The sequence below is a fragment of the Sorangium sp. So ce296 genome (genome assembly GCF_051529605.1).
Classification (GTDB): Bacteria; Myxococcota_A; Polyangia; order Polyangiales; family Polyangiaceae; genus Sorangium; species Sorangium cellulosum_D.
The window spans coordinates 10,656,715-10,700,000 of record NZ_CP150325.1; the positions used below are offsets into that span (position 1 = coordinate 10,656,715).

Genomic DNA, 43,286 nt, shown 5'->3' on the forward strand with positions numbered 1-43,286 from the left:
TAGTGCGCGGCCGCGGACACGACCCTCGCGCGCTTCGTGCTGAGCTGCTCTGCGTAATCGCCCGCGATGAGCGGACAGCCCGCGCACTCGACCGAGTGCACGCACTCGATCAACGTGTTCGGGATCTCGCCTGCCTTCAATGTGCGCCGCACGGGCCCGGACAAAACGCCGCCGCCCGATCCCTCTGCGCCGGTGCTCTCGCCCAGCCCGTGCGGTTCTTCGATACCTGCGCCGGAAGCCATTCCGGGGGAGCTTACAGGGGCTCTCGGCCAGCGTCGAAGGTGTAAAGAGAAGTCCGTCGAGCTTTTCGTCTGCAGCGCTTCGACGTTCCGGGCGCGCTCGGGATCCCCGAAAAGCCCCGTGTCTCCCCGGCGGCCTGCGCGAGCGCCCGGACGGCGGGCCGTCCAGGCCGCGTTCGCTCCGTCGAGGCGGCCCGAGCCGAGGTAAGGAGCGGCGCGAGGCGCCGCCACATTGGCGCCCGCGCCGCTCCTTCCCTCGGGCCGCCGTGCCGTTCGCGACATCCGTGGGCGCAAATGGCGCGTCCGTCCCGCGCGCGCCGTGGATGAGGTGGTAGACTGAGCGCCTCTTGCGTCTTCCGATCGCTTCTCTCTTCGGCGTCCTGGCTGTGCTGTTCGCCCATGCGGCGCTCGCCGCGCCGGGCGACAAGGAGGCGAACCAGGGCATCAACGCGGCCCGGGGCGGGTTCTGCAAGCGGGCGATCCCGCTCCTCGAGTCCGCCGAGGGCCAGCGGCACCGCCCGAGCTCTGCGGTCCCGCTCGCCGACTGCTACGCGAAGCAGGGCGAGCTGCTGAAGGCGAGCGAGATCTATCACACGGTCGCGAGCGAGAAGAAGGAGCCCGGGTACACCGGCCGGGATGTCGTGGCCATCACATCGGCCAAGAAGAAGGCGGCGCAGCTCGACGCGCGCATCCCGACGCTCGTCGTCACGCCGGCGGAGCCCTACGCGGGGCTCGTCGTCGAGATCAACGACGAGGCGATCGGCGACCCATCGACGCCGCAGCGCTTCGATCCGGGCAAGCCGCTCTCGGTCGTCGCCAGGGCCGAGGGGTACGAGGAGCTCTCGCAGAAGATCACGCTGAAGGAGAAGCAGCGGCGCGAGCTCAAGCTGCGCCTCAAGCCGAAGCCCGGCGCGGCGAAGCCGGCGGAGAAGCCCGTGGCGGCGAAGCCGGCGGAGCAGAAGCCGCCGGAGAGGCCTGCGGCGGCGAAGCCGCCGGAGAAGAAGCCGGTGGCGAAGAAGCCGCCGGAGAAGAAGCCGCAGAAGCCGGTGGCGAAGAAGCCACCGGAGAAGAAGCCGACGAAGCCCGTGGCGAAGAAGCCGCCGGAGCAGAAGCCGACGAAGCCCGCGGCGACGGAGTCGGCGGAAGACGAGCCGCGCGTCGCGGCCGGGCCCGACGAGAAGGCGAAGCCGCAGGTCGAGATGCCCGAGCCCACGCCGCCGGACGAGATGCCCGAGCCCACGTCGCCGGCCCGGCGCAAGCAGCGGAACGTGTGGCTCGGCGCCGGCTTCCGGGGCTTCTTCGTCCCCCAGGTCATGTTCGGGCTCTTCGGGGAGGGCGGGCGGCACGCCTTCTTCCCCGGCGGAGACGTCTCGCTGTCCACGCGGCTCGGGCGGTTCGATCTCGTCTTCTCGGTCGCCTACGCGCGCTTCCGGTTGCAGGAGACGCCCTTCTTGCCGAACGGGCACCCCGACACCGACTACGAGATCATCGAGAGCGATCTCCAGGCGCTCCAGGCGGACGCCCGCCTGGTCTGGAACATTCCGCTCGATCGCGACGAGCGGTTCGCCTTCCGCGTCGGGGCTGGCCTCGGCGTGGGCTGGATGTTCATGGGCGAGCTCTACCGGACCCAGGCGTACCCCGGGGACGCCGTCCCCGGCGACCAGAGCACCTTCGTGCCGGGGGATCCGTACCGCTACAAGAAGTGCCGCGGGCCGAACAATCCGGAGGGGAGCTTCCGGTACTGCAACCAGCTCGACTACGACGCGGATCATTACCCCGGCTACGCCGAGCCGAGCTGGTTCACCCGCCCCAAGGGAAAGCCCCAGGGCCTGAAGCCGGTCGTCTATCCGTGGCTGCTCTTCCCCGAGCTCGGCCTCTCGTTCCGGCCGTGGGACCGCGTCGCCTTCGATCTGCGGGTCGGCGCCTCCGTGACGGGTCCGCTCGGCGCGCTCGGCATCCGCTTCGCGCTGTGAGCGGCGGGGCTCAGCGCTCGAGCTTCACGTCGCGGCGGAGCTTCCGGGAGACCACGGCCTCGAGCGTGCTCCAGAGCTCCTCGCCGGTCCTCTGCGCCACCCAGCGGCCTTCCGGCTGCAGGTAGTCGAAGTGCCACGCCGCCCGCTCGGCGGCCATCCAGATCTGCCGCGCCGCGCGGTGGCTGTTGACGACGTATTTGACGCCGTCCTCGAACTCCAGCGTGAGGATGCCGCTCTGCAGGTCGGCCTCCACGCCGTCGGGGATCTCGTTGATCGCCCGATCCAGCGCGCGCAGCGACCGATCGGCCACGGCGTCGAACTCACGCTCCGACAGGGGCTCTCCGCTCATGCCGCTCGGCTTACAACGGCGCGCGCCGCGGCGGTATGGGGAAGCGCCGGGGGCCGCTCACTCCCAGGGCACCGTGTAGAGCTTCACGTTGCTCATCGCCTTCATCGCCTCGACGACGCCCTCCTTGACCCCGGTGCCGCTGTCCTTGACGCCCCCGAACGGCGACAGCTCGGAGCGGTACCCCGGCACCTCGCGCACGTTGACCGTGCCGCAGCGCAGCTCGCGGACGAGCCGGTGGACGTGCCTCATGTCGTTCGTGCAGACGCCGGCGGAGAGGCCGTAGCTCGTCCCGTTCGCCACCGCGATCGCCTCGTCGATGTCCCTCACCCGGAGGATCGGCGCGTGCGGGCCGAAGGTCTCCTGCTGCACGGACGGGGCGTCGCGCGGCACGCGATCGATCACGGTGGGGCCGTACAGCGCCCCGCGGCGCTCGTTCCCGAACAACAGCTCGGCGCCCCGCGCGAGCGTGTCCGCCGCGGCCGCCTGGAGCTGCCGCGCCGCCGCCTCGGAGATCACCGTCCCCATGTCCGTCGCGGGGTCGCGCGGATCGCCGACCTTGACCTGCGCCGATGCGGCGGCGAGGCGCGCGGCGAACTCGTCCGCGACGCGCTCGCTCACGATGAGCCGCTTCACCGCCGTGCAGCGCTGCCCCGAGTTCTTGTAGCAGCCGTAGACGGCGAGCCGCACCGCCTCGTCCAGATCCGCGTCGTCGAGCACGATGAGCGGATCGTTGCCGCCGAGCTCGAGCACCGCGCGCCGGTAGCCGAGCATGCCGGCGATACGCTTGCCGATCTCGACCCCGCCGGTGAAGCTCACGAGCTCCACCGCGGGGTGGGTCACGAGCGCCCGCCCGATCTCGGCGGGGTCGCCGGTCACGACGCTGAGCATGCCGGGCGGCAGCCCCGACTCGTGCAGCACGGCCGCGAGGTAGACGGCGGAGAGCGGCGTCTTCTCCGACGGCTTGAGCACCATCGCGCTGCCGCTCGCGACGCTCGGCGCGACCTTGTGGGCGACCTGGTTCAGCGGGTGGTTGAACGGCGTGATCGCCGTCACGAGGCGCAGCGGCTCGCGCAGCGTGTAGCCGCGGCGGGGCTTGCCGTTCGCCGAGATGTCGAACGCGAGGCACTGGCCGTCGTCCCGGAGCGCCTCGTACGCGGCGAACCGGAGCACGTCGAGCGCGCGCCGCACCTCGTACGCCGTGTCCTTGAGGCACAGCCCGCTCTCCCACGTGATGAGGCGCGCGACCGCGTCCGCCTGCGCCTCGATGAGCGCCGCGGCGCGGAGCAGGATCTGGCTGCGCTCGTGGCGCGAGAGCCGCGGCGGGCCGGGCGACGCGGTCTCGATCGCCCGCGTCACCTCCTGCTCGTCGAGCCTCGGCACGCTGCCGATCACCTCGCCCGTGAACGGGTAGCGCACGAGGATGCGCTCGTCCCGGCTCACCGGCCTGCCCCCGATCAGGCACGGAAAATGGAACCCCGGTCGTTCGATGGAGAGCGTCGAGCCCATCCTGTCCCCCCTTCAGGCGCTCGATCGACGGCGCTAGGCCGCGGCGATCGAGAGTCGGTTCAGCAAGAGATCGAAGACGTCCGCGTTCGACAGCGCGCACGGCCGGCCGCTCGCCGCGCCCGCGTCCGCGCCGAGCAGCCTTGCGCGCTCCTCGGGCCGGAGCGGGTGGCTCGCGAGGATCGGCACGTCGGCCTCGTGCAGGCCGCCGTGAGACCTGAGCCCGCGCCGCACCGCGGACAGGTCGTGGTAGGCCGCGCTCTTGCCGAGCACCGTGCTCCGATCGCCGAGGACCACGAGGTCGCCGATCCGGTCGGGCGGCAGCGCGAAGCGCCGCGCGGCCTCGTCGCGGGGCAGGACGAGCTCCACGCCCGGGAGCCGCGCGAGGACCTCGGCGGCGCGCGGCTGCGCCGAGGCGCAGGCGTACACGGTGGCGTACGACCCGAGCGCGCCGTGGTGCACCACGTACGGGTCGGTGATCGGCAGGAGCACCCGGAAGCCCGAGAGGCCGGCCTCGCGGAGCGCGTCCTCGAGGTAGCGCACGTTGGGCGAGCCATCCGGCGCGGTCTTGTCGTTCATGCCGTGATCCGCGGTGATGCCGCAGACGAACCCGGCGTCGAGGTACGCGCCGAAGAGCGCGTCGAAGCGGGCGTAGAACCGATCCGACATCGGCCCGCGCGGCGGCTCCTTGTGCTGCACGTAGTCGGTCAGCGACACGTAGAGCAGCGTGGCCGAGACCCGCTCGTGCAGCGCGAGGCCCATCTCCATCGCGTAGTGCGAGATGTCCCAGTCGTAGATCGACGGGTTCTCGCGGCCGACCGCGGCGGTGATGGACGCGATCCCGTGCTCCGGGAGCGCCTGCTCGTGCGCCTTCTCGGCCGACAGCGAGATCGGGCGCGGCCCCCCCTCGCGGCAGGCGCCGAGCAGCGCGCGGAGCTTGTCCTTGGCCGTGATGCAGAGGGTCCGGACGCCGGCCTGCTCCATCCTCTCGAAGAGCGTCGGGACGCGCAAAAACCGCGGGTCGTTCATCGGCACCTCCTCCCCCGAGTCGGCGTCGAAGTAGTAGTTGCCCGAGATGCCGTGCACGCGCGCCGGCTGGCCGGTCACGATGGACACGTTGTTCGGGTTCGTGAAGCTCGGGATCTGGCCGCGGCCGCGCACGTACAGGCCGCCTCCGGCGAGCGTGGCCGCGAGCCGAGGCATCAGCCCGTCCGCGAGCGCCTGGTCGAGGTACTCGGGCGCGCAGCCGTCGACGCAGAACACCACGGTCTTGCGCGCGGGCAGCGCGTAGCGCCGATCGCACAGATCGATCATGCCGAACGCTGACACGCAGCGCGCGGGCCGAGAAGGGCGGCGGCCGCGGCGCCGCCGGGGCCGCTCCGCCTCGAACGGCGGGCGCGGCGCGCGCCGCGGCGGATCAGTAGCCCGGCCAGGGGTCGGCCGGCTTCGGAGGCGCCGGGGCCGGCCGCTTGAAGCACATCACGCCGGCGTCGAGCGCCACGAGCTCCCAGCCGCTCTCCCCGCGCGCCTTCGCGACGGCGCGGGCTTCCTCGACGCCGTGCGCCTGCTCGCAGTCCTGCTCCCACCGCGGCGCGGGGGCGCTCGGCGCGACCCCCTGGGCGCGCACCCGCCCCGCCGCGAGCGCGCAGGCCGCGCCCAGCACCAGACCGCCCAGCACGAGCACGACCCGCTTCTCCATGATTCCAGGAACATGGTGGTCCGCTGCGGGCAGGACCGTCAAGCGACGCACCGGGGACGTTCGGCACGCCCGGCAGGATTCGAACCTGCGACCCGCGGCTTAGAAGGCCGCTGCTCTATCCAGCTGAGCTACGGGCGCGTGGACGACAAGCGCGTCATTCGTACTGCATCGCGGCCCCGGAATCGAGCGTCACGAGCGGCGCGGGCGTGCGCGCGCGGGCGCGGGCGCGGCACGCCGCGCTGCGCCGGTTCAGCCCGACGCGGCCATCCGCCGGACCTGCTCGCCGGTCCGGCCGTAGCGCCGCTGCCGCCGGGCGTAGGTCTCGAGCGCCTCGTCGAAGGTCGCCTCGGTGAAATCGGGCCAGAGCGTGTCGGTGAAGAACAGCTCCGCGTACGCGGCCTCGAAGAGCAGGAAGTCGCTGAGGCGCTTCTCGCCGCCGGTGCGGATGATGAGATCCGGATCCGGCATCGCGCTGGTCGTCAGGAAGTTCCGGAGCGACTTCTCGTTGATCTCCTCCGGGATGACGAGCCCGGCGCGCGCGCGGACCGCGAGCGCGCGCATCGCGTTCGCCATGTCCCGGCGGCCGCCGTAGCTCAGCGCGAGCGCCAGGGTCATCTCGGTGCCGCCCGAGGTGTCCTCCACGAGCTTCTCCATCGCGCGCCGCGTCGGGGTCGGGATGTCCTCGAGGTCGCCGACGATCTGCACCGCGATGCCGCGCCGGATCAGCTCGTCGTGCTCCCCCTCGGCGAACTCCTGGCAGATGCGCATCAGCGCGTCGATCTCGTCCTTGGGCCGCGACCAGTTCGCGACGCTGAAGGCGTAGAGCGTGAGGTACGGGATGCCGCGATCGCGGCAGGCGCGCACCGAGAGGCGCACGGCCTGCGCGCCGTGCCGGTGCCCCTGCATCCGGGGGAGACCCCGCGCCGCTGCCCAGCGGCCATTGCCATCGAGGATGATCGCGACGTGCTTGGGGAGAGTGCTGGACGTCATGGTTTTCCTGGTGGGGACGACGACCCACTTTGCGCCGACCTTCGGCGCGCTAGGGGGGCAGACGGTGATGCGATTATGGAGGTTCTGTGGAGGATGCCGCGGATGAGCTCAAGGGCCGCTGCCCGTGGACCTTAGCGCGCGCCCGGCGGAGCGCTCCGCCGGGCGGCCGGCCGCGTCTTCGCACCACCGATCGGGTGTGCTGTCAAACCGGAGAAACCTCCCGGAAACCAAAATGCTCCCGGGGGTGGCCCCGCGGTGGATTGCGAGGAAATGGAGCGGGGGAGCTCGTGGTTTCCAAGCGGCTCAGGCCCCCGGCAGCGACAGCTTGAACTCGACCTCGGGCGGCCCGCGGTGGGTGCACTCGGCCGAGCCGCTGTGGGCCTCGGCGATCGCCTTGACGATCGCGAGGCCGAGGCCGGTGCCGCCCCGGTCGGCGCGGGTCGTCACGAACCGGCGGAACAGGCGGCCGGCGACGTGCCGCCCGATCTCGCCGCGGTTGCGGATCGCGATCGCGACCTGTCCGCCCAGGCGGGACACGGCGATGTGGATGGGCGCCGCGGCGTCGCCGTGCGTGCGCGCGTTGTCGAGCAGGTTGTCGAGCGCGCGCGACAGCCAGAGCTCGTCGCCGCGCACGGCCGCCGAGCTCGGCGCGTCGAGCTCGACGCGGCTGCCGCGCTCCCGCGCCCGAGCCGCGGCGGCCTGCGCGATCGCGACGAGGTCGATGACCGCGGCGTGCTCCACGCCGCGCGCCTCGAGGCGCGCGAGCGACAGGAGCTCCCCGAGGAGCGCCTCGATCCGGGTGATCGCCTCGCGGATGCGGGCGACGAAGCGCGCGGCCTCCTCGGGGTCGTCGAGCGCGCCCTCGGAGAGCACCTCGGCGCTGGCGCGGATCGCGGCGACCGGGTTCTTGAGCTCGTGCGAGAGGTCCGCGGCGAACGTCTCGACGAAGGGGCGGCCCTCGAGCTGGCGCCGCATCGAGTCGATGGCGCGCGTCAGCCGCTGGACCTCGCGGCCCTGGGCCGGCGGCGGCGCCGCGCGCACCTCCCCCTCGCTCACGCGCACGGCGAACTCGGTGAGCGCCTCGATCGGCGTCGCGATGGCGCGGCCGATCAGGAAGGACGAGAGCGCCGCCGCGGCGCCGAGCACCGTGCTGATCACGAGGATCGGCGGGGCGAAGTCGGCGACCATCCGCTGCACGACGATGGTCGGCTTCACGACCTGCACGCTCCCGACGCGCCGGCCGCGGACCTCGATGGGCGCGGTCACGAAGACCGTCCCGGGCTCGCCCGGCGACGCGCCGCGGGCCCGGAGCACGCGCCCCTCCGGGTCGAGCAGCGCGATGTTCTGGGCCGTCGGGCCCTCGCCGTCGAGCGCGCGCACGGCCGCGAGGTCGACGCCGCGGACCTCCATCTCCATCGCGGCGACGGCGGCGAACGCGGCCGCCTCGTCGCGCGCGCTGCCCTCGGCGAGCAGCGTCGCGCGCGCCTCGATGCGATCGATGACGAGCAGCCCGAGCCCGAACGCGAACGCGCCGACGATGCCGCCGAGCGCGATGAAGATCTGCATCCGGATGCTCATCCCGGCCGTCCGGGCGCGGACGAGGCGGGAGGCGAACAGCGCGACGAGCAGGATGATCGAGACGGCCGCCGCCGCGGTGACGACGAGGCGCACCATGGGCTAGGCGCCGCCTTCCGGGGGGCTCGGCTTGTCGGTGACGCGGTAGCCGACGCCGCGCACCGTCTCGATGAGGTCGGCGTCGCCCCCGGCCTCGACGACCTTCTTCCGGAGCCCCTTCACGTGCGAGTCGATGGTCCGGTCGGTGATCGCGAACCCGTCGCCCCAGACGCGGTCGATGAGCTGCGCGCGCGTGAACACCCTGCCCGGCGCGGCGAGCATGCAGGCGAGCAGGTCGAACTCGACGCGGGTGAGGTCGACCTTCTGGCCGTTGACGTGCGCCCTCCGCGTGGCCTCGTCGACCATGAGCGGCAGCGGCGCGGGGGCGGCGTCGGGCGCCTGCGGCCGCGCGGCGCGGCGCAGGACGGCCCGCACCCGCGCGACGATCTCCCGCGGCGAGAACGGCTTGGTCACGTAGTCGTCGGCGCCGGTCTCGAGCGCGGCGACGCGGTCGGCCTCGCCGTCGCGGCTCGACAGGACGATGATCGCGGCGCGCGCCCCGCTCCGCCGCACCTGGCCGATGAGATCGAAGCCGCTGCCGTCGGGGAGCATCAGGTCGAGGATGATGAGGTCCGCCTTGTCGATCTCCCGCTCGGCGGCGGCGAGCGTGGTGGCGACCGTGGCCGCGAACCCGTCGCGGCGCAGGAAATAGGCGATCGACTCGGCGATGGCCGGCTCATCCTCGACGACCAGGACCTTGGCCATGATCGGGGAGCCTAGACCGGCGCGGCGGACGCGTCGACAGGGCTGGCCGGCGGGGTCGTGCCGCCACATTGTGGCGTGGTCACGCGCACTTACGTGGCGTGGCCGGGCGCTCCGGGCAATCCGCGCGACCCGCGCTCACGGGAGCGCCGCGTTCACGAGCTCGCGCACGATGCCGAGCAGCCGGTCGTAGTGCTCCGGGATGGGCCGCAGGCCGGCGCAGTGCACCACGAGCCCGCCGGGGCGGAGCTCGAGGTGACCCTGGAAGCCGCGGCGAGCGAGGAGCTTGCGCAGGCGCGGGTGGAACGCGGCGGCGGCCTCGCGCGGCGAGGCGGCGAAGGTCGTCACGTGGGCGTCCCAGAGCGCGTCGCCGAGGACGACCCGGGGCGGCGGGGCGCTCTCGATGAAGGCGACGCGGGTCAGGAAATGCTCGCCGACGCGCATCGCGGCGCGGCGCTGGAGCGCCGGGTGCGCCGCGAAGCCGAGCAGCGATCGCTCGAGCGGCTCGGCGTCGCCGTCCGCGTACCACGGCTCGACGATGACCGCGTGCCCGGGGTTCGCCGTCCACGTGCACGAGGAGAGGTAGGCGGACGGGGGCGCGATCGTGTCGTACGGCTCCCAGCGGCGGAACCAGGCGTCGTCGGGGCGCGCGGTGAAGGCGAGGCCCCGCCGGGCAGCCCACGCGGCGATGAGCTCGGAGCCGAGCGAAGGCGGCATGGCCTGCGAGGTTAATCCCCGCGACGGCGCCTCGGAAGCCTCCGCCGCCACGCCGCGGCGAGCGCGCCCGCGCCGAGCGCCATCCAGGACGCCGCGCCGGCGGCGCCGCCGCTCCCGGGCAGGTCGCAGGAGCACCGGCCGTAGAGGCCCACCGTCGTCGTGGTCGTTCCGTCGTCGTTGCCGTCGTCGTCCACGGGGCCTCCGGGTCCTCCCTGGCCTGCGGTCACGGGCGCGCCTCCGGTGTTGCCGTCCGGTCCGCCGCTGCCGCCCACGCCCCCAGCGCCGCCGCTGCCTCCTGCGCCGCCGTCGCCACCTGTGCTGCCGCTGTCGCCGCCACCTGTACTGCCGCCGCCGCCGCTGCCGCCCACGCCCCCCGCGCCGCCGTCGCCCGTCGGGCCGCCGTCGTCGGCGCAGCGCGTGACGTGGAGGGGCCGCGTGCGCGTGCAGTCCGTCGGCGAAGCGCAGCGCGGATCGGAGAGCGCGGCCGGCGCGCCGCCGGCGCCGATCTCGCCGAGGGCCGGGTAGGCGACCTCGATCTTCTCCCAGCGCCCGCCGGTGTGCTCCATCCGGCCGAACACCCGCTCCTGGTACGGAGCGGCGCCGCCGATCGCCGGATCGTAGACGCCGCGCCCCGCGTCGTAGTTGGGGTTGTTCGGGTTGTTGACGTACGACAGCCCGTTGTACGCCCACACGGCGCTGTACCAGTGCTCGACGATCGCCGGCTGCCGGTCGCCGACGCAGCGCGTGGCCTTCCACTTCATCGCGAGGATGTGCGTGCCCGTGGCCGCGTTGTACGTCGGGTCCGCGGCCACGCGGCGCGGATCGAAATCCGGGCTGTCGCCGCCGCGCATGCCGCTCGTGATCTGCGAGGCGCCGTAGCCGCAGTCGAACGAGATGATCGTCCGCGAGCTCGCCCCCGCCTGGTCCATCGGCCGGTCCGGCGCGCAGAACTGCTGCCACCCCGACTCCTGCATGGCGATCGCCTTCAGCAGCTCGCACGGGAACGTCGCGTCGACCTGCCGCGGCGCCTCGGGCTTCTCGCAGCCCTGGCCGAGATCGATGGTCTCCGGGCCGGCGTCCCCCCAGGCCGCGGGGCCCCGCGAGACGAGATCGAAGATGGCGTTCCACTCCGCGACCGACGGGTTGATCCCGGGCACAGCCTCGATTGCGCACCCGCGATCGTTGTAGGCGCTCGACGCGGTGAAGCAGGGGCAGTACGCCGCGCGGGCGTCCGGCGCCACAAGCGCGGCCGCGGAGACCGCCGCCGGGACCAGGAGAAGGCGGCCCCTCACGGCTCCTCCTTCGCGGTGGTGAAGCCGGCGACGGCGATGCGCGCGCCGGACGGCGCGGGGATCGCGAAGGCCTCGCCGCTCTCCGCGTGGATCGCGAAGGGGACGGCGAACGCGGAGGGGTTCGTGTGCAGCGCGGCGACCCACGCCCCATCCGGCGAGACGGCCTGGATGGCGTCGACGCCGGCGCCGAGCGGGCCGCGGACCTCGGCGCTGGCGCCGACCACGCGGAGCCCGGCGGCGCGATCGGGCGTGTACGCGAGCCCGCCGCCCGGCCATGCGTGCGGGGCGAGGCCGCTGTTCGCGCTCACCTCGAGCCGGGCGCGCTTGCCGCGGGCGAGATCGAGGCGATCGATGACCCACAGGCCGGGATCGGTCTCGTGCCGCTCCTGGAACACGAGCGCGCCCGTGGTCGCGTCGATCGAGAAATCGCGCGCGAACGGCGGGATTGACGGGGCGATCACGCGCGACGCGCCCGAGTCGGGGTTCACGAGGACGAGGTCGGCCGACCCAGGGGAGACGCGGTAGACGACGAGCTCGCCGTTCCACGCGCCGGCGAGGAAGGCGAGGTAGCCCGTGTGCCGGTGCGCGGTGCGCGTCGCGCCGGTGGCGAGGTCGACCTCGTCGATCGTGAGCGCGTCGACCCGGAGCCGCGCGAGGTCGCCGTCCATCGGCGGCTCCGGGCCGGCGACGCCGCGCGAGACGAAGACGCGCCCGTCGGCGGTGACGAGCGGGCGGCTCGCGTGCACCACGCCGTCGCAGAGCGCGACCGGCTCGGCGTGCGGCTCGACGCGGAAGAGGGTCGCGTTGAACGAGCGATCGCGCGACGGGCGCGTGTCGGCGGTCGCGACGACGATCGGCGTCCGCGGCACGACGCGGGCGCGGACGACCGCGTCGCCGAGGTGCTGGAGCGTGGCCAGGGCGGGGCCGGCCTGGCCGCCCCCGACGGCGGCGATGTGGAGCGTGGTCCGGGTCGCCCCCGGCGACGTCGCGAGAATCGCGACCCGGGCGGCGGCGGCGCTCGCAGCGGGCGCCGCCGCGGCCGCGGGCACGAGGAGGTGGCCGATCCGCGCGAGCGCGGGCGCGGGGGCCTCGCCGCGGGCGAGCACCGCGGCTCCCGCGACCGACAGCGCGGCGAGCAGCGCGCCCGGAAGCGCGATTCTGTTCAGAGATGACCGTGTGAGGAGCAAGCGGGCGGAGGAGCTGAGACGCACGATGGAAGAGTAGACGATGTGCCCGCGAGCGCTCGCTCGCAGGCGGCCCGGCGCTCCCCGCGGCGGCGCGCCTCCGCGGGCCAGGGCAGCGGATCCCGCCGGTCGCGGCGCGCCGGCGCCGGCTCGGAGGCCGGCGGCGCGCCGGGAAACCTGCTCAGAAGCGGCCCGACACGCCGACCCCGGCCGCGCCTGGACCGGCGACCGGGGTCAGCCGGATCCCGGCGGAGGGCGCAGGCGAGCTGGCGGACGGCCGGGGCTGGTTGAACCCGAGCTCCCAGATGAGGCCTCCCGCGACGCCGGCGGCGCCCAGCCCGAGGAGCACGCCGCCGACGGTGGCGTGGGTGCGGCCCTGGTTGCCCAGATCGGCCACGTCCGGCTCGCAGTCGACGCGCCCCTGACAGCTGTCCTCGGCGGCGCCGATGTCCGCGAAGCCGCTCGAGGTCAGGATCCCGCCGACCAGCAGCGTGACCACGCCGGCGCCGGTCGCGACCCACGGCGCATACCCGTACGGGGGCTGCGGCGGCGGAGGCGGCTCCGCGGAGAGGCTCGGGGTCGCCGAGGCGGTGGGGAGCGTCGGAGGCGGCACGGGCGCGGACGCCGACTCGCTGGCGGTCGGGGTCGGCGCCGGCCGGATGGAGTTCTTGAGGTTCTGGATCTTGTCCTGGATCGTCTGCGCGTCGGTCGCGTCCGGCATGCGGGCCAGGTACGTCTCCAGCGCGGTGACCGCCTCGGCGCGGTCGCCCTTCTTCTCGTAGGCGTTGGCGATGTTGATGAGCACCGCGTGCGCCGCGCAGTCGAGCCGGTAAGCGTCCTTCCAGTACTGGATGGCGCGGTCGTAGTCGGCCCGCTCGTAGAACTGCGTGGCGGCCTTGTGTGCGCCCTTGGCGCCTTCCAGGTCAGCGGGCGTCGCGGTGCGGTTGCACTCGGGGTACTCGATGGCCGGATCTCCTGCTACGGCCAACCCCGCGGCGAGGAACATCCCCGCGCCGAGACCGACCAGCCAAGTCCGAAGCACACGCATCCGAGCCGCCCTCCACGAGAAGTGGGCGCAGCATACTGATCCGTTTCGCCGGCAGCGAGAAAAAGGCATCACGGCGGACTTCGGGGCAATGCGCTCGGCCCGTCGACCGCGGGACGGGCGGCCGAGCGAGGCGGCGGGCCGGATCCGGCGCCCGCCGGCGCGACCATCGCGCGCGGCTTGGTCGTCGTCGACGACCGACGACGACCGACCCGGAGCGCCAGGGATCGGTCACGGCGCTTGCCCGGTTGCCGGTTCTGCTAGTCTCGCCCGGTGATGCTCCCCGAAAAGAAGCAGATCCTCGTCGTCGATGACGAGGCGAACCTCCGGCGGGTCCTCAGCGCCCAGCTCGGCCGGGATGGCTACGAGGTCCACACCGCCGAAGACGGCGAGGAGGGCCTCGCGTTCCTCAAGGAGCACCACATCGACCTGGTCATCACCGATCTCCGGATGCCCAAGGTCGACGGCATGGACCTGCTCCGGGCCGCGCTCCGCGACGACCCCTCGCGCCCGGTCGTGCTCCTCACGGCGCACGGGACGGTCGACAACGCCGTCGAGGCGCTCAAGACGGGCGCGTTCGACTACATCACGAAGCCGTTCGATCAGAACGAGGTGCGCGTCGTCGTGAAGAAGGCCCTCCGCACCCGCGATCTCGCGAGCGCGGACGCCACGCGCGACGTCTCGGCGGCGCCGCCCCGCGGCGGATCGGACCGCTTCGGCATCATCGGCGAGAGCCCGCCCATCCAGGAGCTCTACGCGATCCTCGAGCGGGTCGCCGACACGCCGACCACGGTGCTCATCAGCGGCGAGAGCGGCACCGGGAAGGAGCTCGTCGCGCGGGCGCTGCACGAGAACTCCAGCCGGCGCGACCGGCCGTTCATCAAGGTCAACTGCGCGGCCATCCCGAAGGATCTCATGGAGTCGGAGCTCTTCGGCTACGAGCGCGGCGCCTTCACGGGCGCGGTCGCCTCCAAGCCGGGGCGCTTCGAGCTCGCCTCCGGCGGGACGCTCTTCCTCGACGAGATCGGCGAGATCCCGACCGAGATGCAGGTGAAGCTCCTGCGCGTCCTGCAGGAGAGCGAGTTCGAGCGGGTCGGGGGCATCAAGACCATCCACGTCGACGTCCGGCTCGTCGCCGCCACGAACCGCGATCTCAAGCGGGAGATCGCGGCGGGCACGTTCCGGGAAGACCTCTTCTACCGGCTCAATGTCGTCCCGATCGCGCTCCCCGCGCTGCGCGATCGGAGGAGCGACATCCCCCACCTCTGCGCCCACTTCGTCGCGAAGTTCAACGCGCGCCTCAAGAAGAGCATCGAGGGCATCGAGCCCGAGGCGCTCGAGCGCCTGTCGTCGCACGCGTGGCCGGGGAACATCCGCGAGCTCGAGAACGTCGTCGAGCGCGCGCTGCTCTTCGCCGACGGCGCGCGCATCCGGCTCGACGATCTGCCGGAGGAGATCCGCAGCGGCGCCCCGTCGGCGCCCGGCGCGTCGCTGCCGCCCGCGGCCGCCGACACCGCCCTCGCGCCGTCGACGCCCGACGGCCTGAAGGAGCAGGTAAAGGCGGCGATGAGCAAGCTGGAGCGCGACCTCATCGAGCGCGCCCTCAAGCAGACGCACGGCAACGTCACCCACGCCGCGCGGCTCCTCAAGATCTCTCGCAAGGGGCTCCAGCTCAAGATGAAGGAGCTGAACCTCCGCGAGCGCGACCCCGAGTGAGACCGTGGACCCCGGCGAGCAGCGCTCCGTCCGCGCGCTGAGGGGGAAGGCGCTCGCGGCCGCCGCGTCGCTCGCCGTCCTCCTCGCGGCCTCCGCCGGCTGCGAGCGCGGCGGCGCCTCGCCGGGCACGGACGCCGACCTCGACGCCGCGCCGCCCTGGGACGTGGGCCAGGCCGAGCCGGAGCCGCGCCCCGGCATGGCGTGGATCCCGAAGGGCGTGCTCATCGCCGGCACGCCGCCGGACCGGCTGCCGCGCATCGCCGACGAGGAGATGGCGGGCGCGCAGGTCGTGATGCACGGCTTCTACATCGACGTCTTCTCGTACCCCAACGAGGTCGGCGCGATCCCGACCACGAACGTCACGCAGGACGAGGCGCGCGCGCTCTGCGAGACGCAGGGCAAGCGCCTCTGCACGGAGCTCGAGATCGAGCGGGCCTGCAAGGGGCCGGCGAACACCACGTACGAGTACGGCGACGCGTACAAGGCCTCGGTGTGCGCGACCGGGCAGAGCCGGGTGCTGACGCCGAACGGCGTAAACGCCGGGTGCGTGAGCGCGTTCGGGGTGCACGATCTCCACGGCGGCGTGTGGACCTGGACCTCGAGCCAGTGGCAGCGGGACACCAGCAAGCCGGGGCTCGTGACGCTGCGCGGGGGCAACGGGCCCTCGGGCGAGCTCGTGGGGCGCTGCGCCCACGGGCGCGGCGTCAAGCCGGACACGCGCCGCCCCGAGGTCGGCGTGCGCTGCTGCGCCGGGGAGGTGAACAGCTTCGAGGTGGTGCTCGAGGTGACGCGCGATCGCCCGCTCCGGCTGGAGCCGCTCGTCGACCCGCGCGTGGCGGCGCAGCTCGCCGAGCTCGCGCCGGAGGAGGCGCGCGCCGCGGCCCAGGCCGGATCGCCCGAGGCCGCGTTCAAGGTCGAGCGCATGTGGACCTGGCACCCCCGGGGCAACGAGGAGCTCGTGCTCGGCGGCGGCTGCGCGCGCCCCGGCGCGAAGGAGGCGCGCGGCCGCGGCAAGCGCGCGAAGCGGGCGCGGCCGGGCGACAAGGCGACGTGCGGGCTCCTCGTCGCGCGGATGCGCCTGAGCACGCCCGCGCTGCTCGCGTTCGTCTCGACGGACCTCTGGGAGCCCACGCTCGGGGAGACCGACTCCCCGCGCGAGCTCCTGCTCTACGGCGGCGACGCGCTGGGCGTCTTCCGCCGCCGGATCACCTACGAGTGGGGGAAGATCGGCGTCGCCGACAAGGAGCGCAAGCGCAGGCACAAGGGCCGTCGCGGGCTCTCGTTCGACTAGGCGACGACCGGGCAGGGCGCGCGTCCGCGCGGCGCGGCGCTTCGGTCACAGCGGGGGTGGCGCTTTCGCGCGGCGGCGATCACATTCCAGCGGCGCGTCGGCCCGTGGCACATTGGCCTTGCGCCCGCGCGCCTGGAAGGGCAGCGCTAGCAGCGCGCCGCCGCCGCTCTGCCTGCGCGCCCGCCTGCACGCTCCCTCGGCACGCCCCCTTCGATGACCCGCCCGCACGACCCTGAACCGCGCGACGCGCCGAGCATGCGTCCGGACGATCCCGGGCGGCGGCGCGCGGCCGCGCGGAAGGCGCTGCGCGCCGCGGTCGCGCTGGGGCGCGCGCGGCTGCGCAGCGCGCGCGGCGGGCAGCTCGGCCTCGCCATGGCGGCGCTGATCTCGCTCGGGTACGGCGCCACGGCGCTCGTGCTCCGGCTCGACGACGGGACGACGTCGCTCGAGGGGCTGCTCGGGTCCGCGGCGCGCGGGCTCGCGTGGGCCGCCGCCGGCCCCATCGCCCTCGCCGCGGCGCACGACCGGCCCGCGTCCGACCGCCGCGACGGCGTCGAGGCGCTCGCCGCGTCGCGGGGGATCTCGCGGGCCTCGCTGCACGGCGCGCGCAGCCTCGCCGCGATGCTGGAGATCGCGCGCGTCGTCGCGCTCCCGCTGGCCGCGCTCTCGGCGCTCGCGGCGCTCCTCTCCGGCTCGGTGCTGCTCGCGCTCCAGCACCTCGCCTTCGGCGCCGCGCTCGCCCTGTTCGGCGCCGTCTCCGGCGTGACGCTCGGCGGGCTCGCCGCGGCGAGCGGCCGCATCGCCGGCGCGCGCGGGCGCGCCCTGTTCCTCTCTCTGACCCTCGTCCCCTGGGCCCTCGCCGACCTCGCCGGCGACGCGCGCTGGTCGATCCCGGGCGCGCTCGGCGCGTTCCTCTCCTTCGCGGCCCGCTCGGCCGGGAGCCCCGCTGGATGATCCCGGGCGCGCCCATCGCGGCGCTCGAGGGCGTGCGCGCGCGCGACAGCGCCGGCGAGGCGGGTCGCCCCCGCGGGAGCCTCTTCGGCGCGGCGGCGGCGCTCGGCCCGGGCGTGCATGCGGTCCTCGGCGCGCCGGAAGACGGGACGCTGGCGCTCGCCGAGGTGCTCGCCGGGCGCGCCGCGCCCCTCGCCGGCCGCGTCCTCGTGGGGGGGCGCGAGCCGTACCGGAGCGCGGCGACACGGGCGCGGATCGGCGTCCTCTCCATCTCCCCGGAGCTGCCCGACGGCGCGTCGGTGGCGTCCTGCATGGCGGTGGCGCTCCGCGCCCGCGGCGCGCCCGCGAGCAGCGCCGCCGCGCTGCTCGACGCGCTCGGCGTCGCGCCGCTCCTCGCGCGCCGCACCGCCTCGCTCAGCTTCGCCGAGACCCGGGCGATCGAGCTGGCGCTCGCCCTGGGGGTGCCGCAGCCGCTCCTGCTCTGCCTCGTCGAGCCGTTCGCCGACGTCGCCGTGCCGTCGCCCGCGTCGGTCCGGGAGCGCCTGCGCGCGCTCGCGGCGGGCGGCGCCTGCGTCGTGCTCATCACGTCCTCGGCGGTGGACGCGCGCGCCCTCGCCGATCGCATCCACGTGCTCGATCGCGGCGTCATCGCCCGGACCGAGCCCGGCGACGGCGAGCGCCTCGCCGTCGCCCCGAGCCCGGCCGCGCCCGGCGCCGCGGGGCCCGAGATCGAGCTCCACGTGCTCGTCCACGAGCGCGCGCCCGGCGCGCCCGGCGCGCGCGCGCTCGCCGCCGCGCTCGCGCGCTCCCCCGCGGTGCGCGCGGGCGCGTGGGAGCCGGGGCCGGCCGAGGCGTCGTCGACGCTGCGGATCCGGGCTGCTGACCGGGATGCGGCGGCGCTCGCGCTCGTGGACGCGGCCGCGCAGGAGGACGTCGCGCTGATTGCGATCTCGTCCCCGGCGCCGTCGCTGCGCGACGTGCGGGCTGCGACCGCGCTGCACCTCGCCGCCGTTCGCCCGCGCCGGCCGTTCGGCGCGCCCGCGGAGGGCGGCGCGGCGCCGCTGCCCGGCGCGCCGCCCCAGGGCCCCGTCGCCGTGGCGGCGTTCGACGCGCCGGCGGCCGACGGCTCGCCCCAGGCCGCGGAGACAGGACGCCAGCATGGTGGGTGAGAGCGCCCCGATCGACGCAGCGCCGCCGGTTCCCCCCGCGGAGGGGGGCTACGAGCGGGCGACGCCCGCGCGGGTGGGCGTCCGGCTCGGCATGGAGATGGCCCTGAGCCGCCTCCGCGCGCGGCGCCCGCTGCTGGCGCTCGGCCTCGGCGTGGCGCTCGCGGTCGCGGCGGCGGTGATCGAGCTCGCGTTCGGGTCGTCCGGCGCCGTCGACCGGGCGCTGCTCGCCACGTTCCGCCTGGTCACACCGCTCACGATCTTCGCCCTCGCCGCCGACGCCGCGGATCGGACCGCCCTGCGCGACGCGGCCTGGCCGGCGGCCCGCTTCGGCGCGTCTTCCCACCATGTCGCGCTCGGCATCGCCCTGGCCACGGCCCTCGCCGCCGCCGGTGTGGGCGCGCTGCTCGCCGTCGTCGTCGTCGCGACCGCCCGGGGGCCCGGCGCTGCGCCGTTTGTCCAAGACATGCTCATCAGTGGGTGGATCGGCGCGCTCGTCGGCGCCGCCTACGCCGGCTGGTTCTCGCTCGGCGCGACCTTCCACCGGCGCGGCCTCGGCCGCTTCGCGCCGCTCGCGGCCGATTTCCTCTTCGGAGGCTCGGCCGGTGTGGTCGGCGCGCTGATGCCGCGGGGCAACGCCGTGAACCTCCTCGGCGGTCCCGCGCCGCTCGGGCTCGGGCAGCCGGCGAGCGCCGGCTTGCTCGCGCTGAGCGCCGTTCTCCTCGCGCTCGCCGCGGCGGCGCGCTGCAGGGAGTAGCGTCGCGCGCCGCCGCGGCGGGGGCGATCGCGGCCGGCCGGCTGCCGCGACCGGCCGCTCGACCGCCGTGCCGAGGCGCGGAGCTGCCGGCCACGCGAGGGGGATGGTTTCATCCGCCCGTTCACGTACTCTTCGAGGGATGACTCACGACGACGACGAGGCCACCAAGGCGGTCAACACGCCTCGCTCGGTCCTGCTCGTCGGCTCGGCGGAGGCGCTCGCGGCGCGCTGCAGGGGGATGTGCCTGCGGGCTCGCGTCATGCTCATCGTCGAGAGCGACCTCGCGGCGCTGACGAACACGGCCGTGGAGCGGAAGCCGCTCGCGCTCCTGTTCCCCGACGACATCTATGCCTTCGACAGCGCGGAGTTCGACGCGCTGGCGCGCGACATCCAGGCCGCGGTGGTGACCCTGGAGCCCGGCGTCACGGACGAGGTCATCGAGGCGCGGCTCTCCGAGGCGCTGCTCCGCGCCGAGCTCCTCCGCCAGCCCGAGCCGGCCTCGAGCCGGTACGTGCTGGTCCCTGACGGACCGCGCCGCTCCAAGCGCCGCTGAGCGCGGCGTCCTCCTTCCTGAAAGCGCCCCAAGGATCCCCGTCCCGTGAACGAGCTGCACCTCGATCCTGCCGCGTCCCGCCTGACGATCCGCACCCGCGCCGCCGGGATGCTCGCGCGGCTCGCGCACGACCTCGAGATCACCGCGCCAGCGCTGCGCGGCCGGGCGCGGCTCGACGGCGACGCATGGACCGCCGAGCTCGAGGTCCGCGTCGCCGATCTCCGCGTCGCGGGCGTCCTGCGCGGCGACCGGCTCGACCCGGGCGCGCTCTCGGAAGGGGATCGACGCGACATCGAGCGCCGCATCCAGGGCGAGGTGCTCGGGGGCACCGATGTCGTGGAGGTCCGCGCCTCGGGGGCCGCGCGCGATCGCGCCGACGTGCGCGTGCAGGTCGCCTCGGGGAGCGCCGCGCTCGCGGCGCGCCTGTCCTCGCGCGATCTCGGCGAGGGGCGCATCGGGGTGACGGGGGGCTGTCAGCTCTCGCTGGCTGCGCTCGGCGTGCGCGAGGTCAAGGGGCCGCTCGGCGCCTTCAAGGTGCGGGACGAGCTCGAGGTCCTCTTCGACCTCACTCTGCGGCCGGCGGGGTAGGCGGCTCGGCGGGGAGCTCCGGGGCGGCCTCGCCGCGCGAGCACGCCCCGTGGACCTGGTAGGGCTTGCCGGCGAGGCGCTTCGCGAGCGAGGCCCCGCGCCAGGCGACGTAGGCCTTGTTGAACTCGAGCACCTGATCGGCGGCGAAGTAGGGGTTCTTCGTCTTGCCCAGCGTGACGAGCGTGAGCACCTGCTCCGCCACGCTGACGGGGCAGCCCTCGAGCCGGATGACGCTCTCGTTCCGGGCCTTCGCGAGCTTCGTCGTCACCTTCACCATCTTCGCCAGCACGTCGTCGTGCTTCGCGGTGTAGGGGTCGCGCGCGCTGCGCTCGCGGTACAGGCTGTCGATGCTGATCAGCTGATCGCCGATCTTGCCCTTGTACGTCGCGCAGTCGCCGATGAAGACCACCTTCTCGCCCGGCTTGGCGTCGATGGGGCCCTCGTAGGCGCCGAACACCACGTGCATCCGCGGCATCTTCGCGTCGCACTCCTTGTCGTACTCGCGCAGGATCTCGATCGCCTCCTCGATGGCGCCTGGACAGCCGCCCCAGCAGTAGTCGGTGTGCTCGGGCTCGGGCGGCGTGCCCGCGTAGGCGGTGATGTTGGTGCCCTCGAAGTACTTCTCGACGCGGACGAGGCCCACCTTGAACCCCTTGGCCTTCTGCTTCGCCTCCTCGAGCGTCACGTCGCCGGTGATCTCGATCTCGCCGAGGTCCATCGGGCCGAAGCCGCGCTCGGAGGCCAGGCGGATGTGGTCGACGCTCCTCGGATCGACGCCGATGATTTGGCAGCAGACCGAATCGAAGGCGACCTGGTTGTTCCCCATGATGATGAGGCCGAGGTCGAACGGCGTCGGCGTGAGCATCCGGCCCTCGCCGGCGGTGATGGCGTCGATCGCGATGAACTGCGGCTGCACGATGTACTGGAGGTCGGCGACCTTCTCGTTCAGCCGGTGGTCGTGATCGATGAGCCGGTGCCGGTCGTCCTGGATCCCGATGTAGTTCTTCATCGAGAAGGTCACGGTGGTCCAGGGGTGCGACTTGAACTTGGGGCAGTTCACGAAGAAGTCGGCCTTCGCGACGGGCTCCGGCGTGAACAGGTAGTCGCGCAGCCGGCCCTCGTGCGTGAGCCGGATCTCGACCTGCTGCTCTTCCTCGAAGTGGTAGTGCTTGACCCCGGTCCGCCGGAACATCGGGTAATAGCCGGCGCCCTCGTAGGTCATGCGGGTCGGGAGCGTGATGCCGCACCGCTCGCCGACGGCGAGCTCGGTCACGCGCCCGTCGTCGCGATCCCTGAGCGCGCCGATCACCCCCTCGATGAACTCGGGCCGCGTATAGGCGTGCGGGAAGTGCGCGCCGGACGCGACGACGTTCGGCTTGATGAGCGTCCGGCCGCGGGGGCGCAGCGAGAGCTCCTCGAGACCGCTGCGCACGATGCTGCGGATCTTCTCCACATCATACGTCGAGCAGCGCCGCAAAATTACACGAGGGCGCGACGCGATTTTCATGGATCACCAGCGTAAGTGTCGCCGTGAGTCACCGCAACACCTGCTGCCGAACGGGCCGCAGCGGGGTCCCGATCGGCCCGGACGCCCGCCGTGGTGCAGCGCGGACAGCTCCGCCGCGCGGCGCGGATCAGCCCGGACGCTCGCTGCCGACGAGCCGCGCGAGCTCGGCGCGGACCTCACGCGTCGCGTCGATGAGCCGGCCTTCGAGCTCGTAGATGCGTTCGGCCGGCGCTTGTTCGGTGGGCTCGTGGGGGGCGCGCAGGCGGCACCGGGCCACCTTCAGCCGGATCGCCGTCCCCGTCGACCGGAGCGCGCCCTCGACGCGCGCTCCGGGGGCCGACGATGCGGTCGAGCGGAGCCGCACGCGGTCGCCGTCAAGCTCGACGAGCTCCGCCTCGCCGCCCCTCGACCAGGTGAGATGCCAGCTCATTCCGGCCTCCGGGGGTTCGGTCGAGCCTCGCCGCGCGCCGCGCGGGGCGCGGGGCTGCGCCCGCGGTCGCCGCCGCCGCGGGCCCGCTCGATCGCCGCGCGGGCCTCGCGGGCGGCGTCCTTCTCCTTCAGGCTCTCGCGTTTGTCGACGGTCTTCTTCCCCTTCGCGAGGGCGATCTCGGCCTTCACGCGGCCGTTCTTGAAGTAGAGGCGGGTCGCGATCACGGTCATGCCCTCGCGCTCCACGCCCTTGCGGATCGCCTCGATCTCGGCCTCGTGGAGCAGCAGCTTGCGCGGGCGCTTCGCCTCGTGTCCGAAGGCGGCCCCGGGCATCACGGGGATGTTGACGCCCTTCAGGAACACCTCGCCGTGCTCGATGGAGCACCAGCTGTCCGTCAGCTCGGCGGCGCCCTCGCGGAGCATCTTCACCTCGCTGCCGAGCAGCACCAACCCCGCCTCGAACCGATCGTCGAGGGTGTAGTCGAACGTCGCGCGCTTGTTGCGCACGATGAGCTTCTCCCCCTCTCGTTCCTTCTCTTTGCCAGCGCGGCTCACGCGGCCGCATAGCGCGCGCGCCGCCGTCTGTCCACCGCCTCTCCGCGCATGGCGCCGTCGCCGGCGCGCCGGGGCGGCGGATCGCGCCGGCGCGCCGGGGCGGCGCGGCCCTGTGTGGGGTCGTGGGGTCCGTGCGGCGCCCTGCGGCGCCGCGCCGGCGCTTCTGGGCCGCGCGGCCGCGGCGCGGTCGCTTGACGCCGAGCGCCGCTGCTCGTCCAATGGATGCATCGAGCGCGACGTGCTGTCGGGCCGGAGGACGGAGTGAATCGCGGACGGGGCTTTTCCGCCTGGCTCGGAGCGGTGGTGGCGATCTCTGCGGTGGCCCCCGCGTGGAGCTGCAGCTGCGCCGCCGACTCGATGGTCGACGCGCCATACGCGAGCGGCGCCGGGGTCGGGGGCGACGGCGGTCAGGGCGCGAGCTCCGGCAGCGGCGGGGAGGGCGGCGTCGGCGGCGGCGGGCACGGCGGCGAGGGGCAGGGCGGGAGCGTGCCCGCGGAGACGGGCGTGGAGGCGACCGAGACGGTGACCGCCGGCGAGGTCGCGAGGAGCTCCCGCTACCGGATGGTGTTCACGCTCGGCCAGCCGACGCAGAACCAGGGGACGTCGGCCTCGCCCAAGGTGCGGATGCAGGGTGGGCTCCTCGGAGCCAACGGGAGCTTGCCATGACGAGGATGTGGCGATGAGGACATCGAGGATCGCGCGGCGCATGGCGGCCTCCGCCCTGGCGGCGGGCGCGCTCGCGAGCGCAGGGACCGCGGCCGCGGCGGTGCCGGCCACCATCACCCACCAGGGCCGGCTCTTCGACGATCGCGACGCGCCGATCAACGAGACGCTCGACGTCGTCTTCGCCCTCTACGACGCTCGCGACGCGTCGATCCCCATCTGGAGCGAGGTCCACGCGATCACGTTCGAGGACGGCTTCTTCTCGGTGCGCCTCGGCTCGATCACGCCGTTCCAGGGTGCGATCTTCGACGGCGCCGAGCGGTACCTAGGCATCACGGTCGGCGACGACGTCGAGCTGAAGCCGCGCGCGACGGTCGCGAGCGTGCCGTACGCGCTCCTCGCCGGCAACGTGAACGGCGACATCACGCCGACCTCGGTCACGGTGAACACCGCGAACGGCAGCACGGTGGTGATCGACGGGAGCGGGGTCGCCGTGAACGGCGGCCAGGTGATCAACGAGGACGGGGAGTGGGTCGGCTCGCCGGCAGGGCTCGAAGGGCCGGAAGGGCCGCAAGGGGCGCCGGGCCCCACCGGGCCGACCGGCGCGACGGGCCCGGAAGGGCCGACGGGTCCCGCGGGTCCGACGGGCGCAACGGGGCCAGCCGGCCCCACGGGACCGGAAGGCCCGGTGGGGCCCAGGGGCCCGGAAGGCCCGGCCGGGCCTGCTGGGGCGGCGGGCCCGATCGGGCCGGAGGGCCCGGTCGGCCCCATGGGACCGATAGGTCCGATAGGTCCGATGGGCCCTCAAGGTCCGATAGGTCCGATCGGCCCGGAGGGTCCGATCGGTCCGACGGGCCCTCAAGGTCCAGTGGGACCGGTCGGTCCCGAGGGCCCCGTCGGGCCTCAGGGGCCCCGCGGTTTCACGGGCCCCACTGGGCCGACCGGGCCCCAGGGGGTCGTGCTCTCGGTGACGGCCAGCGGCGTTGGCCCGCACCTCACGCTCCCGTCGGGAGGGGCCATCGACTTCTTCGGCCCGACGGTCAAGGTGGCGGTCTCGTCGGGGAGCCAGTCGATCTACGCGACCGCGCATCGTTACCTGGGCTCGGGCACCGATCCGGCGAACAGCCTCAGCCTGTTCATGTGCTACCAGCAGGATCTTTCCGAGCCGGAGGGCCCCCCGGTGTTCGGCCCGATTCAGACGGTCGGCCTTGGGATGACTGGAGGCAGGGTCCCCCCAGGCACGCGCGTGCCCTTCGGGCTCAGCGCCGTCATTACCGGCCTCAGCCCGGGCACGTACAACATCGGGATGTGCGGCCAGACGTTGAGCCGCAACTGGAACAGCAACGATTACGGCTACGTCTCGGTCCTCCTCGTCAACGGCGGCTAGCCGCAGGGGCCGCCGCGGCTAGCTGCTGAGTCCAGCGCGCTCAGCCGCTGAGTCCGTCGGTCGCGACGGACGCACCGGGCAGACGGAGCAGCTCGGAGCACGCGCGCTCCCACCGCGCGCCTCGGCACGCACGCGAGAATCCCGCGCCGAACAGCGCAATGCCACGCGGCGCGTGCTCGGCGCGCCGTCACGTACGATCGTCCGCGACGATGGGCGGAAAGGGGGCTAAACACTCGCGGTTTCACGCGGGCCTGTCCACCCCGGACGCCACCCCGCGGGGCCCACCCATCCGCGCCTCCTATGCAATCCATCTGTCTCCGCGGCGCCCGCACGCACAACCTCCAGGGCATCGACCTCGACTTCCGGCCCGGCGAGCTCGTGGCCATCGCCGGCGTGTCCGGCGCCGGCAAGTCCTCGCTCGCGCTCGACACGCTCTACTCCGAAGGGCAGCGCCGGTTCGTCGAGAGCTTCAGCCCGTACGCTCGCCAGTTCCTCGAGCGGCTCGAGCGGCCGCCGATCGACGCGCTCGAGCCCGTGGCGGCCGGCGTCGCCGTCGACCGCCGCGCGCCGGTCAAGAGCTCGCGGTCGACCGTCGCCACGATGGCCGACCTCGAGCCGTACTTCTGCGCGCTCTTCGCGCGCGAGGCGGTGCCCGTCTGCCCGTCCTGCGAGGCGCCGGCGGCGCGGACCGACCCGGTGCGCGCGGCCGAGCTCGCAGCGAGCCAGCACGAGGGCGCGACCGCGCTCGTCACGTACCCGGTCGCCGTCGCGGGGACCGAGCGGTTCCTCGACGTGCGCGAGTCGCTGCTCGCCGCCGGCTACCGGCGCCTGCTCGTCCGCGGCGAGGCGCGCGACCTCGACAGCGTGGCGCCCTCCGAGGCGATGAGCGGCACCGACAAGGTCGAGGTCATCGTCGATCGCGTCCGCGTCGCCCCGCGGGAGCGCCGGCGCCTCGGCGCCGCCATCGAGGAGGCGTGGAAGGGCGGGGGAGGCGACGCGTCGCTCCACCTGCAGCGCAAGGCCGAGGAGCCGGGCGGCAACGGGGCGGGGTCGACGCGGCTCCGGCTCGTGCGCGGGCTCGCCTGCCCCTCGTGCGCCCGCGCCTTCGATCCGCCGCGCCCGGGGCTCTTCTCGTACCAGTCGCCGACCGGCGCGTGCGCCTCGTGCCGCGGCTTCGGCCGCACCCTCGGCATCGACTACGACAAGGTGATCCCGGACCCGTCGAAGTCGATCGCGGGCGGCGCGATCCGCCCCTGGAACGGCCGCTCCACCACGTGGGAGCGGAAGGTGCTCCGCGCGTTCTGCGAGCGGAACGGGATCCGCACCGATCGGCCGTGGCGCGATCTCTCCGAGGCGCAGCGCGCGCTCGTGCTCGAGGGCGAGGGCACGTGGAGCCAGGGCAAGTACCCCGGCGTGAAGGCCTGGTTCCGCTGGCTCGAGACGCGCACCTACAAGATGCACGTCCGCGTGCTGCTCGCGCGCTACCGCACCTACGACGTGTGCGGCGCGTGCCACGGCAAGCGGCTCTCGCCCGAGTCGCTCCTGTACCGCGTCGGCGGCCTCGATCTCGCCGCGTGGCACGAGCTCGAGCTCCGCGAGGCGCGCGCGCGCCTCGAGGCCGAGCGCCCCCAGACGGGCCAGGGGGAGATGGCGCGCCGCGAGCTCATCGCGCGGCTCGGCTACCTCGAGCGCGTCGGGCTCGGCTACCTCTCGCTCTCCCGCCAGGCGCGCACGCTCTCGGGCGGCGAGGCGCAGCGCGTCGCGCTCACCGCGGCGCTCGGCACGTCGCTGACGGGCGCGCTCTTCGTGCTCGACGAGCCGACCGTCGGGCTGCATCCGACGGACATCCCGCCGCTCATCGCGGCCATGCGCGAGCTCGCCGACCGCGGCAACGCCGTGCTCGTCATCGAGCACGAGCCCCTCGTCATCCGGGCGAGCGATCGCGTCGTCGAGCTCGGCCCCGGCGCGGGCAAGCAGGGCGGGCGTGTCACCTTCGACGGGCCGCCCGCGGGGCTCGCCGCGCAGAGGCCGCTGCCCGCCGCGCCCGCGGAGCGAAGGTCGCCGAGCGGCAAGATCACGATCCACGGCGCTCGCGAGAACAACCTGCGCGACGTCTCCGTCGACGTCCCGCTCGGCGTCGTTGTGGCGATCACGGGGCCGAGCGGGTCAGGCAAGAGCACGCTGGTGAACGACGTGCTCTACCGGCACATCGCGAGGGCCCGCGGCTACAAGGACGTCGATGCGCCGGGCCTGTACCGGCGCATCGAGGGCACGGCCGACATCCGCACCGTCACGCTCGTCGATCAGGCGCCGCTCGGGCGCACCTCGCGGGGCAACCCCGCGACCTACACCGGCGCGTGGAACCGCATCCGCGCGCTCTTCGCCGAGCAGCCCGAGGCTGCGGCGCGGGATCTCGGGCCCGGCCACTTCTCGTTCAACGTCGCGCTCGGGCGCTGCGAGGCGTGCGCCGGCGAGGGGAGCGAGACGATCGAGATGCAGTTCTTGGCCGACGTGTCGCTGACCTGCCCGACCTGCAAGGGCAAGCGCTTCCGCGACGAGGTGCTCGAGGTGAAGCTCGACGGCCGCTCGGTCGCCGACGTGCTCGATCTCTCGATCGACGAGGCGTTCGCGGCCTTCGAGCGGGAGCCGGCGGTCCGGCGGGCGCTCGCGCCGCTCAAGCAGCTCGGCCTCGGCTACCTCACGCTCGGCCAGCCGCTCTCGACGCTCTCCGGCGGCGAGGCGCAGCGGCTCAAGATCGCGCGCGCGCTCGGCGAGCCCTGCGCGGGCGCGCTCTTCCTCCTCGACGAGCCGAGCGCCGGCCTGCACCCGGAGGAGGTGAAGCACCTCAACGCTTCGCTCTCGGTGCTCGTGGCCGAGGGCGCCTCCGTGCTCGTGGTCGACCACGACCTCGACGTCATCGCGGCGGCCGACTGGGTCATCGATCTCGGGCCGGGCGCGGGCAGCGAGGGCGGTAGCGTGGTCGCGGAAGGGACGCCCGAGGCGGTGGCCAGGACGGCGACGCGGACCGGCGGCGCGCTGGCCGAGTGGTTCGCGCTGCGGGGCGACGGCGCGGCGCCGAGGCCGCGCCGCGGCGCCAAGGCCGCGGCGCCTGCCGCCGCCCCGAAATCCGGCAAACGCAACGGCAACGGCAACGGCGCGGCGCGCCCGTCGCTCGATCGGCGGCGCATCGAGGTGGAGGGCGCCCGCGAGCACAACCTCGCCGAGGTCTCGACGGTGATCCCGCACGGCGAGCTCGTCGTCGTGACCGGCCCGAGCGGCTCCGGCAAGAGCACGCTCGCGTTCGACGTGGTCTTCGCCGAGGGCCAGCGGCGCTTCCTCGAGACCTTGACCCCCTACGCGCGCCAGTTCCTCCCCACGCTGCCGCGGCCGGACGTCGATCGCGTCACCGGCGTACCGCCGTCGATCGCGCTCGAGCAGCGCACCACGCGCTCCGGCGCCAACTCCACCGTCGCGACCGTGACCGAGATCGCGCACTACCTGCGGCTGCTCTACGCCAAGGTCGGCGAGGCGCGCTGCCCGGACTGCGACGTGCCGATCGAGGCGCGCTCGCCGGACGAGGTCTATCGTTCGCTGCTCGCGACGCGCGGCGCGCGGACGCTGCTCGCCCCCGCGGTCGTGGCGCGCAAGGGGACGTACCTCGACGTCTTCACCGCGGCCGCCCGCGCCGGCATCACCCGCGCGCTCGCCGACGGCGAGCCGTGCGCGACCGACAGCCCTCCCCGCCTCGACAAGCGCCGCGAGCACTCGATCGACCTCGTGATCTACGAGGGGCGCATGGACGCCCTCGATCGCGCGCTCTTCGATCGCGCCCTCGCGTTCGGGCGGGGCGCGGTGAAGCTCGCCGGCGGCCGCGGCGGCGAGCAGCTGCTCTCCACCACGCGCACCTGCCCGCGCTGCGGCGTCGGCGTCCCGGAGCTCGATCCCCGCTGGTTCTCGTTCAACACGAAGCAGGGCCGCTGCGAGGCGTGCGAGGGGACCGGCGCCTCGGATTTCGACGACGACGCGCTCGCGACGCCCGATCCGTGCGAGGCGTGCGGCGGCTCGCGCCTCGCGCCGATCCCCCGGGCCGTCCGGCTCGCCGGCGAGCGTTACCACCAGGCGTCGGGCCGGTCGGTGGCGGCGGCCGCCGCCTGGGCGAGGGGCCTGCGCTTCACGGGCGATCGCGCGCTGATCGCCGAGGCGCCGCACAAGGAGCTCTGCCGCCGGCTCGACTTCGTCTGCGAGGTGGGCCTCGGCTACCTCACGCTCGATCGGCGCGCGTCGACCCTCTCGGGCGGCGAGATGCAGCGCCTGCGGCTCGCGGCGCAGCTCGGCAGCGGCCTCACCGGGGCGCTGTACGTCCTCGACGAGCCGACCATCGGCCTCCACCCGCGCGACACCGATCGGCTGCTCTCTAACCTGCGGCGGCTCGCCAGCATGGGGAGCACCGTGCTCATGGTGGAGCACGACGCCGACACGATCCGCGCCGCGGACCACCTGATCGATCTCGGCCCCTCGGGCGGTCGCAAGGGCGGCAGGATCGTCGCGGCGGGCCCGTCGCGCGAGGTGCTCGCGAACCCCGACTCGCCGACCGCGCGCGCGCTCGCCGGCGAGGACGCCCTGCTCAGCGCGCGCCCGGCGCGCCCGCCGGCGCGCGAGCACATCGAGCTCCTCGGCGCCCGGGCGCACAACCTCCAGGGCGACGCGCTCCGGATCCCCGCGGGCCGGATGACGGTGGTCGCCGGCGTGTCCGGCTCCGGGAAGAGCACGCTGATCCAGAAGGTGCTCTACCCCGCCGCGCGCCGCGCGCTGAAGCTCGAGGCGCCCGAGCCGGGCCCGCACAAGGCGCTGCGGCTGCCGAAGAGCATCCTGCGCGCGGTGGCCGTCGACCAGTCGCCCATCGGCCGGACGCCGCGCTCGATCCCGGCGACATTCCTGGGCGTCTGGGACGAGGTTCGCAAGCTCTACGCCGCCTGTCCCGACGCGCAGGTGCGCGGCTACGGCCCCGCGCGGTTCTCCTTCAACACGGCCTCGGGCGGGCGGTGCCCCGCGTGCGAGGGGCAGGGCGTCATCGCGCACGAGATGTCGTTTTTGCCCGACGTGACCACGCCGTGCGAGGCGTGCGGCGGCGCGCGCTTCGAGCCGGCGACGCTCGACGTGCGCTACCTCGGCCTGTCCGTCGGCGAGGTCCTCGATCTCACCGCCGAGGAGGCGGTCGAGGTCTTCGCGGCGCACCCGCGGATCCGCGCGCCGCTCTCGACCATGTGCGATCTCGGCGTGGGCTACCTCCACATCGGCCAGGGCTCGCACACGCTCTCGGGCGGCGAGGCCCAGCGGCTCAAGCTCGCGGCGGAGCTGACGGCCGGCGTGCGGCCCAAGCCGACGCTCTACGTCCTCGACGAGCCCACGACCGGCCTGCACCTGGCGGACGTGACGCGCCTCGTCCGCGTGCTCGATCGCCTGGTCGAGCGCGGCGACACGCTGGTGATCATCGAGCACCACCCGGCGGTCATCGCTTGCGCGGATCACGTGGTCGAGCTGGGCCCGGAGGGCGGCGCCGGCGGGGGGCGCATCGTGGCCGAGGGCACCCCGCGCGAGCTTTCGCGTCAGCCGACGGCGACGGGCGAGGTGCTGAAGAGGATCTTCGCGAAGGCGACGTGAGCGGGCGCGCCGGCTCGGCCCGGCGCGCCGCCTCGCGGGTCGCGGCTCAGCCGCCCGAGCGCTTCGCGTACTGGTACGCGGTGTAGGCGGAGATCAGGTGGCAGATCCAGCCGAGCCATCCGCCGGTGCCGATCCACAGGCCGGGGGTGACGATCAGCCAGAAGATGCAGCGCAGAAACGCGCCGTTGTAGAGCTGCCCAACGCCCGGAATGAGGAAGGACAGAACTGCGGCGATCCCGGATTTGCTCATGAGGTCGGAAGCTGATCACCCTGATCGCCTTGTCAAGCGGACTCGAGCGAAAGCTTCGGATTGCGCCCGCGGCGGCGCGGCAGGCCGCGGAGATCCGCTCAATTCCTGCCGGGCAGGATGATCTTCTTCCGGCCCGTCGAGGATGCGGACGGGGTGGTCGTCGGGGTCGTCGCGCTGGGCGTCGTCGGGATCGTCGGCTGAGCGGTCGTCGACGGGATCGTCGGCGTGGTGGTCGGGTTCGCCGGCTTGGGCTGTGCTTTCGGCGGCGGTTTCGGGGCCGCTGCGGGGACGGGGACCGGCTCCGGCGGGGGCGGTTCGGGCGTCGTGGTTGCGGCCGGCGGCGGAGGCGCCGGATCGCTGGCGACGGACGCCGGCGCCGGCGGCGTGTCGACCGACGGCAGCGCCGTCGTGCCGTCGGACGAGCTTCCGCTGCGCATCATGAAGAAGGCGGTCGTGAGGCCCCCGATGACCACGAAGGCGCCGATCCCGATCAGCGCGAGCGTCGGGCCGGAGCTCTTCGGGCGAGGCCGGGCGGGGATCGGCGCCGCGTACGGCCCGCCGCTGCCCGGCAGCGCCGGAGCGCCGCCGCCGTGAAACCCCGGCGCGCCGGCGGCCCCGCTCGGAGCCCCGAACGGCGAGCCGCCGTACGGGCTCGCGGGAGGCGGGAGCGGCTGCCCGTAGGCGCCCCCTGGTCCTGGAGGGCCGCCGTAATTCGCGGTTGCGCCGGGCCCGTACGGGCCGGGCGCGCCTGCCGGCGGCGCGCCGTACGCGCCTGCCGGGGATCCGTAAGGGGCTGGCGCGCCGGGCGGGGGCGCGCTGTTGCCCCCGCCCTCGACGATGGTCCGCGGCACGGCTCCGCCCGCGGCTCCTGGATCGTGCGGCGCGGTGCCGGGCGGCACGGGGAAGGCGCCCTGAGGCGAGTTGAGCCCTGCGAGCGGAGGCTCGCCGGGCACGGTCTTGCCAGGGCCGTACATGCCGCTCGGGGGCGCAGGCCATCCGGGCGGCGGACCGCTATTCTGATTGCTCATCGAGATCGCATCCTACCGCCTGCGCCGGGCGAGTCAGTTGTTCGGTACGATGATCACGCGCCGTGGCGGCTTGCTGGACGGCGTGGTGGGCGGCGTCGTCGGCGCCGGGGTCGTCGTGTTCGGGGTGGGCTGGGGGTTGTTGGCCGGCGGCTGCGCGCCGGGCGGCGCGGGGAACGGGAACGGGAACGTCGACGGGATGACGATCGGCGGCAGGTTGGGGAGGATCGCCGTCCCGCTGGGGCGCGTCGTCGGCGCCGGCTGCGTCCCCGTCGCGCTCGGCGTCGCCGGCGGCTTCGAGGTGGAGGTCGACGTCGGCCGGGGCTGGGGCTTGGCGACCACCGGCGGCGGCTCGACCGGGGGCGGCGTCACGGCGGGGGGCGCCGTCGTCGCGGGGGTGCTCGGCTCCGAGGGCGCCGTCGCGGTCGGCTGGAACGTCGGCATGGCCGGCGCCACGTCGGCCTGCTCCCTCCGACCGAGCTCGCTGGCGATGTACACGCCCCCCACGACGGCCCCGGTGATCCCCGTGGCGAGCAGCAGGATGGTGAACAGCGAGGTCCCGCGCCGCGCGGGCTGCTTCGCCCCGTGCGCCGAGGCGGCGTGCGAGGTCCTGGGCAGCGGATCCATCGGCGCCGTCCCGGGGATGTACCCCTGCGCGCCGCCCCCGTAGGCGCCGCCGTAGCCGGGCGCCGGAGCTCCGTTGAACGCGCCGGCCGAGCTCCGGTCCATGAAGGGCGCGTTGCCGACCGCGGTCCCGCCTGGGCGAGGCGACACATCGAACGGCCCGGGCTCGTAGCTCGTCGCTGGTACCCCGGGCACCCCTTGCGGGGGCATGTAGGGCGCGGCGCTCACGGTCGCAGGCTGGCCGACCGGGGGGTAGCCGCCCTGAGCGAAGTACGGGCCCGAGGACGGCTCTGGCCTGGGCGTGAACCCTGGCGCTCCCGGCGTCGACGCCGACGGACCCCGGGCGTCCGAGGCGAAGCCGCCCAGGGGCGTCGAGGGCCCGAGCGCGCCCGGGGGGCCGCTCGCAGCGTGCGGTGCGCCGCCGTTCTCGGGCGGGATCGTCTTGGGGACGGAGCTCGTGCGACCGTCGCCCATCGGGTTGGCCGCGGGCGCAGCCGCGGAGGCCGCGAGCATCGCGGGCGCAGCGAGGGCTGCGGGCAGGGCGGGCCCGGACGACCGCGCCACGCTGACCTCGGACGGCGAGGGGGTGAGCGCCGAGGGGGCGCGGGCGGCGCGGGCGAACGGCTCGAGGGCGCCGCGGAGCTCGGCGGTGGTCGCGAACCGATCGGCCGGCGAGGCCGCCATCGCGCGGTGGACGGCGGCGCAGAGGCCCGGCGCGAGCTCCGGCGCCAGGTCCGAGAGCCGCGAGATCTGGCCCGACAGGTAGGCGCCCGCGATCTGCTGGGGCTCGTCGCCGCCGACCGGCCGGCGGCCGGCCAGCATCTCGAAGATGATGACGCCCAGCGAGAAGATGTCCGCGCGCGCGTCAACGGAGTCCGCCGAGTAGGCCTGCTCGGGCGCCATGTACTCGGGGGTGCCCATGATCACGCCCGGCCGCGTGAGCCCGCGATCGAGCTCCCCCGTGACCTTCAGCTTGGCGATGCCGAAGTCGAGCAGCTTGATGAGCGGCTCTCCCTTGGCCGTCCTCGTGATGATGACGTTGTCCGGCTTGAGGTCCCGGTGGACCACGCCCGCGCGATGGGCGGCCTCGACGCCTTCGAGCATCTGCATCGCGTACTCGAGGGCGTCGGCGTAGGCGAGCCGGATGCCGGCCCGGTAGAGCTCCTCGTACAGCGTCTGGAGCGTCTTCCCCTCCAGGTACTCCATCACGATGAACGCCAGGCCGCCGGCGGTCTGGTCGACGTCGACCACGCGGACCACGTGCGCGCTCTGGATCTGCGCGGAGACGCGCGCCTCTTGCAGGAAGCGCTGCACCAGGCCGGAGCGGCGGGACAGCTCGGGGTGGAGAAACTTGAGGGCGACCGTCGTCCCCAGCACCTCGTGGCGGGCTTCGTAGACGCTCCCCATGCCGCCGTCGCCGATGAGGCGCACGAGTCGGTACTTGTTGTGGATGACCTGGCCTGCCTGCGGACGCATCGATCTCCGTTGAGGGCGCTGGAGTTGCTCGGAGAGTCTCACAGGCTGGTAGACGAACGTCAGCCCCATTTGTGCGACACAGCGTCGCGAAGGTCGCGAACCGTACCGCTTTTCGGCGCCGCGGGCCCGATCCGCGCCGCAGGGATCCCGTCCCGGGCAGCCGCGCCGCCGAGCTCGCACGCCCTGGCACGACTCTTGATGACGCATTGCGTCGCCCACCTCGGGGGGGTGCGACGTCGCTGATGCGCGCGTGCGGGAACGAGTATACCTGGGGGCGCCGCCGGGGGTTGCGGCGCTCGAGGAGATGCCTGTGCTGGCTGCGCCGTTGCTGGATGCCCTGATCGATCGCGCTCTGGAAGAAGATCTCGCGGGAGGCGATCTCACCACCGAGGCCTGTGTCGAGGCTTCCGCGCGCGCGACCGCGAAGGCGGTGGCGCGCAAGCCGCTCGTCGTTTGCGGTGGGGACGTGTTTCTCCGCGTCTTTCAGCGCCTGGATCCGCAGGTCGAGGGCGAGGTGCTGATCGCGGACGGCACGGCGGTCGACACCGGCGCCGTGCTCTGGACGGTGCGCGGCCTCGCGCGCACCCTCCTCAGCGCGGAGCGCACCGCGCTCAACTTCGCGCAGCGGATGAGCGGCGTCGCCTCCGAGGCGCGCCGCTACGCCGCGGCGATCCCGCAGGGGTCCGGCGTGCGCATCACCGACACCCGCAAGACGACGCCCGGCCTGCGCGCGCTGGAGCGCTACGCGGTGCGCGTCGGAGGCGCGCACAACCACCGCGACAGCCTCGGGAGCGCGGTGCTCATCAAGGACAACCACATCGTCGCGGCGGGCGGCATCGCCACCGCCATCGGCCGAGCCCGGGCGCGCGCCCCGCACACGACGAAGATCGAGGTCGAGGTCGCCTCGCTCCGCGAGCTCGACGAGGCGCTCTCTGCCGGCGCGGACATCATCATGCTCGACAACTTCACGCTGACCGACGTCAAGACGGCGTCCGCGCGCGTCCGGTCGGCGCAGCACGGCCGGCCTCTCCTCGAGGTCTCCGGCGGGATCACGCTGGAGCGCATCCCCGAGCTCGCCGCGGCGGGCATCGACATCATCAGCGTCGGCGCGCTGACGCACTCGGCCCGCTCGGCCGACATCGCGCTGGATCTCTCGCTGTGAGGCGGCTCGACGCCGGGGCCATCGAGCGCGAGCTCGCGCGCCTCGGCGCGCCGATCGGGAGGCCGCTCGCCGTTGCGTGGGAGACGGCGTCGACGAACGACGACGCCCGGAACGCGGCGGCCGCCGGGGCGCCGCACGGGGCGGCGTTCCTCGCCGACGCGCAGACCCAGGGGCGCGGGCGCGGCGGGCGCGCCTGGCACTCTCCGCCCGGGGAGAACTTGTACCTGTCGGTCGTGCTGCGCCCCGGCCTCCCGGCGAGCAGCGTGGCCCCCATCGCCCTCGTCATGGGCCTCGCCGTGGCGTCGGTCGTCGATCGACAGCTCGCCCGGCTCGCGCCCGGCTCGCGCCGCGGCGACGGCGCCGCCGCCGAGGTGCGGCTCAAGTGGCCGAACGACGTGCTCGCCGGGGGCCGCAAGCTGGCGGGGATCCTGGTCGAGGCCCAGCTGCGCGGCGAATCGGTGAGCAGCGTGATCGTCGGCGTCGGGCTGAACGTCCACGCGTCGAGCTTCCCGCCGGAGCTCTCGGCACGGGCCACGTCGCTCGCGATGCTCGGGATCGACGACGTCCCTCGCGAGGTCCTCGCGGCGGAGCTGCTCCAGGCGATCGGCGACGCCGCGTCGAGGTTCGAGGCGGGAAGGCTCGCGCCCTTCGCGGAGGATCTCGCCCGGATGGACTGGCTGCGCGGCCGCCGCGTCGAGGTCGCCGGCGTGGCCGGCGTCGCGGCGGGGATCGACCCGGAGGGGCACCTGCTGATCCGCGGAGGGGACGGCGTCCTCCGCGCGGTGGCGGCGGGCGAGGTCAGCGTCATCACCGGCTGAGCGCCTCGCGCCGCTTGCGCTGCGCGGTCGGCGCGGCCAAAGCTTGCGGCCTCATCGCGGGTCGCCGGCGGCGCGGAGCCGCCGAGGCCGGCCCGGGCTCCTCGGAGGCGTCGCTTCCTTGAAAGAAGACACCCTCGTCGTCCACGAAATCTACGCCAGCGTGCAGGGCGAATCGACGTTCGCCGGGCTGCCGTGCACCTTCGTCCGGCTCACCGGGTGCAACCTGCGCTGCGCCTGGTGCGACACCTCGCAGGCCTTCTACGGCGGCAAGCGCCTCCGCCGCAGCGACGTCCTCGGGCGCGCGCTCGCCCTCGGCACGCCGCTCGTCGAGCTCACGGGCGGGGAGCCCCTCCTCCAGCCCGGGTCGCTCCCGCTCCTCAAGGAGCTCTGCGACGCGGGCCGCACGGTCCTCGTCGAGACCAGCGGCGAGGCCGACGTATCGCGCGTCGACCCACGCGTGCACAAAATCATGGATCTGAAGGCGCCCGGCTCCGGGGAATCCCACCGGAACCGCTGGTCGAACCTCGACCATCTCACGCCGCGCGACGAGATCAAGTTCGTGCTCGCCGATCGGGCGGACTACGAATGGATGCGGGGCACCATCCGCGAGCGCCGCCTCGACGCGCGCGGCGTGACGCTGCTCGCCTCGTGCGTCTGGGGCAAGCTCGCGCCGAGAGATCTCGTCCAGTGGGTGCTCGACGACGGCCTTCGCGTCCGCGTGCAGGTGCAGCTCCACAAGGTGATCTGGGGCGCCGACGCGCAGGGGGTCTGACCCGCGGGGCCGCCCCCTCCACGCTCGGCTCGTAATGGGAAGGGGCGGCGGCGTCCTCTCGCGGCGTCAGCGCTCGCCGCGCTGGAACTGCTCGAAGTCGTCGACGTCGCGGGGCGAGCCGAGGACGAGCGGCACGCGCTCGTGGAGCGACTTCGGCACCAGATCGAGGATGCGATCGGAGCCCGTGCTCGCCTTGCCGCCGGCGGCCTCGAAGATGAAGGCGAACGGGTTCGCCTCGTAGAGCAGCCGCAGCTTGCCCTGGCCGCCTCGATCGGCGGGGTAGGCGAAGATGCCGCCCTTGAGCAGCGTCCGGTGCGCGTCCGCCACCAGCGATCCCACGTACCGGGCGCCGTAGGGCCTCCCCTCGTGCTTGTTCTCCTCCTTGATCCACGTGTTCCAGCGGCGCACGTCCTCGGGCCACCGCGCGCTGTGGCCCTCGTTGATCGAGTAGGTCGAGCCGCGCTCCGGAATCCGGATGTTCTCGTGGGAAAGGAAGAACTCGCCGACGGTCGGATCGTAGGTGAACCCGTGCACGCCGCCGAGGCCGGTGGTGATGACGAGCAGCGTCGACGACCCGTAGAGCACGTAGCCGGCCGCGACCAGATCGCGGCCGGGGCGCAGGAAATCCGAGGGGTCGGCGCCCATCTTGGCGTCGCTCTTGCGGAGCACGCCGAAGATCGTGCCGATCGAGATGTTCACGTCGATGTTCGACGATCCGTCGAGCGGGTCCACGACGACGATGTACTTGGCGCGCGGATCCGTGGAGAGGAGCCTCATTTCGCCGAGCTCCTCGCTCACCACGGCGGCGCAGTGCCCGCGCCGCCCGAGCACGCTGAGCAGCGTCTCGTTGGCGACCTCGTCGAGCTTCTGCACGATCTCGCCCTGCACGTTCGTCTGGCCGGTGTACCCGAGGACGTTGGCGAGGCCGGCGCGCCGGACCTTCGACGTCACGAGCTTCGCCGCCAGGCCGAACTGGTTCAGCAGCGAGGTGAACGCCCCCGTCGCCGCGGGGAACCCGAGCATTCCCTCGAGGATGTACGTCTCGAGCGTGATCCCGACGCGCGACTGCGCCTCGGGCGGCTTCCAGCTCAGATTCCGTTGGTCCGATGAGAGCGACATGATCCCTCCGCGTGGTGGCAAGGACGTCGCCGCCCCGCCACGTGCTCGCGCTCGCGGCCTCTGCTGCTGATTGCTCCCGCAGAGCCGACCGGCGCGGCTACGAGAATTGCGTATCCGACGGCTCCGTACAACATCCTCCAAGCGCTGCTCGACCGGGGTGTTCGGCTCGATACGTTCGTCTCGGGTCCTCGGACAATGCCAGGGCTTCCTCGCTCGCTGGCGTCGACCCGGGCCGCGGGGCAGGACGGCTCGTGCTCACGCCCAGGTGGGCTGCGCGTTCTGGCGGCAACCCCCTCCACGGAGTGATCCATGGCGCTCACCTCCCGCGTAGAGCAGATCCTCTCTTGGTACGCCTCGGAGAACCCCGGCACGCTGACGAACCTCGTCCGGCTGCTCAACCACGGCGCGCTCGCGGGCACCGGCAAGATGGTGATCCTGCCCGTGGACCAAGGGTTCGAGCATGGCCCCGTGCGATCGTTCGCTCCGAACCCCGAGGCCTACGATCCCGACTACCACTTTCAGCTCGCGATCGACGCCGGGTGCAACGCGTATGCGGCGCCGCTCGGGTCGCTGCAGGCGGGCGCGGCCAGGTTCGCGGGGCAGGTGCCGCTGATCTTGAAGCTCAACAACAGCGACACGCTGGCGAAAGTGGAGCAGCCCGTGTCGGCGGTGACCGGATCGGTCGACGACGCGCTCCGCCTCGGCTGCGTCGGCGTCGGCTACACCATCTACCCCGGGTCCGGCGCGAGAAACCGGATGTACGAGGACCTCCGCGAGATCGGCCTCGAGGCCAGGCGGAAGGGCCTGGTCGTCATCGTCTGGAGCTACCCGCGCGGCGCCGGGCTGTCGAAGCAGGGCGAGACGGCCGTCGACGTCTGCGCCTACGCGGCGACCATCGCGGCTCAGCTCGGCGCGCACATCATCAAGGTCAAGCCGCCGACGGCTCATGTCGAGCAGGAGGAGGCGAGAAAGATGTACGAAAAATTCGGCATCCCCATCCAGACGCTCGCCGAGCGGGTCCGCCACGTCGTGCAGGCGACCTTCAACGGCAAGCGCGTGGTGATCTTCTCAGGCGGCGAGTCCAAGGCGACGGACGCCGTGCTGGAGGAGGTGCGCGAGATGGTCGCGGGCGGCTCCTTCGGCTCGATCATGGGGCGCAACGCGTTCCAGCGCCCGCGCGCCGAGGCGCTGAAGCTCCTCGCCGACGTCATCCACATCTACAGGTCGGGGCGCTGACGCCCCTCGATCCGGCGCTCGGGGCGGGACGCCCGGACCGCCGTCCCCGTAAGCGTTGCCGCACGAGGCATCCCGGCGGAGGCGCCGCGGGGCCCGCCACAGAGGCGCCGCGGCGCCCGTCGTTGCCGGCCGCCGAGCGGCGCCGCGCCTCCACCGCGCCTGGGAGCGCCTCCGCCGCGCCCGGGAGCGCGCTTCCGGCGCCCGGGAGGCGTGCTCCCCCGCGCCTCGGGCCGACCGCCTGCGGCATCGTCCACGTCGACGGGGTTAGCCCTTCGTGATTAGATGCCGCGCTGGATACACCCCCCCGTCCGGGCTCAGGAGACCGCATGCCGATCAAAGTGAACCTCGCCTCGTCAGACCCGCTGAGCCTCGCCGTCGACGTCCTCGTCATCGGCGTGCCTGAAGGCGCTTCGACGGGTGAGGGCGTGCTCGCGAGGCTCGTGGAGGCGCTTGGCGAGTCCGTGGCCCACCAGGTCAAGCGTGACGACTTCACGGGGAAGAAGGATCAGAGCGTCGATTTCACGACGCGCGGCGCGCTGAAGCCTGGCCGCGTGCTGCTGCTCGGGCTCGGGTCCGGCAAGCTCACCGACGTCGATGTCCGGCTGGTCGCGGCGAAGGGGGCGCGCTTCGCCAACGGCGTGCGCGCCGAGAGCGTCGCGGTCGTGGTGCCGCCCGGCGTCGAGCGCGCGGAGCGGTCTGCCGCCGAGGGCCTCGTGCTCGGGTCCTACCGGTTCACCCGCTACTTCACGGGCGATCGCGTGCCCAAGTTCGGGCTCGCGCGCGGCACCGTGGTCGTCGAGGGCAAGGCGGGCAAGGCGGCGCGCGACGCCGTCGCGCTCGGCCAGCAGGTCGGCGAGGCGATCTGCATCGCGCGCGACCTCGTCAACGAGCCGCCGAACGAGATGCATCCGGAGGCGCTCGCGCGCGTCGCCGCAGAGGTCGGCAAGCAGCACGGCCTCAAGGTGACGGTGTTCGACAAGGCCGCGCTGAACAAGCGGGGGATGAAGCTCGTCATGGCGGTGGGGCAGGGGAGCGCGCGCGAGCCTCGGCTGGTCCACATGAGCTACGCGCCTCCCGGCAAGCCGAAGGGGAAGCTGGTCTTCGTGGGCAAGGGGCTGACGTTCGACAGCGGCGGCCTCTGCATCAAGCCGGCTCCGGGCATGGAAGAGATGAAGGGCGACATGGGCGGCGCCGCGAACGTGATCGCGCTGATGGCCGCCGTCGCGGCCGCCAAGCCGAGCGTCGAGGTCCACGGCATCATCGGCGCGGCCGAGAACATGCCCGACGGCGCGGCCTACCGGCCGGGCGACATCTTCGGCTCCCTCGACGGCAAGACGGTGGAGATCATCAACACCGACGCCGAGGGGCGCCTCGTCCTCGCCGACTGCCTCGCCTATGCGCGCGGGCTCAAGCCGGACCTGATCGTCGACAACGCGACCCTCACGGGCGCCTGCGTCGTGGCCCTCGGGCCCACGGTGTCGGGCTTCTTCTCGAACCGCGAGGAGCTCGCGGATCGCCTGCGGGGCGCCGCGAAGGCGGCGGGCGAGTCGATGTGGCAGCTCCCGCTGGTCGACGAGCTCCGCGACGGCCTGAAGAGCGACTGGGCCGACATCAAGCACACGGCCGACCGCTGGGGCGGGGCGATCACCGCGGCCCTGTTCCTGCGCGAGTTCGTGGGGGACGTCCCGTGGGCCCACGTGGACATTGCCGGCCCGTCGATGGCGAGCAAGCCCTACGGCATCTTCTCCAAGGGCGGGACGGGTCACGGCGTGCTTACCTTCCTCCGCCTCGTCGAAGGCTTCACCGGCTGAACCGTGCAACTCCGCCGTAAGCTCGCGCGCGCCATGGGCCGCGCCATCACCGACTTCGACATGATCGCCGACGGCGATCGGATCCTCTGCGCCGTCTCGGGGGGCAAGGACAGCTACGCGCTGCACGCGCTCCTCATCGACCTCGCGCGCCGCGCGCCGGTCCGGTTCAGCGTGATCGCGGTCAACATCGACCAGGGACACCCTGGCTATCCCGGGCACCTCCTGTCCGACTACATGGCCGCGGGTGGCCACGAGTTCCGGATGATCTCCGAGGACACCTACTCGATCGTCACCGAGAAGATCCCCGAGAACAAGACGTACTGCTCGCTCTGCTCCCGCCTGCGGCGAGGCATCCTCTACCGCGTCGCGCGCGAGCTCGGGTGCTCGAAGATCGCCCTCGGCCACCACCGCGACGACGCCGTGACGACGCTGCTCTTGAACCTGATCTTCGCCGGCCAGCTGAAGTCCATGCCGCCGAAGCTCATCTCCGACGACGGCGACAACGTCGTGATCCGCCCGCTGATTTACTGCGCCGAGGCCGAGCTCGCCGCGTTCGCCGCGGAGGAGCGCTTCCCCATCATCCCCTGCGATCTGTGCGGGTCGCAGGAGAACCTCCAGCGCAAGGCGGTGAGCCGGCTGCTCGCGGAGCTCGACGAGCGCCACCCCGGGGCCCGGCAGAACATGCTCGCCGCCCTCGGCAACGTGCGCCCGAGCCATCTCTTCGACACGGGCCTCTGGAAGCGCCTTGGGCTCGAGGTCGCCCGGGAAGAGGGGAGCGCGAGCAGCCAGGCAGGCGCCGACGCGCCGGCGCCGGAGGTGCTGCCCGTGGGCCACTTGCTCAGAAACCTGGCCTAGCGGCTCGCGCATGAGCACGGAGGCTCCCGGCGCGATCTCGATCGGCGCTCCGCGCGAGGCGGAGGCGAGCGCGTCTGCGCCCGACGAGCGCGGCGGAACGGCGGCGCGCAGGGGCGACGGACCGTCCGCCGCGGATGGCCCCGAGGCGCCGCAGCCCGGAGCGGCGCGCCCGGGCCTCGGGGAGGGGCGCGCCCCGCAGGCGCTGCTGGCGGCGGTCGTCGCCTGGATGATCACGGTCGCTCCTGCCGGGTTCGGCCGCGGGGCACCCGTGTCCGCCAGCGTCGCCGCCACGCTCGCCTTCCTGTGCGGCATCGCCGCGCCGCTGCTCGCCGCCTCCCACCGCCGGGCGGCGCGGCACCTCGGCATCTCTGCCTTCCTGGCGCTCGTCACGCTGACGTGGCTGCTCGCCTCACCCTCCCTTCAGCCGTCCCGCCTCGACCCGGTCAGGGCGGCCATCGGCGGGATCGCCTGGGGCCTCTTCGCGCTTTCCTGGCGCGACCGCTGGGAGGTGCGGCGCCAGCCGGAGCCGGACCCGGACGTCCCCCTCCTGCAGCCTCGGGCCCACCTGCCGCCGCTCGCCGCCGTGATCGTCGCGTTCGGCGCGCTGGTGAGCCTCGCCATCCTCGTGCTCGCGTGGCGGGTCCGGGACCCGGACCGCGCCCTCCTGGCCCAGGCCGTCGCCGTGGCCTGCGCCGTCGCCCTGATCACCGCGGCCTCCGGCGTCGCGGTCGCCCGCGGCCGCCGATACACGGCCGGCGCGCGGCGGCTCACCCACCGCGCCGTCCGGCAGCTGCTGGTCTTGATCGTCTTCGCCGTCCTGGGGGCGGTCGTGATGATGCTGCGCTGAGCAGCGGCCCGGCCGCCGCTCGCCGAGGGGGGCTGCCCTGCAGCGTCCCCGCATCTCCGCCGGTTCCACGTCAAATCGCGTTACACTCACGCGCGTGTCCCGTGCAGTCGATGTCTTCGCGATTCTGCTCCTCGTCGCCGCCGCGTTCTCCTTCGCCTTCGGGGTCCACGCGCTCGGCGATCGCCAGGATTTCAAGGCCATCTACCTCCTGGTGATCGGCGGGCTCTCGCTCAAGGCGTCCACGGAGATCCTTCGCCCCCGTGGGGGTAGCGCGTGAGCCCTGGGCGCCGAGGGATCGCGGCCGTCGCGTGCCTGTGCGCGTGCGCGGCCTGGGCTGCCTCGTCGACGTCCGCGCGGGGGGCGGCGCCGCTTCCGGCCGACGTGGCGGCGCGCGTGGGCGCGCTCGACATCTCCGTCGAGTCGGTGGCTCGCATCGCGGCAGCGCAGCACATCTCGCCGGCGCACGCACGGGACGCGGCGATCCGCGACGCGCTCCTCGCCGCCGCTGCGCGAGACCGCGGCCTCGAGCGCGACGCCGACGTGCAGCGCGACATCAACGCGGTGCTCGCCCGTCGCCTGCTCCACCGGCTGAAGGACGAGGCGGAGAACGCCGGCCCCGTGACGGACGACGAGCTGCGCGCGGCCACCGAACGGCACTGGCTCGACCTCGATCGACCCGAGGGATACCGCACCGTGCATG

At 73.8% G+C, this 43,286-nt stretch carries 39 protein-coding genes and 1 tRNA gene (2 of these 40 only partly in view); 20 read left to right on the forward strand and 20 right to left on the reverse strand.

Annotated elements, in window-relative coordinates:
* Positions 1 to 152: the 5' portion of a pseudouridine synthase gene (locus WME98_RS39570; RefSeq protein ID WP_437946874.1), read on the reverse strand. The gene continues 2,056 nt to the left of window position 1, outside the view; the window shows 152 of its 2,208 coding nt (coding positions 1-152); its start codon is at positions 150 to 152; the stop codon falls past the left edge of the window.
* A gap of 434 nt (positions 153 to 586) precedes the next feature.
* Here WME98_RS39570 and WME98_RS39575 point away from each other — a divergent pair, with 434 nt between their 5' ends.
* Positions 587 to 2,212, forward strand: coding sequence for a PEGA domain-containing protein (locus tag WME98_RS39575; protein ID WP_437946875.1), 1,626 nt, complete (start codon positions 587 to 589; stop codon positions 2,210 to 2,212).
* Between the two features lie 10 nt (positions 2,213 to 2,222).
* Here the strand turns inward: WME98_RS39575 and cyaY are convergent, their stop codons facing one another.
* From cyaY to WME98_RS39635, 12 genes are all read right to left on the reverse strand, one after another.
* Positions 2,223 to 2,561, reverse strand: a complete 339-nt coding sequence (cyaY, locus tag WME98_RS39580; RefSeq protein WP_061625070.1) for an iron donor protein CyaY — start codon at positions 2,559 to 2,561, stop codon at positions 2,223 to 2,225.
* A 57-nt stretch (positions 2,562 to 2,618) separates the two neighbouring features.
* On the reverse strand, positions 2,619 to 4,067 hold the full coding sequence (phnY, locus tag WME98_RS39585) for a phosphonoacetaldehyde dehydrogenase (protein WP_437946876.1): 1,449 nt from the start codon (positions 4,065 to 4,067) through the stop codon (positions 2,619 to 2,621).
* A 33-nt stretch (positions 4,068 to 4,100) separates the two neighbouring features.
* Positions 4,101 to 5,378 carry a phosphonoacetate hydrolase gene (gene phnA / locus WME98_RS39590; protein ID WP_437946877.1) on the reverse strand — a complete coding sequence of 426 codons (1,278 nt, stop codon included), beginning with the start codon at positions 5,376 to 5,378 and terminating at the stop codon, positions 4,101 to 4,103.
* 103 nt (positions 5,379 to 5,481) lie between these two features.
* The gene (locus WME98_RS39595; protein ID WP_020735016.1) at positions 5,482 to 5,763 is read right to left on the reverse strand and encodes a hypothetical protein; all 282 of its coding nucleotides are present in this window, start codon (positions 5,761 to 5,763) and stop codon (positions 5,482 to 5,484) included.
* A gap of 64 nt (positions 5,764 to 5,827) precedes the next feature.
* Positions 5,828 to 5,901, reverse strand: a tRNA-Arg gene (locus WME98_RS39600).
* Positions 5,902 to 6,012: 111 nt separating this feature from the next.
* Complete coding sequence (uppS, locus tag WME98_RS39605; RefSeq protein WP_061625066.1) at positions 6,013 to 6,753, reverse strand: polyprenyl diphosphate synthase; 741 nt, start codon at positions 6,751 to 6,753, stop codon at positions 6,013 to 6,015.
* Between the two features lie 303 nt (positions 6,754 to 7,056).
* Positions 7,057 to 8,427 (reverse strand): histidine kinase dimerization/phospho-acceptor domain-containing protein, encoded by a 1,371-nt coding sequence (locus WME98_RS39610; RefSeq protein ID WP_061625065.1) that lies wholly within the window; start codon positions 8,425 to 8,427, stop codon positions 7,057 to 7,059.
* 3 nt (positions 8,428 to 8,430) lie between these two features.
* Positions 8,431 to 9,132: a winged helix-turn-helix domain-containing protein gene (locus WME98_RS39615; protein ID WP_437337741.1), complete on the reverse strand. Its 702-nt coding sequence runs from the start codon at positions 9,130 to 9,132 to the stop codon at positions 8,431 to 8,433.
* 135 nt (positions 9,133 to 9,267) lie between these two features.
* Positions 9,268 to 9,846, reverse strand: a complete 579-nt coding sequence (locus WME98_RS39620; protein ID WP_437946878.1) for a hypothetical protein — start codon at positions 9,844 to 9,846, stop codon at positions 9,268 to 9,270.
* 11 nt (positions 9,847 to 9,857) lie between these two features.
* Positions 9,858 to 11,138, reverse strand: a complete 1,281-nt coding sequence (locus WME98_RS39625) for a hypothetical protein (protein WP_437946879.1) — start codon at positions 11,136 to 11,138, stop codon at positions 9,858 to 9,860.
* Positions 11,135 to 12,244 (reverse strand): hypothetical protein, encoded by a 1,110-nt coding sequence (locus tag WME98_RS39630; protein WP_437946880.1) that lies wholly within the window; start codon positions 12,242 to 12,244, stop codon positions 11,135 to 11,137. Before WME98_RS39630 ends, WME98_RS39625 begins: the two co-directional genes overlap by 4 nt.
* A 259-nt stretch (positions 12,245 to 12,503) precedes the next feature.
* Positions 12,504 to 13,370, reverse strand: coding sequence for a tetratricopeptide repeat protein (locus WME98_RS39635; RefSeq protein ID WP_437946881.1), 867 nt, complete (start codon positions 13,368 to 13,370; stop codon positions 12,504 to 12,506).
* 273 nt (positions 13,371 to 13,643) lie between these two features.
* Here WME98_RS39635 and WME98_RS39640 point away from each other — a divergent pair, with 273 nt between their 5' ends.
* From WME98_RS39640 to WME98_RS39670, 7 genes are all read left to right on the forward strand, one after another.
* Complete coding sequence (locus tag WME98_RS39640; protein WP_437339484.1) at positions 13,644 to 15,083, forward strand: sigma-54-dependent transcriptional regulator; 1,440 nt, start codon at positions 13,644 to 13,646, stop codon at positions 15,081 to 15,083.
* A 4-nt stretch (positions 15,084 to 15,087) separates the two neighbouring features.
* On the forward strand, positions 15,088 to 16,374 hold the full coding sequence (locus WME98_RS39645; RefSeq protein WP_437946882.1) for a formylglycine-generating enzyme family protein: 1,287 nt from the start codon (positions 15,088 to 15,090) through the stop codon (positions 16,372 to 16,374).
* A gap of 255 nt (positions 16,375 to 16,629) precedes the next feature.
* Complete coding sequence (locus tag WME98_RS39650) at positions 16,630 to 17,328, forward strand: hypothetical protein (RefSeq protein ID WP_437337747.1); 699 nt, start codon at positions 16,630 to 16,632, stop codon at positions 17,326 to 17,328.
* The gene (locus WME98_RS39655) at positions 17,325 to 18,494 is read left to right on the forward strand and encodes an ABC transporter ATP-binding protein (RefSeq protein ID WP_437946883.1); all 1,170 of its coding nucleotides are present in this window, start codon (positions 17,325 to 17,327) and stop codon (positions 18,492 to 18,494) included. The genes WME98_RS39650 and WME98_RS39655 overlap by 4 nt, the downstream gene beginning before the upstream one ends.
* Positions 18,484 to 19,248 carry a hypothetical protein gene (locus WME98_RS39660; protein WP_437946884.1) on the forward strand — a complete coding sequence of 255 codons (765 nt, stop codon included), beginning with the start codon at positions 18,484 to 18,486 and terminating at the stop codon, positions 19,246 to 19,248. The genes WME98_RS39655 and WME98_RS39660 overlap by 11 nt, the downstream gene beginning before the upstream one ends.
* 139 nt (positions 19,249 to 19,387) lie before the next feature.
* Entirely contained in the window at positions 19,388 to 19,801 is a 414-nt protein-coding gene (locus WME98_RS39665; protein WP_437337750.1) for a hypothetical protein, read from the forward strand.
* Between the two features lie 45 nt (positions 19,802 to 19,846).
* Positions 19,847 to 20,389, forward strand: a complete 543-nt coding sequence (locus tag WME98_RS39670) for a hypothetical protein (RefSeq protein ID WP_437946885.1) — start codon at positions 19,847 to 19,849, stop codon at positions 20,387 to 20,389.
* On the opposite strand, the gene WME98_RS39675 is transcribed toward WME98_RS39670, so the two are convergent.
* The 3 genes from WME98_RS39675 to smpB form a co-directional block, all read right to left on the reverse strand.
* A complete protein-coding gene (locus tag WME98_RS39675) occupies positions 20,367 to 21,821 on the reverse strand; it encodes a DUF362 domain-containing protein (RefSeq protein WP_437337752.1) in 1,455 nt (484 codons plus the stop codon). The two genes, WME98_RS39670 and WME98_RS39675, sit on opposite strands and share 23 nt — an antisense overlap.
* A gap of 202 nt (positions 21,822 to 22,023) precedes the next feature.
* Positions 22,024 to 22,326: a hypothetical protein gene (locus tag WME98_RS39680; protein ID WP_061621826.1), complete on the reverse strand. Its 303-nt coding sequence runs from the start codon at positions 22,324 to 22,326 to the stop codon at positions 22,024 to 22,026.
* Entirely contained in the window at positions 22,323 to 22,880 is a 558-nt protein-coding gene (gene smpB / locus WME98_RS39685) for an SsrA-binding protein SmpB (protein ID WP_437946886.1), read from the reverse strand. The genes WME98_RS39680 and smpB overlap by 4 nt, the downstream gene beginning before the upstream one ends.
* A gap of 303 nt (positions 22,881 to 23,183) precedes the next feature.
* Here smpB and WME98_RS39690 point away from each other — a divergent pair, with 303 nt between their 5' ends.
* From WME98_RS39690 to uvrA, 3 genes are all read left to right on the forward strand, one after another.
* The gene (locus tag WME98_RS39690) at positions 23,184 to 23,546 is read left to right on the forward strand and encodes a hypothetical protein (protein WP_437946887.1); all 363 of its coding nucleotides are present in this window, start codon (positions 23,184 to 23,186) and stop codon (positions 23,544 to 23,546) included.
* Between the two features lie 13 nt (positions 23,547 to 23,559).
* A complete protein-coding gene (locus tag WME98_RS39695; protein WP_437946888.1) occupies positions 23,560 to 24,930 on the forward strand; it encodes a collagen-like protein in 1,371 nt (456 codons plus the stop codon).
* Between the two features lie 300 nt (positions 24,931 to 25,230).
* The gene (gene uvrA, locus WME98_RS39700; RefSeq protein WP_061625276.1) at positions 25,231 to 30,591 is read left to right on the forward strand and encodes an excinuclease ABC subunit UvrA; all 5,361 of its coding nucleotides are present in this window, start codon (positions 25,231 to 25,233) and stop codon (positions 30,589 to 30,591) included.
* 46 nt (positions 30,592 to 30,637) lie between these two features.
* On the opposite strand, the gene WME98_RS39705 is transcribed toward uvrA, so the two are convergent.
* The 3 genes from WME98_RS39705 to WME98_RS39715 all read right to left on the reverse strand — a co-directional run bounded on the left by WME98_RS39705 (position 30,638) and on the right by WME98_RS39715 (position 33,966).
* Positions 30,638 to 30,841, reverse strand: coding sequence for a hypothetical protein (locus WME98_RS39705; protein ID WP_020735039.1), 204 nt, complete (start codon positions 30,839 to 30,841; stop codon positions 30,638 to 30,640).
* Positions 30,842 to 30,939: 98 nt separating this feature from the next.
* Positions 30,940 to 31,869 (reverse strand): hypothetical protein, encoded by a 930-nt coding sequence (locus tag WME98_RS39710; protein ID WP_437946889.1) that lies wholly within the window; start codon positions 31,867 to 31,869, stop codon positions 30,940 to 30,942.
* A 33-nt stretch (positions 31,870 to 31,902) separates the two neighbouring features.
* A complete protein-coding gene (locus WME98_RS39715; RefSeq protein ID WP_437946890.1) occupies positions 31,903 to 33,966 on the reverse strand; it encodes a protein kinase domain-containing protein in 2,064 nt (687 codons plus the stop codon).
* A gap of 310 nt (positions 33,967 to 34,276) precedes the next feature.
* Between WME98_RS39715 and nadC the strand changes: the two genes are divergently transcribed.
* From nadC to WME98_RS39730, 3 genes are all read left to right on the forward strand, one after another.
* Positions 34,277 to 35,128, forward strand: a complete 852-nt coding sequence (gene nadC / locus WME98_RS39720) for a carboxylating nicotinate-nucleotide diphosphorylase (RefSeq protein WP_437954071.1) — start codon at positions 34,277 to 34,279, stop codon at positions 35,126 to 35,128.
* Entirely contained in the window at positions 35,125 to 35,946 is an 822-nt protein-coding gene (locus tag WME98_RS39725; RefSeq protein WP_437946891.1) for a biotin--[acetyl-CoA-carboxylase] ligase, read from the forward strand. The genes nadC and WME98_RS39725 overlap by 4 nt, the downstream gene beginning before the upstream one ends.
* Positions 35,947 to 36,064: 118 nt before the next feature.
* Positions 36,065 to 36,718, forward strand: a complete 654-nt coding sequence (locus WME98_RS39730) for a radical SAM protein (protein ID WP_437946892.1) — start codon at positions 36,065 to 36,067, stop codon at positions 36,716 to 36,718.
* 66 nt (positions 36,719 to 36,784) lie between these two features.
* Here WME98_RS39730 and fbp read toward each other — a convergent pair whose 3' ends face one another.
* Entirely contained in the window at positions 36,785 to 37,837 is a 1,053-nt protein-coding gene (gene fbp / locus WME98_RS39735; RefSeq protein WP_437946893.1) for a class 1 fructose-bisphosphatase, read from the reverse strand.
* A gap of 309 nt (positions 37,838 to 38,146) precedes the next feature.
* Here fbp and WME98_RS39740 point away from each other — a divergent pair, with 309 nt between their 5' ends.
* From WME98_RS39740 to WME98_RS39765, 6 genes are all read left to right on the forward strand, one after another.
* Complete coding sequence (locus WME98_RS39740) at positions 38,147 to 39,073, forward strand: class I fructose-bisphosphate aldolase (protein ID WP_437946894.1); 927 nt, start codon at positions 38,147 to 38,149, stop codon at positions 39,071 to 39,073.
* Between the two features lie 326 nt (positions 39,074 to 39,399).
* Positions 39,400 to 40,884, forward strand: a complete 1,485-nt coding sequence (locus tag WME98_RS39745) for a leucyl aminopeptidase (RefSeq protein ID WP_437946895.1) — start codon at positions 39,400 to 39,402, stop codon at positions 40,882 to 40,884.
* 3 nt (positions 40,885 to 40,887) lie between these two features.
* Entirely contained in the window at positions 40,888 to 41,739 is an 852-nt protein-coding gene (gene ttcA / locus WME98_RS39750; RefSeq protein ID WP_061625284.1) for a tRNA 2-thiocytidine(32) synthetase TtcA, read from the forward strand.
* A gap of 10 nt (positions 41,740 to 41,749) precedes the next feature.
* Entirely contained in the window at positions 41,750 to 42,586 is an 837-nt protein-coding gene (locus WME98_RS39755) for a hypothetical protein (RefSeq protein WP_437946896.1), read from the forward strand.
* 94 nt (positions 42,587 to 42,680) lie between these two features.
* Positions 42,681 to 42,863, forward strand: a complete 183-nt coding sequence (locus WME98_RS39760; protein ID WP_020735049.1) for a hypothetical protein — start codon at positions 42,681 to 42,683, stop codon at positions 42,861 to 42,863.
* A protein-coding gene (locus WME98_RS39765) for a peptidylprolyl isomerase (RefSeq protein ID WP_437946897.1) crosses the window boundary here: on the forward strand, positions 42,860 to 43,286 show its beginning. Its footprint extends 557 nt past the window's final position; 427 of the gene's 984 nt are visible here — the first part of the coding sequence; its start codon is at positions 42,860 to 42,862; the stop codon falls past the right edge of the window. The genes WME98_RS39760 and WME98_RS39765 overlap by 4 nt, the downstream gene beginning before the upstream one ends.

Coding starts and splice junctions, on each gene's coding strand:
- WME98_RS39740 (WP_437946894.1), top strand. CDS start 38,147: ATGGCGCTCACCTCCCGCGTAGAGCAGATCCTCTCTTGGTACGCCTCG.
- WME98_RS39660 (WP_437946884.1), top strand. CDS start 18,484: ATGGTGGGTGAGAGCGCCCCGATCGACGCAGCGCCGCCGGTTCCCCCC.
- cyaY (WP_061625070.1), bottom strand. CDS start 2,561: ATGAGCGGAGAGCCCCTGTCGGAGCGTGAGTTCGACGCCGTGGCCGAT.
- WME98_RS39705 (WP_020735039.1), bottom strand. CDS start 30,841: ATGAGCAAATCCGGGATCGCCGCAGTTCTGTCCTTCCTCATTCCGGGC.
- WME98_RS39680 (WP_061621826.1), bottom strand. CDS start 22,326: ATGAGCTGGCATCTCACCTGGTCGAGGGGCGGCGAGGCGGAGCTCGTC.
- fbp (WP_437946893.1), bottom strand. CDS start 37,837: ATGTCGCTCTCATCGGACCAACGGAATCTGAGCTGGAAGCCGCCCGAG.
- WME98_RS39710 (WP_437946889.1), bottom strand. CDS start 31,869: ATGAGCAATCAGAATAGCGGTCCGCCGCCCGGATGGCCTGCGCCCCCG.
- WME98_RS39655 (WP_437946883.1), top strand. CDS start 17,325: ATGATCCCGGGCGCGCCCATCGCGGCGCTCGAGGGCGTGCGCGCGCGC.
- WME98_RS39595 (WP_020735016.1), bottom strand. CDS start 5,763: ATGGAGAAGCGGGTCGTGCTCGTGCTGGGCGGTCTGGTGCTGGGCGCG.
- uppS (WP_061625066.1), bottom strand. CDS start 6,753: ATGACGTCCAGCACTCTCCCCAAGCACGTCGCGATCATCCTCGATGGC.
- WME98_RS39665 (WP_437337750.1), top strand. CDS start 19,388: ATGACTCACGACGACGACGAGGCCACCAAGGCGGTCAACACGCCTCGC.
- phnA (WP_437946877.1), bottom strand. CDS start 5,378: ATGATCGATCTGTGCGATCGGCGCTACGCGCTGCCCGCGCGCAAGACC.
- WME98_RS39620 (WP_437946878.1), bottom strand. CDS start 9,846: ATGCCGCCTTCGCTCGGCTCCGAGCTCATCGCCGCGTGGGCTGCCCGG.
- WME98_RS39635 (WP_437946881.1), bottom strand. CDS start 13,370: ATGCGTGTGCTTCGGACTTGGCTGGTCGGTCTCGGCGCGGGGATGTTC.
- WME98_RS39615 (WP_437337741.1), bottom strand. CDS start 9,132: ATGGCCAAGGTCCTGGTCGTCGAGGATGAGCCGGCCATCGCCGAGTCG.
- uvrA (WP_061625276.1), top strand. CDS start 25,231: ATGCAATCCATCTGTCTCCGCGGCGCCCGCACGCACAACCTCCAGGGC.
- phnY (WP_437946876.1), bottom strand. CDS start 4,067: ATGGGCTCGACGCTCTCCATCGAACGACCGGGGTTCCATTTTCCGTGC.
- WME98_RS39745 (WP_437946895.1), top strand. CDS start 39,400: ATGCCGATCAAAGTGAACCTCGCCTCGTCAGACCCGCTGAGCCTCGCC.
- WME98_RS39715 (WP_437946890.1), bottom strand. CDS start 33,966: ATGCGTCCGCAGGCAGGCCAGGTCATCCACAACAAGTACCGACTCGTG.
- WME98_RS39610 (WP_061625065.1), bottom strand. CDS start 8,427: ATGGTGCGCCTCGTCGTCACCGCGGCGGCGGCCGTCTCGATCATCCTG.
- WME98_RS39755 (WP_437946896.1), top strand. CDS start 41,750: ATGAGCACGGAGGCTCCCGGCGCGATCTCGATCGGCGCTCCGCGCGAG.
- WME98_RS39650 (WP_437337747.1), top strand. CDS start 16,630: ATGCGTCCGGACGATCCCGGGCGGCGGCGCGCGGCCGCGCGGAAGGCG.
- WME98_RS39640 (WP_437339484.1), top strand. CDS start 13,644: ATGCTCCCCGAAAAGAAGCAGATCCTCGTCGTCGATGACGAGGCGAAC.
- WME98_RS39695 (WP_437946888.1), top strand. CDS start 23,560: ATGAGGACATCGAGGATCGCGCGGCGCATGGCGGCCTCCGCCCTGGCG.